Source organism: Vibrio sp. 1402, assembly GCF_033340275.1.
In genome coordinates this window covers 171,261-228,641 of sequence record NZ_JAWOWE010000004.1, presented here as the reverse complement: position 1 = coordinate 228,641, position 57,381 = coordinate 171,261, and the positions used below count along the sequence as shown (strand labels likewise).

Sequence of the window (57,381 nt, the reverse complement as noted above, 5' to 3'; positions counted from 1 at the left end):
CCCACCCACATTTAGTGGCTAGGGCTCTTTGGCTAAGGCCGCTATTTTCTCGGATCTGCTTAAGTCGCAGTCCTACTTCAACTTTTTTTGTCATAACAAAAAATCTAACACGCTCCGTGTGTGCTGTATGCACACTTTTCGTGTTTACTTGTGAACACGAATCGTGTACTTTTGTTGGTGGAGGAAACAGAATGAACAAAATCTCAGAACATCGAAATAAAGCAAAAGTTAGCCAAGCTGGCTTAGCTAAAACTATCGGAGTAACACCATCTACTATCGGCAACTACGAATCAGGTATCCGGAACATAAACGTTGAGATGTGTTGGAAGATAGTTAAAGCACTTAATCAACTGGGAACCGAATGTACGTTTGACGATGTGTTTCCTGACCCGCAAGAAGATTGTGAAACAAAGGGCCACGCAGTTAAACCACCAATCAAAGGAGCAAATGGTGAATAAGAAAGAGATGGTGAATAAAACCATTGCAGGCGTCACTGGTGGTAAAGAGGCGGTTGCTGCAGTTCTTGGTATGTCGATCGACAGTTTTAACAACCACTTATACGAGAAGAAGGGTTCTCGCTTTTTTAGTGTTGATGAGCTAGTGGAAATGGCTGAGCTAACCAATACCCCATATGTAGCAGAGTACTTTGCTAACCGTGTTAATTGCATGGTGGTAGAGCAGCCTGATGTCGCTGAGCTGGATACCGTGGATATGTTCGATTGCCACTTACACCTTAATGCTGTGAAAGGGCTTTTGGATAAAACCATTGAAGAAGCAAAAGCAGATGGTGTGTTTGATGCTCGCGAACGTGCGCTCATCGCCCAATTGAAAGCGGAATATCACGCAACTTTCGAAGCCTTCATGCTGAAGCTCGATGCGTTGTATGCGGAGGTTGTATGAAAACAGAAATATTTTGGCAAACCGTGTCACAGATGGCAGACATCACCTGCAGCTCGGCAAAGCTAATGGTGGCGCAAGGCCAATCTTCAGAAGCTTACGAACGTGAGCAAATCCAGCTGTTGAAAGCAAAGTGCGAACGTCGATTACGAGTAATAGATGAGGAAGTGGCTTTAAACCGCGGCAACGGTTTAAAGCCGGGTTGTGATGATTCTCGCGAGGAACAATCACAGCTCACTCAGTCACCAGCAAAGATCACGGAGGAGTGATGGAAAGAATAACACTCAATTATTCATTGTGGTACCACCAAAACCAGTTTTACAAGGTGGAGAAGGGGCAGAGCATCATGCTCACCCATGATGAGTTAGCAGACTTGTTTGAAGCAAAGCGCATTTACGTAACTGCTGTTTATAAGGGGAGGGCTATTTGATGCTAAAGGCTACGTTTTTTGACTATGACGGCCAAGAGCTAACAACAGGCTGCTTCTCCCTGCTAACTTGTTCTCTATATAAGGCTTTGCTGGACACTCAGACGATAACTGGCTTCGTGCTGATTTTATTTGCGAACAACTTTGCTGTGTTTGGAAAAGGTAAGGCGCGTTTGGTTGTAGGGAAGGTGGAAGTATGAATCTGTTGGCGTTTGATAAAAAGTGCGCGCTCGAGCGCATCAAGCAATTAGATGTTAAGCCGTTCTTGACCTGTGACGAACAACGGGACTACCAAAACAGAGTTGAAATTGTTGAAGAATACGACAGACAGTTTCGGAAGAACTGGAAGTCGGATCGCCGTGATTGGATAAAAGCTCAGTTACGCAAAGGGTACTTAACAACTGAGCAATCGGAAGAAAAGTTTTCACAGCTTGATAATGACGCTGATTTGATTCTTGGAAAGCCAAAATACCCATGGGGGAGCGCATAATGTCAGTTAAGGTAATGAGCTACGTTTGGGACATTCCGAGTTTTAAGGGCTCTGATAAGTTGGTGATGCTTTGCCTAGCTGACCATGCGGATGATCGCGGTCTTTGTTGGCCGTCTATCGATACCATTGCTCGCAAGTCTGGTGTTTCACCTACCACCGTTAAATCGACGCTCAAGAAACTGGAAGCTGCCGGATGGTTATTCAAAAAGAACCAATTCAAAAAGGCGGATACAGGTCGCTTAGTTCGTTCGAATAATCAGTACCAGTTGCCTGTGATGCTTTTGAAGAAGAAAGCAGATGAACAGACAGATTTTGAACAGTCGAATTTCGTCTGTTCAAAAGTCGAACGTTCGAAACTCGAACAGACGAAACAACCAGAGGGGGTAGGTCAAATTCCGACTGGGGGTAGGTCGGAATCCGGCCATAAACCACCAATAGATCCACCAATAGAACCATCAAGTAAAGATCTTGCTCCAAGCGAACCGCTCGAAGCCGAACCAGCACTGTTTGACATTCCTTTGAACAGGAAAGGGCTGTTTCATGGAGTAACTCAACCAGACATCGACCGCTATTCGGATTTGTTTGGTGCAGTGAATGTTCGTGCTGAGCTGAAAAAAATGATCGCTTGGTGCGATGCCAATCCTCGTAAGCGGAAAACCAAGCAGGGCATTGAGAAGTTTATTCAAGGTTGGCTTGGCAGAGAGCAAGACAAGGGGCGTTATCTGCCACCACAGCAAGGTGATGCTTCAGTGGATACTCAGGACGAAGTGACCGTGATTCAGCGTGAAGTCGCTTTGCTAGAGAGCTCTATCAACTCAGAAAATCAGCGCATGTTGTACTTGATTGACGCTAAGCGACCTCAGCATGAAGTGGAACCATCAAAGCGAAAGATCGCAGATTTGTCGGCTAAGCGCAGAGAGTTACTGGAGCGTGTTGCGAACCTAGAGGCGGTGTAGGGGGGCGAGAATGGCAAGTAAAAAGGATTTGGTTGATGTAATGAAATCTCGTCGTCGGCTTTGGTCTCCGAGCGAGCTGTGTGATGAATTAGGTATTCACGTTTGTGACTTAGTTAGATTGGTTAAGGCGGCTCGCCGTTCTGGTGTGGATGTCCGGCATGAGAGTAGTGAACTGACGGGCTTCTCGAGTAAATACTGGTTAGCGGAGGGAGTCGAATGTTAAGTATCAGCGCCCAAACAGAGATGACAATGAGTAGTCGAGAGATTGCGGAACTGACAGGTAAGCAACACTCGCACGTTAAACGAGATATTGAACGAATGGTGACTGAGTTGAACCATCCAAATTTGGAGGGTTCCCAGTTTTGGCATAAAGGTAATCAGTACACTCAATATCACTTGAATCGCGAGCTAACGTTGACGTTGGTTTCTGGTTACAACACCAAGTTACGTCATTCCATTATTAAGCGTTGGGATGAGTTGGAAAGCGCAGGTAAACCATCTATACCGACAACGTATGCTGAAGCATTGCAGCTAGCTGCTAACCAAGCCAAAGAACTGGAAGAAAAGAACCAGGCATTAGCTATCGCAGAGCCAAAAGCCGAGTTTGCAGATGCTATTGCTGGAGCGGATAAAGGTGTGAAGCTTGGTCAATTTGCTAAAACAGTAGGCTTGGGGCCTGTCACTATTTTCCGTGTACTTCGCGAGTTAAAGATCTTTATGAGCCGTGGTGACTCTTACAACTTGCCGTATCAGGAGTTTGTAGAGCGTGGTTACTTTACGGTGAAGCAGGGTACTTACGAAACTAACTCCCAAACTCGGATCAGCCACACGGCCTTGATTACTGGAAAGGGTGAAATCTGGCTGCGCAAAAAGCTGTTGGAAACAGGTCACCTTAAGGCGGTAGCAGCGTGAGTCAGTTAGAGAAGTTGTTATTGCAACATATAAGAGCATTGAAGTTGGAAGCACCCGTGTCTGAGTATCGATTTCACGAGACACGCAGATGGCGCTTTGATTTTGCCTATCCCGATCAGCAGCTGGCTATCGAAGTAGAAGGTGGGACCTGGAGCAATGGTCGCCATAATCGAGCGAAGGGGTATGAAGCGGATTGTGAGAAATACAACACGGCAGCATTGAGAGGTTGGACTGTTTTGCGTTTTACCGGGGACATGATCAAAAAGGGTTTAGCGATACAGATGATTGAGGAGGCACTACGTGATTAAGGTAGATATCGATATTGTGCCGACTCTTAACGCGGCAGTGATCGCTCTGACACCAAATACTCAATCACTAAAGTCACTGCTGGTGGACGGTAAGATAGGTTTGGTGTCACCAGCACAACAATTGGTACCAGAAGACAGACAGGCCTTAAAGACAACCGATTCGAGTCTCGTGGCGTTTTTCTCGCATGAGGAAGTACAAAGCAGAATTGGCCCAACGCATCAGTTTGTGGATTCTATCAACGAATGCCAGTTAAAGGACTCGGGTTACTGTGACCACAATTTGAAGACCCGTAAAACAGGCGAAGGCGCGGTAAGGCTATGCTGGCATCATGATCTTCAAGGGGATAGTGACCCAAACCTTTACTATCACATTGCCCGAATGAACAGTGTTGTCCATGGCCTGCAAGCGGTGTCTCGTCAGTTACATGGCTATCAAAAGCCGATTACCGATGTTGACCTGTGCTGGTGGGCGGTACGGAACGGTGTGTATGAACTGCTTCCACAATCCGTTATAGATCGCCAGTTCAAACGAGAGGCTACAGCTAAGCGACTAGGTGCTAAAGGTAGAGTCGATACTGATGCCAGGTATGTGGTTGAAAGCCAGCGCGACCAGCTCGAGCGTTTAGCAAAGCCAGTTCTAAAGCTAGTCATCGATGACGATCCACCAGCGATGTACTTAAGAAAACCCAAGCCAATTCGATGGGAGAGCGAGAAGTACCTGTCATTCGTCCGAAAGTTACCCTGTCGCGTATGTGGTAAGACTGCAGGTATTGCCCATCACTTAATCGGCCACGGGGAAGGGAAGATGGGAAGTAAGGCTTCAGATATGTTTACCTTCCCGTTATGTAATGAACACCACCAGCAACTTCATCATGATGTGAATGCCTGGGAACGGATGCACGGTGATCAACTTTGGCATGTAAAGGAGACGATTAATAGAGCGTTGGTTGTAGGGGCGGTGGGGTGAGCTAAGAGAAATGAGTCAGAACTCAGTCTGCCAGGCCTTAAACAAGGATACGATTAAAGCCGACTGTTGCCCTAAGTCGGTTTTGTGCGATTTCTACTTCGTTACTTATTCACATGCTGTTAATGTACTTTTGCGCTACTAAAAGTAATCCACTCTTATAGTGCTGTTGAATGTGAATTCCTTGAAGTTATACGGGGTGAAGTCCTACTTTTTCGCATCACTACAAAGTACCTTACACAATTCGCTTGTGATAATTTTGGTTTCAGATAGATTGTATGCATAGTATTTAATAAGGTATGGAATTATATGGTTACGTCGGTAAGACGCTGGTTTCTATGTACTCTGGTTGTTGGTCTGTTACCTTCCATTGGGCGCTTTATTATTTGGTTTTTTTCAATGGAGCCTACAATCGCAGCATACTCTGTCACTGATTTAGTTAGCTTCGGTTTTATCCTTCATATTTCGGTTCTTAATGAAGTCCATCGTGGAACAGCCAGTGATGAAAGTTGGAAGTTTACACATTTCTGGCTTTCTGTTGTTTCTATTGTGCTCTATAGCTTTGTATATATATCCACTATTCAAATTGAAAATGGCACTGCGCTTGATATCTCAAAAGTCGAGTTTGTTACTTTTGTACTTGTATTTGCATCGGCCTTTCATGGTTATAGCGTTTTGACGAAACTCGATGTTGAAGCAGATGAACAACAAATTACTGAGGGGAAGGCATAATGTTTACATTTTTCGACATCTTTGTATCTCTAGCGGTAATTTTTTCATTAGTATCAGTTGTTATTAGTATTCGTTCGATAATAGCGACAAGAAATAAGCACTACGCTGACTTTAAAAAGCGACACTCAGAATTTACATCTCAACAGCAGAACGAGAAGGAGGGTTCAAAAAATGATTAAGAATTTCGTCTATGTCGACGAGTACAAAATGTATTCTTTATCGTCTCAACTTTTTGCTGGTATCACGGAGTCTTTGGTCGAAGACTCTATCAATGGTACCGCGTCTAATGAAGAGCAAAAAGGTCCAATTGCAAGCGGAGAAAAGTTAGCAAAAGCAATTACTAAAGAAGCTAGAGTAACACAGAAACGTTCTCTTAATGACTATGCATACACCTTATTCGAACAAAAGCTTTTCGATCACGAAAAAGTATTGGTGCTAGACAAGGATAATATTGGTTCTGAAATAGAAAAACTCGGTGACTTTTCATTTGTTAAGCTAACAGGAAAAGTTGTATTTCACGATGTTCAACGTTTGAGAGCTATGATTGAGAGTTTTAATAGTTTTGGTGAGTCTATCACGTATGTCACCACTCATGCAGAACGATCTAAAGTCAAAGCTGAGTTAGAGGCTTCGCCTAAAACTTCCGCACAAAAAAGAGCTCTTCGCGAACTTGGCAATATTAAAGAGCGAGCGACGAGTTCAGGCCTACAGCAGGACGAACGTTTTTTGAAAGAAATGAGTTATTTACTAGGTTACGGTTACTCGGACTTGTTGGAAGTTCAGGTCAGATTAGATGGGAGACTGTTTAGTTGTCCACTAGATAGAGAGTGTTTGAGAGAATCCATACAGAGTTTAACCACAAAATATGCTAGACATACTGGAAAGGAGTTTTCAATTCTTGGAATTGTTACACAGCATTCTACAGAAGAACTTCAGATGGATGACGGCGATAAAACTTCTATAAAAGAAGCATTGTTTAACATGGTCAATCATTTAGCTGCAGTAGAATCTAACTATACTGGAAGACTCGAAAATGAAGTTGTAATAGAGCCTGTCGCAATATATTCAGAACTTTAGTCTAGTAGTGGCTACTAAGTTACCGTAGCCACGTAATTTCTACTTTATCAACTCTCTGTGTAACGAGTTAAAGTTGCTCTACTAGCGCAGCCAAACAATGTAAGCCGCAAAACCTACTCTGTTCGCCTATGAAAACTTTAGTGAACTCCATGTTAACTCTCCTGTTAATGTGTACTTATTGCAATACATCTAGAAGGAATTGAGATGAAGGTTGGTGCATTGTTTCATATCAATATTACATTTAAATATTAGTAACTCGATTACAGAATTTAAACTAAGTTATTGAAATTTAGCTAATTTTTAGTGTTGGTTGCATCTTGGGCATTCACATAGGCACTTATATACAAATCATACCGCTCTTGGTGTCTGGTTTACGCTTTTATTCGAGTATTGCTTCACGTCTTCATCGTAAAACCGAGTGAGATAAGTTCTGTTTAGGTACGTTAATGTGATTAGCTCGCTAGATATCAAAGTGATGCTGAGCTACTTTTTTATATTATTCCTAGAATACGGTTGGTTGGATATTAACATGCGTAAGTTACTTACAATATTTTTTCTCATAACGCCATTTGCTGCGTCTGCTGGTTTCGTTCACCCAATGGACTTCAATGGCAGTGATTCACAAAAGCAAGAAGTCATCCAATATATCCAGGACAAAGTAAAGAACGACTACTGTGGAGCGATCGACATGTGTAACGCTACGACGCTAAGGATGATGGAGCAACAGAATCTACAGGCTTTTAAAAAAGCAACTCAAGCTCAGAATCGTCAGATTATGGATCGTGTCATTCATGATTACTGTAGTAGTGGGTTAGATATGTGCGATTACAATACGATTATGATGATGTATGAGCAAAACGAGCAGGCTAGTAAACAAGAACTGAGTTGGTAGATATAAAAGGATTGAATAGCCACCAAGAGCTACACCGCGATATTAACATCTGGGAACATCAACACGGCGATCAGCTCTGGCATGTGAAAGAGGCTATCAATATGCTTTTGGCTGTGGGATGAGTATATTATGAGGGAAGTAATCACCGTCCCTCATAAATGGTTAGGCCGCATTTTATTTAGTAGCTAAGACCCTTCTTTTTTCATGACCATCAATAATTTGGTCCATGTCACTTTCGACTAGAGTGGAAATTAGTTGTTTGGTAACACCGTTTTCTTCTGTTTTACTAATGAAGTGGCGCCATTGTTTAATAAAATACAATTTGTTTTCCAATAGCCTCGCTGATATTAGCGTAAGGTCTTCTTTACTAGTTATAGTACCATCACGACTGTTCTTTTTTGCATCTATTTCAGAAATATTAAATTCAGGGATGAATTCAAATATTGGAATATAGAAAGGTGCCTTATCGTATTCTTTAAACTGAATCGAATCCGTAAATCGTGCAACTTCATCCTCTAAATCAATAAGGTGAACATTCTTCCCAAAAGCTTCACGCTTGTACTCTGCAAGAATGGCACAGTGGTTGGTTGAACTATTTTTATAGGAGTTACTTTCGAAGAGGTTCCCTAAAGTAAGGTGTTCTAGAAATTGATAGCGGGTAATTAACCGCTTGTAGTCGATATATGGGTCGTCAATACCTTTTGGACAGTAACAATTTACTGCTAGTAGGTATAGCGTGTTATCAGAAAGCATCGACCTTACAAAGCTGGCATACGATTTTTCTTCTTCAGTGACTCGGCTAGAGAATAGTTTATCGTTGAGCTTTTTTTCATTACTAAATTCAACAGCAATAAACTTAAGTAATTGGTAAAGTACTCGAAAATACCTACAGTGTTTAGGTGAATCATGAATCTGGTTGTAATGCTCCTTAATGCCATTCATGTAAGTACTAAACCGTAAATCATTTTCTTCAATAGACTTTAGAATTTCATTATGTGTATCAAGTAGGGAGTAGAAGGTGCTATCGAACTTCTCACGTTTTGCTGTCTGTTGAATATCCTTATTTTGCGTTTGCAAAGCTGTAGCTTGAGCTCTCTGAGCTTCTGAAGAGTTGTGTAACTCTTGTCGAGTCAGTTCTAGTTCTTCCAAGGATAACTTATGAGCCTTGCTTTGCTGAAACAATGTGTAAAGTAACCCCATGTAGGATAACAGTGCAATAACGGGTGTCCCTAAGTTATTAAAATAAGGACCGAAAGTGTTGAGCCAAGCAATATCAGCTATTGATGTATTGATCGTATTTGCATTTGTTCCTTGGGGTAAGTGCTCTGGGAAATAAAACCATAGCCAGACTAGCCATGTTAAGCCGATGAAAGCTAAGATTAAAAAGGTTTTAGGATTAGCCTTTTTGTGACTAGATAAGTTTGGGTGCTCTTTGTGAAATTCGTCGATACTTTCGTGCAGTGATAGTGTCAATTCATACTCGCTGTCTCTAGATATTTCTTGGCAGAAACTGTCCAGGTTAATCTTGCCTTTGAAACGATTTTCTTCTTTTGTACTGGTATACTTTATACCTCTGTACTCTGCATTTATTTCCAATTTGAGTTACCTAATAGACCAAATTCTTATAGATTTAATGAGGTAGGGCCCAACTAAGTTGAGCCCTGGCAGTTATTTTTCGCAGTCGCAAACTGGTATTGGAAATACTCGCCCTGTCTTAGGGTAGATAGTTCTTCCATCTTTAGTGGTTATTGATCGTCTAAAGATAAGTTCACAAGGGTTGCCGCATTTTGGGCACGTCGTTGAAGCAGCCATGTTGGCCTCCAGATTATAGTTAAGTTAGTAATAGCCCCTAGCCTGTGGGTAGAGGCTAGAGGTAGTTACTTACCGCAGTTATTGCAGTGAGGAATTACTAAGCAGCGTTTACCTTTTTTCGGGTAGATCACTTTGCCATTCTTAATCACATGACTGACAAAGCTAACCTCGCAAGGTTGCTTACACTTAGGGCAGTATCCGCTTTTCATGGCGTCACTCTCCGTAAGTTATGAGAGATTCACCGCACTAACGTGTCTTGCGTTTTAACGCAAAAAGTCTATAATCTGGATTGTCAAGTACAGATTCGACTCGGTTAACTCTCGGGTTAGAATTATCCCTAGCTATAGTTTGGTCGCTTGAGCTAAGGTGCCTAATTAGCCCCATTCCATGGTCATTGGTCGGGGCTTTTTACATTATTGACGGTCTAACTTTCATAGAAGTCCCTCCTTTCTGTATCGTGAATAAACGTATCCAGCAGATTCAAAACTGATTCCGAATTTTTGTTCTATATCTCTTGGTGAGTTGACACCTTCAAGTTGACGCGAGTCTACTAGAAACTCACTAGCAAAGGTGTTAGCTTGCCATTCAGCATCTTCGGTGTAGTGATGGTTTGATGGGGTTTGAGCGCGAGCGAACGCTGGATTTGTATTGCGATGTAGTAATACATGCCCGAGTTCATGAGCAAGAGTAAACTTGTCTCTCGGACTGCCATCTAGAGCTGCATGGTATACACTTTGACGGCATTTAATGATGGGCTTAGTTGTCGTGTGGTCCCCATTAGGTAGTGACACGGCATATTCACTTTTAAGTTCATGGTTTTCGACTAATATGAACTCTATCTCGCCTTTGTCTCTAAGAAAATCCAAAAGCTCTGCAATAGGTAGTACTATTTTTCCAAAGCGTTTGTGATGCACCAATTGGTCTCGAACTTGGTGAGCAATAGCTCGTATGTCGTAAGTAGACTGCTTCGGCACTTTATTACATAGTTTACGGCTTTTTTGGTGCATCTGTGTTTCCTTAATTCATAATAATTTCCTGAACAGATTTAAGCTGCTCATCTGAAAGCTCATCGAAAGCTCTCGCAAACATAATCATTGTTTCACGTTGCTTATCGTTACCTGATGTTAAATCTGTTTTTATAGCTGGCTGAGAAATGTCTATTAGCTTTTCAATTTCTTCAACGCTAGAGACACCATAAATATCAACTATGTCCTTTGCCAAAGCTGGCTGGATCGTACGCTTTCCAAGCTCCATGGCAGAAAGTTGTGCAGAGCTGACTTTAAGAGACTCAGCCATCTCTCTAAGTACCAATTCGTGCTCAACTCTTAGTTTCCGAAGAAACTTACCAAATGCTGTAACCATAATTTAACCCTCGCCTTAAGCACATTTTATAATGCACTGAAACCATTAGACTACATTTGCCTGAAAAATACAACCGGATTTCATGAAATAAATTCTACAAAAATTGTAGAATTAAATTAAGTTATTGTAATTTATTGTTTTTATCTCATTCTTGTGTGACGAGAACAGATTCATATTGCCATGTTATTTAAGTGTCATATGTTATGCTGTTTATTTGAACAGTATTATTTATGATAAGCCTAAGATTAGGAGATGACATGGGGTTGGTGACGAACATAGAAAAATGGCCTATGCCAGCGGCAATTGGTATGGCTACGGAAGGCATCAAGGCAAAGTACAATGACGGCTCTGGTGGTGGTGGAGGTTTCGGGGCTGCTGACTACCAAATGGCATCTCGAATTGATGGCGCAAAAGTACTTTTAACGATAGATAGAATGCAAAAGAAAGCAGCGCATTTGGCCGACTGGAGTCTATACGCCTACGCCTCACCACTTTGGAACTCGAAAGAAAACAAGACGCGCCTGGTTGAAAGTGTGTTGAATGATTGGGTCGTTCATTCATCTGAGCAAGGCGTGATTGTTCAGAAGCGAACCTATCTCAAAGTTAAAGCGCTCATTAGTACTATCGCTGGTAATATTGCGCTTGAGCAATTGGCTGGGGCTCAGACTTACTTCGATCATGATGGTATTCAATATACGCCCAGCGTTAGCCGTCAGTTCCTAATCAAAGCGCTGGTGGAAGTAGATTGTAAAGACAAGAATATTGAGTCTGATGGGTTCAGAAAGAAACGTACTCGCTACTACCAAAACCACTGGTCTGAATGGGAAAAGCACATTGAAGTGATTCGTACCTTGCTGATTAACTACGACAAGTCTGCGCGAAAATTATTCAAAAAAGAGCTTGAAAATAAAAACGGGGCAATTTAATGTATATATATCCACTATGGATAAGTACACAGTATTGAAAATGACCGCCACTTAGGCGGTTTTTTTGTGCCTATCATAAATTCTCGAAAACCTCGCCTCGGCGGGGTTTTTTCATTTTCACCCAAGCAAAAGGGCACTCCAGTACGGGGGTGAGTATGCGTATGAACGAAAAGATATCCAGCGCCCTATCTTATTTTTGGAATGGGGTAATAGGAGTGTTTGGGTCTATATCTGCAGATGGTTATACGGTGCTGATTGCTTTGGCTGGCATGCTCATTACTGCCTGGATTAATAACTACTGGCAGAAAAAGCGCTTTGAAAAGGACTATGGCGATGAAGCACCTTAATTCTGCAGTCAAGATGTTAGCAGCCGCAGGAGCTTCGGCTCTTATTATGGCGACAGCAATGGTAAAGCCAATGGAAGGCGTTCGGTATACTCCTTACATCGATGTCGCTGGCGTTCAAACTGTTTGTTACGGACATACAGGAGCAGGCATCATTTCAGACAAAGTCTACTCACAAGCCGAGTGTGATGAATTGCTCGAGTCTGACTTGGCTGATGTTAAGCGAATGGTCGACCCAATGATTCACGTTGATATTCCTGAGACGACACGAGCTGCTCTCTACTCTTTCACGTTTAACGTTGGCATAGGCTCATTCTCACGCTCGACGTTACTAAAGCTGCTCAACAAAGGTGAGTGGCATGCAGCATGTGACCAGCTTAAACGATGGGTATATGCAGCAGGCAAACCATGGAAAGGATTGATGAACCGACGAGATATCGAGAGGGAAGTATGCCTAATGCAAAGCTGACCGTATGGGCGACAGCTATTGCGGTAGTAGTGGTTGCGACGCTCTCGGCAGCATTGTTCGTGGAAAGCAGTCGGGCTGATATCGCTGAAAGCCAGCTAACCTTGGTAAAGAGTGAGATTCAGGGCTATATCGCAGTGTTACACCAGCAGCGAGTTCAAATTCAATCCTTCAACCAATTGGGAGAGAAGCATGCAGCAGAGTTATCCGCAGCAAAAGAAGAAATTGATCGTCTTAGCGATAGTCTCAGCACTGGCTCTAAGCGGGTGTATGTCCAGGCAGATTGCCCAGCAGTGTCCGAAGCCACCAGCACCAGAAGCGTGGGCAATGCAAACCCCCCAAGACTTGGAGCCGCAGCTGAACAAGATTATCTACGTCTCAGGCGAATGATGATTGAGAACGAGCAGCAGACAAAGTATTTGCAAGATTACATCAGGACTCAATGCCTAGCAGAAGATCAATTAGATCGCGGGTCCTTTCGAGCACCCTGAGCGACCACGGGGGCTCGACCTCGCAGAAAAGCTCTCGTTAAAAATTTTTTTATTTTGGAGGTTTCCGGTTTCCGGTCAAAAACCATGAATGAGCGAACTATTCAACCCGAGCAAAAAGTTCACGCAGTTGGACATAGCGACGCTTCTTGGCATTTCATCTAGACAGGTCCGAAACCTTACGCAACAAGGGGTTCTGCCTGTCGCCAAAGGGCGAAATGGTATCGATCCTCTTGCGTGTATCCATGCTTACATTACCTATAAATCGCAATCAAAAGCCTCTGATTCAAAACCGGAAACCGAGCAAGAAGATGAGGAAGCGTTTGCGAAATTAGAACGCGATCTCAAGATAGAGGAACGGCGCGAAAAGTTGGCGATGCTAAAAGCCAAGCGCGTACTGTTTGAAAAAAGTTACGCACCAATAGACATCATCGTCGACACCTTAGAACAGGTATGCGCCAGAGTGGGCACACGCCTCGACACCCTCCTTCCGAAACTAAAGAACGCATGGCCCGACATGCCACCCGAAGCGGTGGAAGTTTTAGAGGCCGTGATTGCTGCTGTATTAAATGAGTGTGCCGATGTTCAACCAAACCTCTCCGATTACATTGACAGCGATCCAGACGAAAGTCCGTCGTGGCTTGATGGGGATGAGGAGAACAATCGCCATCAAGGGAGCGGAGTGGGCCAATAAGCATTTCCGGTTAGCTGCTGGTTCTTCTCAGGAAGAAGGCTTTTGGGAAACACTGCCTTTGCAGGTTGTGCCACTCAACATGATGTGCAACCGCGCTATATCCGAGCTGACCATGCAAAAGTCGGCTCGTGTTGGCTGGTCCAAGTTGGTCATAGCAGCAAACTCTTGTCTGCATGCTCAGTTCAAAACCAACACCGTGATATACGTTCCGACAGAGAACGACGCAAAAAACATCTCTGTCACCGAGATTGATGCTGCTTGGCAGGAAATGCCAATCATGCACCAAATCTTCCCAGCCTTATTCGCTAAGGACCACCGAAACACCGTTTCCTACAAACAGGGAACAGGCTGGTCGCTGCATGTCCTCGGCACATCCACACCGCGAAACATGCGCGCTCTGACTAAAGGCGCGCTGTTTGGTGATGAGATTGACGGATGGGATTGGGAAGTCGGTAAAGAAGGTAACCCTATCGATCTTGCGCGAATGCGCTTGGAAGGTGCCGCTTTCCCGATGGCAAGGTGGGGAACCACACCAACCAATACAGGCGAGTCGCACGTTGAACGCCTAATGGCAAAGATGGAGCTGACTTTCCGCTTTTATCTGCCATGCCCACACTGCGGAACCGAGCAGGTTTTAGAATGGGGCAGTAAAGAAGATAAACACGGCTTCAAGTGGGACAACACTCAGCCAAGTATCGAGAAAAAATCAAAGACGGTTTATTACAGCTGCGTTCATTGTGACGACCCTATCTACTACAAGCACCTCTACAAGATGGAGCTGGCAGGTCGTTGGATTGCTGAAGATGGCACATGGACACGCGATGGCCATGAGTTCTTTGATATAGACGACAACCCAGCGCCAACGCCAAGCAGCGTCGGTATTCACATTTGGTCAGGATACAACACCAAATTGAGTGCAGGTTGGCGCGGCATAGTGCGTGACTTCCTTAACAAGAAAGACGACCCAAGTCAGCTCAAAACGTTCGTCAACCTAACGCTCGGTGAGCTTTGGGATGGTGAGAACGGAGAGAAGCTAGATTGGGAGCATCTCAAGTCGCGCCGTGAAATATGGTGGGCCGAGAGTCGCACCAGTAACCCAGTGCCTGAGCGAGCCGTGGTTTTGACCGGAGGCATTGACACTCAGGATGACCGCATCGAGCTCTTTGTGTGGGCGTGGGGACCAGGTGAGGAATGTTGGCTTGTTGAGCACATCGTTCTTCTCGGGGATTTATCGAGCCAAGTATTAAAGGATGCCACCGGAAAAGCGCTGTATCGGACCTACAAAAAGCGTAGTGGCCAAGTGATGGACGTTCAGCTTTGGTGTTGGGACGCCATGGGCCATAAAACCGATGACGTTTACCAGATGAGTCGAACGCACGGCGTGATGTGGGTGATCCCAATCCAAGGTGAGAACCAATACGGCAAGCCGATACAAAACTTCCCTCGCAAGAAAAACAACAAAAAAGTCTACCTCACTAGGTTAGGTACCGACGGTATCAAGCAACGACTTTACAGCCGTTTAGGTTTAAACCCGAAAGGTGATGAACCTGTGCCTGGATGTGTTCACTTTCCACTGGATGATGACATAGCCGGTGATGAGTTTTTCAAGCAGCTCTGCTCAGCCAATAAAAAGTTGGAACATGACAAGTCAGGGCGACAAGTTTGGCGATGGGTGAAGCAATACCACCCATTTGATGAAGCGTTAGACGGATGGGTGTATGCGTATGCGGCACTCAACATTCTCACTCAACGGTTCGGTCTCGAACTGGAAGAGCCGCAACCCCAACAACCTCAAGAACAACCACAAACACCCGGTCTCAGCATCGCTGAGTTAGCCGCGAGATTGAAAGGTGGAACAAGATGACAAAACAAGAAATGTTGCAACAGGCCGAAGCCGCCTTTCATAGCTTGCAAACAGGAAAGATGGCGGTTTCCGTACAGAAAGGAGACCGCAAAGTTGAATACAGTCGAGCCAACATCCATGAACTTCGCGCCTACATTGATGACTTGCGTGGACAGTTAGGATTGAGCTCAGTTCGTCGTCGCGGCCCAGCAGGAGTTTCATTCTAATGACACACACCGGACTACTGGCTGCAGATGGTCAAACACCATTAAGAGATGCGGTGTATCGAGCTGGCGGTTCAGGGTTTGGTGGCCAGATGAGCGATTGGAACCCACCGTCAAAATCGGTAGACGCTGCTTTCTTGCCTGTCATGAGACAGGCGAACGCCAGAACAGACGATGTCACGCGCAATAACGGTATTGCTGCAAACGGCATCCAGCTACACAAAGACCACATCATTGGCTCTGAGTTTCGCCTCAGTTACAAACCGAACTGGCTATTGCTCGGCATCGATCCAGACAAAGGGTTCGTGCGTGAAGTGGAAGCCATTTTTCGTGACATCGCCGAAGACCCGAACTGCTTTATCGACGCAGAAGGTCGCCGCACGTTCACCATGATGATGCGAGAGGGCATTGAAACGCATGCTCACACGGGCGAAATCATGGCGAAGCCTGAATGGATAGACCGTCGCCATTCGCACTTTTCAACCTGCATTCGCATGGTCGCGCCACGCAAGGTTAACAACCCCAACTACATGATGGACAAACCCCATCAGCGTGGTGGGATGCGCTTCAATCGACATGGCGAAGCCATTTCCTACTTCATTGAAGAAGGAGCCGATAACTTTGGCTCGCCCAAGAAATGGCGTGAAGTACCGAAGCGTTTACGCTCGGGGCGCATGGGGTTCTTGCATATCTTTGAGCCATCGGAAGGTGGGCAATGTCGTGGCGTGAATAAGTTCTTATCGTGTTTAGAGCAATTGAAGATGCTCGACACCTTACAGAACACCACGTTACAGCGAGCGATTGTCAACGCCATGTACGCCGCCAGTATCGAGTCAGAGCTTGGAACGGACCAAGCGATGGAGTACTTGTTCGGTGCGCAGCAAAATGGCGCGGTCGAAAAGATGCTAATGACCTACGGCGATTACTACGCCACCAACGAGGTCAAGTTCAACGGCGTCAAACTGCCTCACCTCATGCCAGGTGACAAAATCAACCTGCACAGCGCAGGGAATGCTGATAACGGATTCGCGGCCTTGGAGCAATCCATCATCCGCTACGTTGCGGCTGGATTGGGCGTGGATTACGCGCAGCTGTCGCGCAATTACGCGCAAATGTCTTACAGCACCATTCGTGCTTCGCACAACGATTCATGGCGTTACTTCATGGGTCGACGAAAAATCATTGCTAACCGATTCGCCAGCCAAATCTTCGCACTCATGTTCGAAGAAATGATCTTGCGTGGCTACATCAAGCTGCCAAGCAAAGCGCGATTCAACTTCTACGAACGCCGCAACGCTTGGACCAAGTGTGACTGGATTGGCTCTGGTCGACTGGCCATCGATGGATTGAAAGAAGTAAAAGAAGCCGTACTGCGTATCGACTCAGGTCTATCGACGTATGAGAAAGAGCTCGCGCTACTCGGTGAAGACTATCAAGAAATCTTTGATCAACAGTTGGCAGAGATGGAAGAGCGCAAATCGAAAGGTTTGCCACCGCCAAGCTGGATGAAGCTACAAGCGTTAGCACCGGATAACCCAAGCGAGAGTTCAAATGAATAATTTACAACACCTAATCAGCAACACATTCAACAGGCCGCTCGCCTTAGAAGCTGGTTACGCTCGGGTATTTTTCTCGGCGCTCAGCCAACGTCTCGGAAATGTGGTCCAGATAACCGACACCGAAGGGCAAATCCTGCGTGAGAACGACATGAAAAAAGTCGCTTCTGGCTTTTCTCGGACTCGTAGCAGTAACCGCAGCTATCAAGTCTCTCAGGGTATCGCCATCATTCCGATTGATGGTTCGCTGGTTCATAAGTATGGCCATATCAAACCCTACTCGGGGATGACAGGGTACGACGGCATTATGCACCGCTTGCGAGAAGCGGTCGCAGATCCCGAAGTCAAAGCCATTTTGCTGGATATGAACACACCAGGCGGCATGGTCGCAGGTTGTTTTGACTTGGCTGACAAAATCGCAGAGATGCGCAAAATCAAGCCTATCTGGTCCCTCGGTTACGACATGCACTGCAGTGCAGGCCAAATGATTGCGAGTGCGTGCTCAAGGCGCCTCATAACTCAAACGGGCATAGCAGGCTCGGTGGGCGTGATTATGGCGCACACCAACATCGAGAAGATGCTGGATCAGCAAGGCGTGGAAATCACCCTTGTGACGGCAGGTGACCATAAAGCCGATGGCAACCCTTACCAATCTCTACCGAAAGAGGTGCGAGAGAAATGGCAATCCGAAGCAGAGAGCACACGTCAAATGTTCGCAGGTAAAGCCGCCGAGTACATGGGCGTCGACATTAAAACCATTTTATCGACTGAGGCGCAGGTCTACGAAGGCCAAGCCGCAGTGGATGTTGGCTTCGCAAACGAAGTCGTCAACGGTCTTGATGCCGTTCAGATAATGGCTGAACAGTTCAAGAAACAACAAACCACCTTTGATATGGGAGCCGCTATGACGGTGCAAGCAGAACAACAACCAGTCGCAACGGGTGAGCAAGGCAATCCACAACAAGCCGCCGCTCCAGCGACTCCACAAACTCCAGCTGAAGAACAGCAATCCACTCCAGAACAGCCACAAGCGAGCGCGCAAAGTGATGAGTCCACGGACCCAGCCACAAAAGAGCGTGAACGCTGCATGGGCATTATTGGCCTAGAAGAAGCCAAAGGGCGTGAAGCGCTCGCGCAGCAACTTGCCAGTAATCCAAAGATTAGCGTCGATGAAGCCAAGGCCTTACTTGCTTCAGTACCAGTTAGTGCCACTGCGCAAAACGAGTCGGCATTAATGGCACTGGCCTCAGAGCACGGTGAGCCTCTTGGTGATGATGTTGGTTCCGGTAATGTCACCGAAGAACAAAAGAACATCAAAGCGCTAGCGTCTTCATACACACGCATTTAACAAGGAAACTCGCATGTTAGAACAAACAGAATACACACCAGATGAGCTGTTTATTAGCGCACCAGTCACGGCGCGAGCAACCATCAAAACGGGCGTATCTTTTCCTGCTCGAACCCCATTAATGGTCGACGCGACTGACGCCGCCACTTTGGTGGAATGGGACGGTACACCAGGTAAAGCCATCGCTATCTCGGCTCGTGATGTGACGAATACAGGCAGCGACCAAGAATCGACAGTTTACCTACAGGGTGGCTTTCGTATCGGTTTTGTGAACTGGCCAGATACGGTCACAACCAACAAGCAAAAACGCGCTGCTTTCCTTGGCAGTCCAGTTTTCGTAGACGACGAATACTAATTCGTCGTTTTCTTTGAATTCAGAAAAAAAAGAGCTTCTTATGCCTGATAATTACACCACTCGCGAACTGCTTGGAGCCATTCAAGAAGCAGGTATTCGTCGCGACAACTTCTTCATGCGCTTCTTCTTCCGTGAGATGTATACCTTCGATACGGAAAAAGTCGACCTCGACATGATCCCAAATAAAACCAAGATTGCAGCATTTTGCTCACCGATGATTGGTGCCGCAATAGACCGCAATCAAGGCTTTAAAACCTCAAGCTTTAAGCCTGCATACGTGAAGTCAAAACACGCAGTAACGGCAAACCAAAGCGTTAAGCGCCGACCAGGCGAGCCAATCACAGGCTCTATGTCGGCAGGTGATCGTCAAAACGCGATTGTGATGCAAAACCTCGATATCGAAGAGCAAGCGGTTCGTGACCGTGAAGAGCTGATGTGTGCCGAGATGGTGTACGACGGTAAAACCGTTATCGACAGCCCTTACATTGATAAGCCTTACGAAATTGATGCAGGCCGAAATGCGGACAACATGATCACGCTTCTTACGGCGGCTCAGTGGGCGAATCAAGACTTTGCTACCTACGACATCGTTGGTGACATTGAAACTTGGGCGGCGATTTCTGAAGGCCTGACGAATGTCATCATTACCGATCCTAAAACGTGGGCGTTGATGCGCAAATTCGAGAAGTTCAATGACGCGCTGGAAACTCGTCGTGGCTCTAACTCTCAGCTTGAAACCGCGCTAAAAGACTTAGGTGCAACGGTTAGCGTTAAAGGCAATCTTGGCGATGTCACCATCATCGTGGTGGATGAAGAGTACATCGACCGTGACGGCACAACGAAGAAAGTCCAACGCGACTTCACGTTGATTCTGGCGCATACCGAACTGCGCGGTGCGCGTCTGTACGGTCAAATCCAAGACTTATCCGCTCAGCGTGAAGGCTTTGATGAAGCCGAACGCTACGTGAAAGATTGGACGGAAAATGGCGATCCAGAAGTTCGCTATACCAAAACGGAAGCCGCCCCTGCGATGTACCTCATTGACGTTAACAAAGTTGTTGTCGTCAAAGTCGGTTAATTCTGACCACCACTAACGAAAATCAAAATGGGTCCACGGACCCATTTTTACTTTGGAGCCAATCATGAGCCGAAAAGAAAACCTGAAAAAACGTGTTGATGAGCTTTGCAAAGAGCTCGGTATTACTGAACCGCAATATTCAGACAAAACGACCGAAGCCCAGCTAAATAAAGTCATTGACGATTTGGAAGCCAAGTTACCAGACATGGACGAATCCGATGATGAAGCACAGTCGCAAACGCAAGGAAATGACGCTAACCATACTGCCAGTGATCAAAGCGAACAAACCGAGAGTCAAGCCAGCGAAAAATCGGAAGTGCTTATCGGTGCTGCGGTCGAATTACCCGACGATGCCACGGTTCTAGACGATGGTGAGCCGCCAGAAGTCAACGCCGATGAAAAAGGTAATGTGCAAGTTCTCGTGGATAAGCCGTTTCAGTGTTTGCAAGGCCAAAAGACGGTGCTGCTCAAACGTGGCGATAAGCCGTTTTTAGATGAAGAAACCGCGATGGAAGCGGTAGACGCAGGCTTGGCGTATTTCGTCGCGACGATGTAAGGCCGCTTATGTTTGATAACGAATTCGACCAGTTAATGGAAGAGGTGGATAACACGGTTTCTGAAGCGTTTGGTGTCTGGGTGAAAGTCAATGGTGGAGAACCTATCAAAGCCATTTATGACGAATCCCTAAACCAGTTTGACGCTATGGCAGGCATCGCTCGCAAGCTGACATTTAAGAAAGCAGACAATGTCAGACCGAAGAAGGGAACACCTATTGAGTTCGTTTCCTCGGGCAGAAAGCTCACTGTCACCAGCGGCCCTTATCCAGAAGACGGAAATATTGTGGTGATCTTATGAATAGCATTGATCGGGAATTGGCGGTAGCCGTTAAAAACCTTTCTTCATTACAAAGTAACGCGGTACCGAAAGCCAGTGCAATGGCGATTAACCGTGTGGCTGCTCGAGCTGTTTCTCGGTCAGTGAAAGACACCGCGAAAGCCGTTCGTATCAAGCAAAAAGTTATTCGCCCTCGCGCGTCGATAACAAAAAAGGCCACAGGGAAAATGCCAGTGGCTTTTGTCAGAGTGCGCAGGTTCGATGTTCCTGCCATCTCTATCGATACGGCTAGAACCCAAATTCGGCGCAAGCGAGGGCAATACCAAATCAGCCGAGTTAACCGAGGCCGAAATGGTCGCTACCAAAAGCGAGAGCTATCCGGTAACACCGCCATTGTTGTCGGTCGGCACCGCTTCGAGAACGCCTTCTTACAAAAGCTGAAGAACGGTCGTTGGCACATCATGCAACGTGTCTCGGATGCAAGGCATCCCATCAAAGTGTGCAAGGTGCCAATCGTGAATGAAATCACCAAAGCATTTAAAAAGCACAGCGATGAGTTGCTTCGAACGGACATGAAAAAAGAGCTGTCCAGCGCGATGAAGCAACAAATCCGCTTGGTTATTCGCAGAGAGGTTGGTCGTGGAAATTAACAACGCCATACGCAAACAAGTCGTAGCTGATTTGAAAGCAGGGTTAGTCGATGAGACTGGCGAGTCAATCATAGCAACGTTTTTTAATGGCAACCCCAGATACATCGCGGTTCCCGAATTTGAAGCTGAAGAGAATGATACGGACATCCCTGCCATTTCAGTCTCCCTTTCTGAAGGTCAATGCGTTGAAGAAGATTTTGAAGAAATTACATGGCGCTCTGATCTGACTATCAGAATCTACCTGGTTGCAGATAACAACACGGAGCAAGAGCTCGACGCATTAGGTGAAGAAGTTCGCAAGATCATCACCAAACACTACACCGCCAACGGTCTTCTCGGACTCTGTAATCGTCAATCGTTTGGATACGGACAAGACGAAGAACAGCCTTGGGGAACGCTGGACTTGGTATTTACTATTGAATACACCGAAGAGGTTTAATCATGTCGGACCCAACTCAAGCAATTAAAGGCGCTGGTACTACGTTCTGGCGCAAAAAAGACGACCAAGAACTGCTAACGACGGCAGATTATCTTGATGACGCCAAGTGGGACAAGGTAGGCGGTATCAAAGAGCTTCAGCCAGGTGAAATCACCGTGGAAGATGAAGAAGATAACTACCTAGACGATCCTGATGCGGACTGGGCAAAGACCACGCCAGGTCAAAAGTCAGCAGGCGAAACCAATTTAACGATCGTTTGGAAGCCAGGTGAACCTGGTCAACAACAACTTGTTGATGATGTCGAAAACGGAACGGTTACTGAGTATCGCTCAAAATACCCAAATGGGACGGTGGATGCCTATTCTGGCTACATCAACTCATTGGGTAAAGCGGTGACGATTAAAGAAAAGATCACTCGCTCAGTCAAATTCAAAAACGTTGGCAAGCCAAAACTCGCGGAAATGCTGATTGCTGAACAAGCCGCTGGCGCAGGAGCATAATAATGACACAGGTTTTTTTGAAGAAAAAAGAAGTGCCGATTGATGAACAGATGGTCACAATTACTCAGCTATCTGGTTTAGATCGACTGAATTACATGGATTATTGTGCAGAAATCCCAGAGCCAGAGAGTCCAAATAAACCACCAGAAGGGGCAACGCAAGAAGAACAAGAGCGTTATCTTCTTGAGCTTAAGAAGTATTCGAATGCATGGTTTAGACTCAACTTTATGGCTCAGGCACGTTTAGTCGCGTATGGATACCCTGGAGACTCTGATAATATTGATGAGCGTCATCAACAGATCATGTCCATAATGTCTCCACCACAGGTTGAAGCTCTTTATCGTGAAATCGCATTGTTCTCTGGGCTATCCATTCCAGGTCAAGAAGAAACGGCTCCATCAGATAATTCGGAAACCACCACTACCACTGAAACCGCTACGACTGAAGAAACCACCACTCAGGAACCCACCGACCCAAAAGTCTAATTCGGGATGAAATTGAGTTTGCCATGGACCTTGCCCGAGAGTTCGGGCAAGTCTGTTGGCGCACCTTGTTGGCTTCCATTAGCGGCGAAGCCGTTGTGGAGTGGCGTGAATACTTTTCAAAACACGGCTTCAAGCACCAGATGGACAATCTGCGCTTTGCCGTAACTTGTTCTTCAAACTGGAATGTCACGGCCATGGCCGCAGGGTGCAAGGACGAAAGCGTCCTCAGAAGCTACCATGACTTCCTGCCAACCTTAGAACATCCCGAAGAAGAATCGAAAGAATACACCGACGAAGAGCTGATGGCGTTGAGCGCATCGGCAGGAGGAGTTCGCCTTGAGTGCCCAGATAGCTGATTTTAATATCCGCTTCAATACTGAAACCGCCAAGTTTCAGAAAGATGTGGATTACGCCAAAAAGATGCTGCGTGGCTACACCAAAGAAGCCAAAGCGGCGAACGACTCAAACTTATCATTAAGCCGCTCTTTAGAGCAAACCGCAGACCGCGCCAAAAACGCAGGTCGCGGCGTGTTAGATGCTGCAGGTTATGTCTCGGCAGGCATTGGTGCCGTCACAGGTGCCACGGCTTACCTCATTACGCAGCAGGCGCAACAAGCGCGCGAAATCGAAAAGATGGCTACCGTTGCTCAGGTATCGGTCCAGCAAATTCAAGCCTTGGGATACGCCTCTGAGCAGTTCAATATCAGCGGCGAAAACATGGCCGAGATACTGAAGGACGTTAACGATAAGCTGGGCGACTTTACCGAAAATGAAGGTGGTGAATTTGCCGACTTCATGGAGAACATCGCGCCAACAGTTGGCCTGACCATTGAGAAGCTGCAAGAGCTGTCGGGTCCCGATGCGTTGATTGCCATCAAAACGGCGATGGACCAAGCCAACGTTCCAATGAAAAGCCAGATATTTTATCTGGAGAGTATCGCGAACGATGCCTCAGCCTTGATGCCATTGCTCGATAATCAAGGCAAAAAGCTCTTTGAGCTGACCAAAAAATACGACGATTTGAACGTATCCATGTCGGAATATGACATTGAGAAGTTCAAAGAGATGGACCAAAAGCTCAAAGATACTGGGCTTAAGTTGCAGCGCTCTTTTGCTAATGCCGTGCTTGGAGCCAGTGATCAGATTGATTGGTTCAGCGATAAGCTAGCTTACTCAATCGACTATTGGGGAACACTGTTTGATAGTTGGTCAGACACACCAAGAACGGTCGATGGGCTAAGCCAAAAGCTGTCAGAATTAAGGTCAGAGAGAAAAGAGCTTAGTGACGAGTTAAAAGAGGTAAACCGTACCTTTAAAGAGTACGAAGGTATTGATGTTGACAGCTTACTGCCTATAAACCCTCTTGGTCGTAGTGAAAACGAGCTATTCAACCTCAACTCTGATTTTGGACGATTAACAAAGCAACTTGATGAGCTCGATGCCGAGATAGCGCGTCAGCAAAAACGCTACAACATCATGCGAACTGGCATGAACTATGACACGCCGCAACCAGGTTTAAAACCTGAAGGCGACACGCCAGACAGAGTATTACCGAAAGACACCGCAGGTTTAGAAAGTAAGCAGTCTTCTGGCGCATCGCGCCTAGCGTCGCTCGATATGCAGTACGCAAGTGAGCGTGAAAAACTCATGTTAGCGCATGAGCAACGCTTGCGTGACATCGAAGAAATGCAGGTGTCTGAGCAAGAGTTGAAGCGTCGTGGCTTTGATACTTTGGAAGCGTTAAAAACCGAGTACAGCGATCGCGAGAAAGAGTTCTTTAGAACCTCACAAGCCGAGTTTGAAGCAGAGCAAGAAGCGGCGCTGCAACGTTCTGTCGATGCATTCGCTCGCAGTGAAAACGCCAAAACCGAAAAGGCAAAAGTCGAAGCTGAAAAACGGGCGTATCGTGAAGAGCGCTTGATGCAAGAACGCGTTCGAGGCATGAGCAACTTCCTCGGTCAAATCTCTCAGCTACAAAACAGTGAAAACAAAAACGCCGCTCGTATTGGTAAAACCGCAGCGCGTTTCCAAATCATGCTTAACGCTTACGAATCAGCGTCAGCGGCATACAAATCTCTGGTTGGTATTCCTTATGTCGGTCCTGGTCTTGCTGCGGCAGCGGCAGGTACGGCGATGGGCTTTGGTATCTCCATGGCCAGCAAAGTCGATTCAGTCTCGAACATGGCGCACAACGGGATATCCGAAGTGCCGATGTTGGGTGGCCGAATGGAATCCGACTGGACGCTGAAAGCTGGTGAGCGCGTTTACACCAATGAGTCCGCGAACCGAATCGACCAAATGTATAGCGCCATCATGGCCATGCAGCGTCAGAAGTTCGCGATGAATGATCCAAGCCTTGCTTCGGCCAAGGCAGGGTTGGCCGTTGGAGGTCGTAACGTGGTGAACATTTACGGCGCACCAGAGGGAGCGAAAGTGAGAGAGCGCCAAGGTGACAATGGTGAAAACATCACCGATGTCTTTTTGGAAGACCTCGATTCTGACGGACCAATGTCTCAAGGGATCGCGCAGCGCTTTGACCTCAAGCCAGTGGGAGTATAAGCACTCATGACAATGATGTACCCAAGCTACCTGCCACATCCTCAGTTTCCCGACAAAATCGAACAGATGTCCAATCGTATTTCCACGGAAATGTCGACAGGGCGTACTCGTGACCGTCGTCGGCATGTCATCGTGCCAACGTTCCAAACCTTGGTATTTAGGATGCCAAAGGACAAAGCATCGGCGTTTCTTGGCTGGGTAGAGCATGCACTTAGTGGTGGCATTCGTTGGTTTACCTTAAACCAGCGCACCGAGCTGGGCGTAGTTCCCCTACAAATCAAAATGAAACACCACCCACTCAAAGACGCCAAGCAAAAAGGTGGCAAGTTTTACTACACCGTGAAATGTGAAATTCGCCAATACCCAATTCAAAGCGAAGAAATCACCGTAGGCCAAATGTTAGCACCACACACTCTCGAGGAGCTTGTGGAAGGTGCTGACATGAGCCGCTATTACACAGAGAGCTGGAAGCAATGACAGAGAGCAATAACTTTTTTGAGTTAACGGAAAGGCAACGGAAGAACGTTGACTGGCTAAATCAGGTGTTAAAAGGCTCTGAAAGCGAGTCGGTTTATATTGATGAGGTTTTAAAGCCAACCATCAGTCGAGATATTGCGGAGAGATTCCTAGATTTAACGTTATCTCAACGAATGGGACTCGTTTCTTTTAACTCGCACGCTAATCTATTGGCATACACTCCCGACCCTGAGCATGTTAACTCTTCATTTAAAGTAACTAATGACCCTGACAAGTCTAAAAATGGCTATTACCACTGGTCAGGTTCGGGGTATGAAAAAGATGCAGAACTGGTATCACGATTTATTGATGAGAGCAATAGCAGTGAGGGTGTAAGCGGTGCAGCGGTTGCGGACTATGCAAAGGGTGCGACCAGCTTTAAAAACATTACCGGACCATTGATTGATAACTCATTAATTAATGCAACAAATGGTGTAGCCACAAGCAATGAAAATTATAAGCGAACCGATTTTATCCCAACCGAAGAAGGGGCATTACTGACGTATATTGGTGCGTGTAAAGGTATGACGGGTTTTTGCTTTTACGATGAAGATAAAAACTATCTCCCTGAAGGCGCTTTTTATGCCGATCTAGACCCAGAAATAACAGTTCTTGAGCGAAAGACTGTCGTAGCCCCAACTGGCGCAAAGTATTACCGAGCTTGCTTTGATAAGCGAGAATTAAATACGGCTAATGCGGCAATCATGCTTATGTCCGTTCCTTTGCAGTCACTCACTAGCGATGGCGGTGTTGACGTTAAAAAAGCAGTGACGTTTAGTGATTACGTTAGGAATAACGAGTCTATTAACCTTGTCGACTTGAATGTGAAAAAAGAGAATGTAGCGATTGTTGCTGCGAATGGTCTTGAAGCAAGCAATCATGAATACGATTCAACCGACTTTATTGAAATCGACTCCTATCCGTGGAACGCTATTTACGAAGGGTATTTTTTTAACCAGACGGGGATAGTCGGTTACGACAAGGATAAAAACTTTGTAGAAACAATAGCAACTGGTGGCTCTGGTGGCGTTGACTTCCTAAAAATAAAGATCACAAACGAGGAAATAAAATATATTCGTGCGTGCTCTAAAAAGTCAGAAACTCCAGTATTTAAGATAAATAAAACCAGTTCGGATTTGATGTTTGGTCGCTTTTTTGAAAATAAAGAGTTAATCACAACAGACAATGTTGTTAATGATGAAATGATTGATGCCTCGAATGGCAACTCTGCGAAAAACGACACGTATGATCGAACGGATTTTATCCCAGTAAGTTCAGATAAGGTTTACCGATGGACGGGGTATGTGACCATCCAAACTGGTCTTGTGGGTTATGACGAAAACTTTCAATATGTCGATGCTATATTATGGCCACTCCGAGATGGATTTACTGGTCCAGTTGAAGAGTGTACTTTCCGACCAACGGAACAGATGAAATACGTTCGTTCATGTACTAAAAAGTCATTGGCCACCAAATCGCACAGCATTAAGGTTTTTCAGCCGCGACTTGATGAAAAGATAGAAGAAAGGGTTAAATCAAGTGAGGTTGAGCTTGCAAAGCAGAGTTATATAGACCTAGCTAAGCGAGCAGTCGTGACTGACGGAGAAGGCATTAATACGAGTAATGGTGCCACTTACAAGAATGAAGGCTGTTTCCGAACCGATTACATCCCCGTCACACCGAATGAAAAAGTAGAGTTTAAGGGCCGAACTATTTCACTGACTGGCATCGCTGGTTACGATAAAGATAAGCAGTATGTACAGGCCATTTCCTCCAGTGAGGAAACGCTCCATAAGATATACACGATACCTGAGAATGTCTTTTATATTCGAGCGACCTCCTACTATGGTTATCCTCTTTCACTTGAGTCATCGATCATCTCGCCAGAGTTAGATCCGAAAACAGATAGTGATGTTATCGTTAACTTTGTGAGTTCAACGCGCTTTGACGTGCTATCAAAGTGTCCCGACGGCTCTTATGTTACCCATCAGTTCTCCTGGGTAGATAGACCTCAGTTTACTGACCGAGGTTGGTATAGTCCTTCGATTTATCATAATAGTAAGCTATTAGCCCAGGGAAACATCAATATGATCCACATTATGCGGTTGGATGGGGCGGACGATAATATCTATGTGGGTTTAATGCATGGCTGTGAGATGGAGTTATATACGCAATTTTTCTTAGATGGTAAACGCTTCGACCCTAAAAAAGACACAGGAAGCCTCTACGGCACAGAGTTTAGAGTGCAGATGCTCTCAGAGTTCTACACGCCAGACAGGCAAGCAAGTGTCGATTTGGGCACTGAATACACCGTCGCTAAATTACCATTGGAGAAACGCGCACAAAGGTTCTCAGACTTTAAAATAAGCGCAAACAATGTGATACATCGCTATCACAAGCTAAAGGTTTTGGTCGACAACGCAAAATTCAGTGATATTTATGGCGCCATGCAACAGACCAACCCACCAGTAATGAATGGCACTATCACCACAAATGATAAAGATGGTTTGCGAAATTATTTCCCTAGCGCCCCCGAGCAGCCAGAGCCATTACCACCGGCAACTATTACGATGAATGGTTCTACATACGGTGACAAAAATTCATTTGCAACGACTGTATCTGCAGAAGGCGAAGATGATGATTACACGTATCTTATGAGTACCACCTCGGAAAATGCAGACAGCTCGCAGCGTTGGAAATGCCATCTTCGTGCGTGGTTGACGAGAAGTAATGCGCACAAGTTTTATTTTCAGCCAGTTATCACAACAACAATCACAAACGCATACCCAGAATATCCTACAGATATTTTTAATACTGGAGATGTGATTGAAGTTAAATCAGAAACAAGGTTGATGGTCAGCAAAAAATGAAATCCATAGAGGTCTACTATGCCTCTGCTCCTGTCGATAAAATCCCCATCCACACCATAGAAATCAAAAATGAAGATGCGTATCAGAAAGGCGAGCCGGAATCGGTCATTCGTCTGGCTGACGGTTTCTATCATCTTGAAGTCGACGGTGTGGAAGGCATTTATCTTGGGTTAGAAACAGGGGTAGAGACTTTCTTTCGAGCGTCGGCGTTCGGGGTGTCATTGCCGGGTAAAAGCGTCAAAGGGAAACAGAACCTGCAATTCCAGATTGATAACGTGACGGGCGAGGCCCGTCGCTTTATTGATAAAGCCATGGAAGATGGCAGCAAAGTGACCATCACGTATCGCTTTTACTTGTATCCCCATGTCTCGGCACCTGCCGAGCCACCCCTCACGCTGACGGCGGTCAGTGAAAAAGACAACATCCAAACCGTTGGCGTTGTCGCGTCGTTTCATGACTTGGTGAACCGAGCATGGCCAAAGCGCCGCTACACGCCAACAATCACCAAAGGACTCAAGTACCAGGGGAACTAATGACTTTAAATGAGTTAATGGCGGTGCCTTATCTTGACCATGGTCGTGACGAGCATGGTCTGGATTGTTGGGGTTTTGTTCGTTTGGTTCGCCACCATCATCACGGCTTACCCCTATTGGATAGCTTTGGGACCGTGGACCCAGACGACAAAGCAGGCATGACCGACGCCTATCACCAATTGGTGGGTGGTTATGTTGAAACCGCCCCGATAGACGGCGCAATCGCATGTCACCTGATTGAAGATACTTTGGTGCATGTGGGTGTCGTGGTGAATGAAAACGGGCTTAAAGTGGCTCAAACAGGGCGAAAAATGGGCCGACCTTGGCTCTGTAGCCTGTCTGATTTTGAGCGTATGTCACTAATTACTAGGTACTACATCGAACATGACTGTACTAGCGGTTTATCCCAACAAGCTCAATCGCAGTAAGTGCGAGTTTACCCCAATCAAACCTGGGCAAACGCTCAATGATTGGATGGCTGCGAACATCAAAGGTTACTACGTATCAGAAACGCCGCCGTTTTCTTATTTCGTGAATAAAAAACAGCGCATTTCCTCAGATTGGTTTGATTATATTTGGCAAGACGGTGACTTAGTGGAATTGGTTGCCGAGCCGAAAGACCCTGCAAGTATCGCTTATGCGGTGATCGCAGTGGTGGCGGCTGGCGCTGCCATCTACGCCATGAACCAAATTCCTGACAACTTCCAGAAAACCATGCCAGAAGGCAGTCCGATTTATGAAGCCAACGCACAAGGCAACCGAGTGCGATTGATGGGGGTAATCCCTGAGCTGTTTGGACGCCACAAAACCTTCCCTGACATCATCAGTGAGCCGCATTGGTATTTCTCAGAAGATGAAGAGTACCTGCTCATGATGACCGCCATTGGCAATGGCGAGTTTGAGCTTACGGGCGACGACATTACCATCAGTGACACGCCAGTGTCGAAATACGCAGGGGACATCAGTTATCAGGTGTTTGCGCCAGGGGAGGACGTGACCAGCCACCCAGCGCACGAAAACATTTACACCTCACGCGAGGTCGGTTCGACGTCTTCCACGGCAGGGATCGAGCTAGAAGGGCCGATTAACTCCATCACTCCGAGGCAAGTCAATGTGGTGGACGATACGCTCGGCGTGGTGAGCGATGTGGATGGGCTCGCCACAGAATACTGGCCTGTTGAATGGGAAGCTGGCCACATCATCAAAATATCCGGCTCGCCTGGTATTCGTGAGATCACCGAAACAAGCGGTGATGGTGGCTGGCGAAACGAAGATGGAGCAGACATTCTTAACTTTTGGTCGCGTGACCCTGATTTGCATAACTGCAAACAAGGCGATTATGTTGAATACCCGACCAACTATTACGTCCCACATGAAGCCGACCCCGTGGTGGAATATTCCGTGGGCATGGTGGACATTAAGCAGACGTTCGAGGTTTATGGCGAGACGTTCTATGCACTGCGCATCCTTAATGGTGAGGGCTACTGGATAACGGTCGACACCGTACCGTCAGAAACGCGCCATCATCCCATCAAGTTTCACGGCACGGACGATGGCCGCTATATCATCCGTGAAGCGAACAACCCGAAAGGCCGAGTCGATAGGCTTTATCCCGAAGGGACGAAAGCACAGGTGTGGTGGGATGTTTTCACGCATCAAGGCGAGAACAAAGGGTGGACGCTTGAAACCGAAGTGGCGCTGCCTGGTAAACCTGCAGGTCCACACTTTGCCTGCCCAGCTTCAGAGGTGGCCGATAAGATTTACATCGACTTCAAACACCCTGACGGCCTTGGATACGTGAACAAGAACGGCGACACCAACGCGCTCACTGTCGAGGCCATGATTGAATGGCGCGGAGAGGGAGAAACCGAGTGGAACCAAGTCAAGTACGAGCGCCGAGACGGCACTCGCGATCAGCTTGCGGAAACTATCGAAATAGACTTAGGTCGTAAAGTTCGTCCTGAAGTGCGCGTGTATCGCATCACCAACGACAATAAAGACCTCAAGTATTTGGATCGCATCGAGTACCGTCGATTGAAAGCGCGACTTGACAGCAACACCAAGTATGACGACTTCACCACCATTGCCTTCAAAATCCGTGGCAGTAACTCGCTCTCGCGAAGCGCGGAGAATAAGCTGGGCGTGGTGCCAACTCGTAAGCTGCAAATTCCAGATGGGTTAGGAGGTTGGACGCAAGAGCTTTACCCGACCCGAGACATAGCACCGGCTATCCGCTACATCATTCTTGATAGTGGATTGAGTGATGTTCACATCGGTCATTACGAGCTGCTGCGTTTGCATGAGGTTTGGAAGGCCAGAGGGGATACGTTCGACGCAGTATTCACCGACAGCAGCACCTTGTTCGAGGTATTGAAGAAAGTCTTGCTCGTCGGTTATTCCGAGCCAACGCTCAAATACGGTCAAATCATTCCGGTACGGGATGAGCCAAGAACCACTTTTGACTTTCAGTACCAACCGGACAACATGCTCGGTAAAGGCTTGGAGCGCTCAGGCAGCTTTATCCGCGAAGAAGAGCCCGACGGTGTGGAGGTGGAATACTTCTCCACTCTGACATGGAAACCGGAAACCATAATGTGCTTGCTGCCTGGTGACCTCGGAATCAAACCGGAGAAAGTCAGAGCGTTTGGAGTGACCGACCCAACTAAAGCGTGGCAATTTGGTATGCGAGTGCGACGTAAGAAGCGCTACCGACGCTTTCAGTATTCATTCCAAACCGAGATGGATGCCTTTAACTCTAACTACCTCGATTACGTTGCTTTGGGTGACGATGTGCCAGGTTACGCGCAAAGCGGCAGGTTAGAAGGGTTTAGCATTCAGAACGGCAAGACGCACCTATGGCTGGACTTGCCACTGGAATGGGAAAGCGGCGTGCATCACATTACCGTCCGAAAACCCGACGGTAGGGCATCAGGGCCGCATGTTTGCACCAAAGGGAGTCATCCTAACGAAGTCATCATCACCAGTAACTTGGGCTTTACGCCCTCACTCGACGGTGAAATGGAACCACCATTGTGGCTGTTTGGGCCTGCGGATAAGTGGTGTTATCCAGCGCTCATTAACGATGTGACGCCACAAGGCACTGAGAAGTGCAGCGTTAAGGCGGTGAACTATGATGTGCGCGTGTATGAGGATGATGAAAACGAACCAGACGAACAGGGGTACCCAAAAGTGGCTTAAAGAAGCGCCCTAAATTCGTAATAGTTCTTCTATTAGCTTTGCTAGTTTTGACTAATGAGCTCTAGCCGAAATCAACATCATACTTTTTGAGTTGCTCAAGGTAGCCTAAGCGCATAGGTAAATACAGAGTATTTTCTTCTTCGGAAGTTGGTTGAAGATTAAATGGCAGACAGCTGTGAATTAAAGAATTGTACATAAGTCCCTTATGTAATTAATATGTTCGTCAATTTGTGACAGTTTTAACCTAAGCACAAAAACGGGTTTAACTCATTGACCGAGTTAGCTTATTAAGGGGAGCATTATTCTTTTTGAAGAGTTAAAAAGAAAATGGAAAAGGTTATTTTAGGTAAGTCTCCCGTTCTGAAGCTCCCTTTAAGGCCAAAGAACCCGTCAGGATTGGAGATGGCGATATATAGATTTCAGGTTAAAGCGTACAAGCATTACCACAAGATAAAGGATCTAGATAAAACCTCGCCTAAAGAGGTTAAAGAAGCAGAGGAAACAATTGCTCATTTGAATAGAGAACGAGCCAAGATTAATGCGCATGCACAGTTGCAAGAGCAGTTGCTTGCAGATTTGGAAGCGTATCGAGATGATAACAAAGGTAAATCTAGTCCTGAGCTGGGGATGGAAAATCACCATCCTACAAATCGCTTGGTAAGTAACTTGTATGCTGTTTCAGAGCCGCAACCATCCCCAAATCATGCGGCGCATCATATCGTTATGGGTAATGGTCGAGTTAGGGCCATGACTGACGCTCGGTTGCAAATGTTCATATTTGGGATAGGCATTAACGACTCTATGAATGGTATTTGGCTACCACGTTCTACCGCCTACAAGGGGCATTACACTACACCAAATTCACCGACGCATTCGCGCATACATGGCAACAATTATCAGAGATGGGTTGGTAGATTGGCCGATATTCGTCACAATGAAAGCGCATTTAGATCTAGACTTGTGAGAATCAAATCTCAGTTAAAGGATGGTTCTTACCCTCCCCAAATCCTTATGAAGAAAGACCCAACTTGGAACCCACCTGAATGAGTATATACCAAATAAGAAATCTCAATCGTTACTTTAAAGTTCTTGAGCATGACCCGTTCCAAAGGGCTATGGCTGCGGGCGATGGAGCTCTGTTGGATAGGCTTTTTAATGAGCCAGTAAGAGCACTAGGGCTGGCCGACGTTTGGGTAGAAGAGAGTGTTAAATTTACCGCTCACTACAAAACGTCTGTAAAGATTCCAGACATATCCGTATGGGGATCATGGTTGGTACTAACGCCTCGAGCGGTTGAAGTGTTGAGGCCATACATTGAAACAGATGGTGAATTTTTACCTATCGTGATAGATGGTGAGAAGTTTCAGGTTTTCAATGTCATGAGCTTCGGCGAAGAAGACAAGGAACACACGAAACACGAATACATTGATGGCCATCCGGCAGGATTGGAAATGCTCAAGTTCGTCGAGTCTAGTGTTACAGATAAGTACGTTTTTAAGTCGTTTATGCAAGGGTGTAACTTGCTGTATTGCGATGACAAGCTAAAGAACTTGTGTAATGAACATGACTTGCGTGGTGTTGAATTCGATTTAGATCTACTGGATGTATTTGACTATTAATCAGCTGTTTTAGATGTAACTAAACTTATCAGCGCATCAAATCGCTTTGTGCTTAGTTTGAACGCTGATAAGTACCCTTAGTAACTTCACATTGTTCTGAGGTAAAGTTAGTTTTAGTGACTCAGACTCGATCTTACACATTCGCGGGTTAGCCACGACTAGATCATATAGTCGGCTTGCTGGAGTCAAAACTCACAATTGGACATGGATGTGTTTGAAAGTTCTTCACTACGTCTGAAAGAACTACATCCCGAAAACTTGCCAGAGGAGTGGGAACAGTACCCTTTCATCAAACCACTTAGCGATACAGAAACGATGCTTTGTTGAGTTATGACTATGATGATTTGATTGTCCCATCGTGCGCTATCAATACCTAACTTACTTTGTCGTTACACAACGAAGTCTGCCTTTCCCTGTATGCAAACATCGTGATCAATCCAGAAAAGAAGCAAACAGGAAAAACTATGTTGGACACCCTGCACCAGAGTACTCGAATAGAATGTTCACGGCTTAGTCATCGGTCTTTACTTACCTTTGTATGCTCAGAAACCCTGTGACGTGAAATTGAGGCTTTTATCAAGGCGGAGCGGTATAAACTTGGAGCTGCTTCCATTTTCTACAATTTGTGATGCATATGCGCTCTATGGATATTCACAAGATCTACAATTTTGAGAAATCAAATCTACATAGGTGGCTGATCATGAAATACTTGGTTTACACAACCCTAGTGGCACAATTGATGGGTTGCAGTGCCACTCTAAAGACCACTTCAACTGGTACTGACGCCATTCCATCTGGTACTCCAATCCCGTTACCAGGTTCACTGTTGCAGGTGACACAAACGTATACGCTAACAGGGTGCAAGCAAGAAGCCCCAAACCAAACTCCTCAAATAACCTTTGACTCGGAGATTGACGTTGTTCCATTATTTTTCCCAGCTCAGTATGTACACGTTGACCCCAAAGAAGCCTCAAGGTTTAACAACATGATGGCTGTTACCGCTGAATACCATAATAACGGACTCACTAAGAGCTTTTCTGTAAAAGGAGAAGACAAGACTGTTGATATCGCAGCGTCCACAATAAAAGGTGCGATCAACATTGTACTCGCATCCCAAGGCATCCCCCTAATCGAGATACCTAAGGCAGAAGGCTACGTCCCCTCAAAATCACCAGAGGTCAAGTGTAAACACTCTGATAGCAGCAAGGCGCCAGTGCTAACCGACACAACGATTTTGCAGTTTAAGGAGATTGCAGGGGCGAAACATGACTTCACTCCAATGGATAGCTCACAGTTCCAGCAATGGTTTGAAGGTGATATTAGCACCATAAAAGGGATAAACTTGCCTAATCAGAAAGACGCTGCTTTCACAGTGGAACTGTTGGCTTTAGGAGGGGCGCCGAACCAAGACGGAGATTATCCATACAATGCACAGCTTAAGGGTATCACAAAGACCTCAAATAGCATGCCGCAAGGCGTACCTATCGCTATGCCAGGCGCGGGACTATTAACTGTAACATCTAGCGACGGCAAGGTGACGAGATCTGAAATGATATCGCTACCAGAACTTGGCCATATTTCATTCATTGGTTATAGCACAAGAATAGGCAAGGATAATGAACTCAACATCTTGTCCTCCGAGCATGGAACCATTACCAAAATTGAATACAAGGAAACGAAAAACGAGGTATCAAAAGGCATAGACGATATAAGCCAAGCGATAGCTTCCTACGAAAGTGCTAAGACTGCTCAAGATGCCACCGAAGAAACAAAAGCACAAGAGCAATCTAGTAAGCTTATAACCGCCAAAGTACTGGCAATATCGATGAGTTATGGGATAAAGCAACAGCATAACCTCACTGACACGGAGGCGGCATCGAGAGTGGGTATACTGACGAGTGCGCTCAGCAAGATTGACCTAAATAATCCACAACAACTTGAGTCCATTAAAAGTGCAAACAACATAATTGCCAGCAATGACACATTGAGTAAAGCACTATCAAATCTCTAATTGCGTCTCCCCGGACTGGCCTAGGGCGAAATGTTGAGACTTACTGACTCATACTCGCCTTACATATATTGTGAAGAGTCGCGACTAACTTGTACAGACTATCGTGACTCATTATTGGACATAAATGTGCTAGCTGTTCTACGTGGGCTCGCTGAACTGAGATTAGTACAGTTTATTACTGCTGGCTTCTATGATTAAAGTTGCTCTATACCAAGTGAAACCCAATTATCGATAGTTTTACCATTTTCTTGAACTTCTCGCATTTCATATCGCTCAACCCAAGTCCCCTTAAGTTGCACTTCTTGTTCGAGTATAAGTTGATGCTTACCAAAGATTTTTTTTACCGTCCCTTTCGGAAACTTGATCAGTTCAATCGGAACGTAAATGGTTATAGCAGAATCGTAATAGCTCTTGGTTTTTTTCCAGAACTTTAACTTCTCGCGCAACCTTATTAATCCTTGTTTATAATCTTTTGAATCTTCAGGTCTACCGTAATGCCCCCATGTAACCTTCGTGGGATGATCCATCTTTTTAACAAACTCACGACCTAGTTTAGTTTTCCCTAGGAAACCAGAAGATTTGTCAGGGTACGGTGTTAACACGCCCGAATTTATCTTTTGATTCAAGACTTCGCTGCTAGCTTTGTGAGTAAAAGCCACATACTCGTGTTTCTGAAAACCCTTCATGAACCTAGAATTGTCTATTGAAGATCCAATATCTAATCCAATCCAAAGCAGCGGATATATCAGTATTAGTGACGCAATCAAAATGTAATCATCGTATAATACTGAAATCCAATTTGTATAACTCATCATTAAAGACACAGTTAAAAACTGGACAGGACTTATTAGAAATCCGATTAGTTTTGCTGCATTTCGATTGATGAAAGATGGTTCTTGTTTTGTGCGTATGTCTTGTGCTTTTTTTAGATCTGTAATCATAAATCTGTCAGTTTTTAGAGCCAATACCTTTCAGCATTTGCATAGAGGCTCTTGACCATCAAGCCTAAGTAAATGACGATGGCTGTTAGAAAAGCTTTATTTATATAGTAGAGTACTTTTCAATACAAGTTACTTGCCTTTTTTAGATAGTAAATACCCCCATATAATCAAAAGCTTGATGTGTTGAATTGATTTTGCAATTCGTATCGTGAGCATCTCGTATCTGACGGATATTGAAACTGACCTCCTCAGAAGCATTAATGGAAAGCTCTAGCTCAGATTTAAGATTTTGCTTAACCATAAAATCAAGAATACAGATAGACTATTCATAAGTTTTTTTGATCAATGGTGAGGGAAGACAAACTCACGTTGAGGCAGAACCGATTTAGGGCAACCTGTCAGATATAGTCACATCGAGATAAAGAAACTGACAGATTGCATTCAGACTAATTCAAGTTAGTTGATAAATGGGGCAAATTTGGGGCAATAATGGGGCGAGTTAAGCATACATTTTTAAATGTTTAGGATTTCTTTTGGTCATCTATGAAATGACTAGGAGAACCTTCATGTAGAGTTGGGCTTCTTAATTTATTGATTTTTATTGATTTATTTTCAATCCACCAATGACAGATCATTTTTGTGGTTGACATGATGAACTGCAGTATATATTTGCGTGGTTTTTACATCAGTATGCCCTAATTGTTCCTGAACAGTTCTAATGTCTGCGCCAGATTCCAATAAGTGCGTGGCAAAACTGTGTCTTAGTGTGTGGCAAGTTACAGTTTTCTCAATGCTTGCGTCGCTTGCCGCGCGCTTTACTGCTCTTTGTATTGCGCTTTCATTGATATGATGCCTTCTCAATTCACCAGTATCTCGATCTACGCTTAACTTTGTTGATGGAAACAAAAAGTGCCAGTTAAAATCTAGCTCCGCTTTTGGGTATTTACGTCGTAAACCTTCAGAGATGTATACGCCCGCATAACCAGGCATGTGTCTATCTTTAAAGTAATAGTTTCTTGCTAAATTAACTTGAGCTTTAAGTGGTTCATGCAGTTCTTTGGCTAATGTGACTGTACGATTTTTACCTCCTTTTCCTTGCCAAACGCGAACTGCACCATAATCATAATCGATGTCTTGAACTCGTAAGCGTAAACATTCCATCACTCGAAGCCCTGAGCCGTAAAGCAGCTGAATATGGAGTCTATACCTCGGGTCGATATGCTGAACGAATCTTCGGATCTCCTCCCTGGTTAACACAACGGGAAGTTTCTTTTCGGTCAAGGATTTCTGAAATCTCATATCAAGTGATAGTGGGGTTTTGAAATAATCACGATATAAAAATGATATTGAGTTCAGCGCCAAAGCTTGCGTTTTTACCGCAACTTTTTCTTCTACCGCTAAGTAACTCAGAAATTGAATGACATCATCTTCTGCTAGTGTTGATGGGTGTGCAAGCTGGTGAAAAGTGATAAAGCGTTTTATCCAAAATAGATAACTTTCGATAGTTTTATTCGCATAATGACGAGTAAGCATGTGCTCTTTTACACTAAGTAAAAACTGACTTTTCATGATAAATTAACCTGTTTATTTATACAGATCCGTTAATGTATCACCACTTTTGAAATTAGCGTGCTGTGCGCCGCCTAATTGCGCGCGCTACCACACATATTCATACTGTTTTTCTATTTGTTTCATATATATAAGTGCTACGATTGATAGCGCTTTTGATAAGAAAGAAGGCGATAGTCTGCCAGAAAAACGGCAAATCGCCGTATAGAAAGCGTTATGTGTTTTGAAGAAAATTTGAATCTCGAGGAAGTATGTTTTTATTTGTATTGGGGGCTATTGTAGGCTTTTTTGCTGCAATGGTTGTTTTGTCCTCTATTTTGATTACAGGTGTTACCTTTGATATGGCTGTTTGGACAAACATCATCATTGCAATTGGTACAGCAGTAGCGGCGTTTATCCACTATGACTCAGTTAAAAAACAGCGGAAAGACAGAATTTGGGAAATTAATAAAAATGTCCTTTTGGAGTTACTGGACTTGGTATCACAAGCAATTGAAGAAACGGAGTTTTCTTTAGATCCACAATATGCGCATGAGGTAAATCATCAGCCAAACACTAAGGTGTGGGGTAAGTTAAAATCACAAACTAACCTCGCTCTAAATGTTTATGGTCCACTCATGAGTAAAGAGCTAGTTGGTCATATCGAAACTTCTAAAAAGTTAGACGAGCAAATTCATGATGAGGTTTTCTTTGCTGACCTAGACCACCAAGATGCCTATGAAAGGTCACTAGAAAACAGGCAAGCTTTACAGTTACAACTTAAAAAGTTTATTTCTGAGATGTCGGGAGTACACACATAACAAACTGTTCAAGAGTGATTCGCAACGCTTGGCATTTTTGCTATGCGTTGCGTTTTGTGTTTAAGGTGGCATGCTGGAGCTTCGGTACTGCGTTGCTCACACCTTAACAGAGCGTTATTTCCGCAACGGATCTCTCAGGCTGAATGTACGTGATTGTAGCCTAAGAGTGAAAGTGGCGGGGTAATAGGGTGGAAAAGCGGCGAAAAGGGCGAATATTGGTCATTTCCATGCTAGCCTTAAAGCGCTTTAAGCGCACCTTAATATGGCGCAGCAATTAAAGAGTGAATATGGCGCAGCAATTAAAGAGTGACGCTAAAGCGATTTAAGGTAGTGAGCTGCCAAATACTTCGGCTTCGATTTTTGCCTGCATGCCGAAAATTTCTCGTCATATCAAAAGATTAGGCGTAAACATAGCCGACTTTAGTTGCGGAATAACAAGACGTTCAAGGCGATTCGAAACGCATTGGGGTTTTAGTGCCCAAATAGGCACGGATTTATCAGAGTTTATTTTAGGTTAGGGTGCATGTGCGTCTCTCACACCTTAACTGCGCGTTAGTCGCCAGAAAAAGCTAGCGGTCAAAATCATGTTTCTAAGCTCAAAACTTGGCTACTGGTTGTTTGATTCATAGCTCCATCTTCGACGGTCAAAGCTCAGTTTCATCGGTTCTGAATCAATGCATTGCTAATTTCCAAGCGGTTGTTTCGTTCTTTGGTGGTGATAGAGCGGGGCAATCGAAAATCTGTTTTTGGTTGCAACTCCGCTCGGTGAGTTTGTTGGTTTAAAAGCTTATTTACTTGCTGAAAGGACGTTTTCTCTGGTGTGGTAAGTTCCACGTGGTTTCAGTGACTTTGTTGAAATTCCGCACTGTGAGATTGGCTTTCCAAAAGTGTTTTTTGGTGTTGTCAGTCCGTTTTCTACGGCGTTGTTTGTTCCAAGTGGTTTCATTGAGTAGCCGCTTTGAGACTACGCCTGACGCAAGTGCATCGAAGCACATAAAGTTTGTTGTTCGCAAAGTTTATTTAGTTCGGCTTAAAATTGTCGCTCGGTGCCTCGCGACTAACAAACTGCTCAAGAGGGATTCGCAACGCGTGGCATTTTTACTATGCGTTGATTTTAGTGATTAAGGTGGTTTGCAGCGGCTTCGGTATTGCGTTGCTCACCCCTTAGCAGGGCGTTAGTACGGGGTTGGCATCAAAAGTTAACATTTTCAGAGTTTATCGGTTTCTCTGCTTTGCTTTACACCAGTTCAAATGTGCCTTTCACGTTCGCTCCGGTGGCACTATATGTAAAGTTTTCGCTTTGATTTCAGCGTTTACGGTTTCTAACTTTCGGGCTATTTCTCTGGTGTTGTTTCTTTGGTGCAGCGACATTTTAGGTAAAAATTCGCTTCTTTGTCACAGCTGTTCAAGCGTGAAGCCCGTATCCTTTGCTAATTTGAAAGCGGTGAAAAAGGGCAGTTAAGCATGTTTTTCTTCTAGCCAACTTATGTCTTTAAGTTAGTTTTCAGTTTGGCAGTTGTCCGTTTGGTTTCAGTGTTTTTAGCTATGAATTTCGTGCTATATTTCAATATCTTGGCGTGTGCCAAAGGCTATAAGGGCAGCGTGCTAACAAACAGTTCAAGTGGGATTCAGCACGCGTGGCATTTTTGGTATGCGTTGGTTTCGGTGTTGAAGTGCCATGCAGTAACATCGGTATTGCGTGCTTCACCCCTTAACTGGGCGTTAGGGCGCAAGGAGGAAACCATGATCAGTCATTTCGATCATATTGTTCTTACAGTTTCAGATATACGGAGAGCAGTTGATTTCTACACACGAGTTTTGTGCATGGAAGACGTAACTTTTGCGAATGGGCGTAAGGCGGTAGCGTTTGGAAATCAAAAAATTAACTTTCAACTCCTGGGCGAAGAATCACGGAATGTTGCTAATGTCGGATCAGGCGATGTTTGTTTAATTTCAACTTGGTCATTGGCTAAGGTAATCGATCATTTGAACAAAGAAAATGTCAAAGTTATCGAAGGTCCAGTTGAAAAGTCAGGAGCAGTAGGTGCAATCCAATCAGTTTACTTTTTGGACCCTGATAAAAATTTAATCGAAGTAAGCGTTTATCAATAGGCTCAACGCCCTAACAAACGCTTCAAGACGGATTCGCAACGCGTGGCATTTGTGGTTTGCGGTAAATTTGGTGATTTAGGTGGTGTGCGGAAACATCGCATTGCGTTGCTCACCACTTAAGCGGGCGTTATGCCGCTATATGAAAAACGGGAGAGGACATGAAAGGGGAAATTGTTCGCTGGGTTGATGAGCGAGGTTTTGGGTTCATAAATTCCAATGAACTGGATGGTGACATTTTTGTTCATGTATCCAAGTTCTAAAAAGGATACCGACGCCCTCGAATAGGGGACCAAGTAGAGTTTCAACTGGCAAGTGTTCAGCCTAAGTTAAGTGCGGAAAGTGCTCAGTTAGTCGGTGTCAAACCACAGAAAAGCAATTCTTTTTCAGTTGTATTATCAGCAGTTATCGTCGGTCTAATAGGCGCAGCCTTATATCTGTTTTATATAGAGCCTAAGCTAAACCCTGCATATGAAAATATGGGGTTTAGTTGCCAAGGTAAGACCTACTGTAGCGAAATGGCATCTTGTGACGAAGCAAAGTTTTATTTATCAAATTGTCCAAATGTCAAAATAGATGGCGACAATGATGGTATTCCTTGCGAGAGTCAGTTATGTGGTAGTTGGTAGGATCGGCATAACAAACTGTTTAAGAGTGATTCGCAACGCGTGGCATTTTTACTATGCGTTGGTTTTAGTGTTTAAGGTGGTATGCGGCGGCTTCGGTATTGCGTTGCTCACACCTTAACAGGGCGTTATATTTTTCTGAGGTTTCGATGGAACAAATAATTTCTAGATCATTTGATGAAATGGTCGCGACTTACACCCGAACGCTAACAAACTTTTATCCAGCGCGAGGGAGTACTGGTTTCACAGAAGCTAACCAAGTTCATATCTACGTAAATGCCCTAGTGAAATGTCTCGATGATGATCGAGCTGTATCATGGCTTGAGTTTCCTTGGGTTGAGAAAAAGCAGCACATTGATGGTTTTGTTTTTTCTCCTAAGCACAAAGCTGTTTTTTTCATTGAGGCAAAACGTTTATCTCACACAAAGAAAAAACAAGAAATTATAAACGATATTGAGCGTCTACATCATCGAGACAAACAGTTCCTTAATGACAATGGGGTTACCGGTTTCGAAAGTGAATACGTAGTTGCTTTATCTGATGTTTGGCTTGAGACAAAGTGGAAACGTTCGATGCCTGAATGGTGGTGTGGACTAAACAATGTACCAGAGCAAGTTGTGGTACATGGTTCACTTAGTACTCCAGATAGTACCATTCACAATAGCTTGGTTGATATAAATTGGCACCGAAGTACCCCATTTGCATACTGGATGGGTGAGCATTGTGAAAGCGTAAAAAACTACTGTTTACTGATGGCGGCATCAAAAATATAACAAACAATTTAAGAGTGATTCCCCACGCTTGGTATTTTTGGTTTGGATTTGGTTTAGTGTTTACGGTGTTCAAATTGAGTGTCGTGCTAGCGTGGCTCACACCTTAATTGGGCGTTAGCATTCAAATGGAGAATAAATGAAAAATGTATATTTAATTGGGAATGGATTTGATTTAAATCTTGGCTTGAAAACAAGTTACAGAGATTTTGTTAACTCGGATTTTTTTATAAAGCATGTTGGTACAGGCTTGGAACTATTTGAACATCTTCACCATGTTCATCAAGGTTCTAACTGGATCGATATAGAAAAAGAGCTGGAAATATTCTCAATCAAAAGTAATTCTTATAATTACTTTTTGTCAGAATACAAGGTTTTATGTCAATCGCTAAGGGACTATATAAACTTTATCGATACATCATTAATAGATTTTGACTCTGATGCTTATAAATTATTCTCAGAGAATGAGTTAAGTGACTTTATAGTTATTAATTTTAATTATACTGATTCTGTTTTTAATGTATTAAAGTCCTTAGGCTATGATGAAAGTGTACGTGAGCGTATTATACATGTTCACGGTAGCGTGGCTCAAAAAGAGATAATATTTGGAGTTGATGATAAAGCGGATATTAATCGTTCACACACATTTTTATATAAGTCTACTAGCTCTATATTTAATGGGCGTGATTGTATAAGTGCCTTAAATGACTTTGATAATCTGCATGTTTTTGGGCACTCACTTGGTGAGTCTGACCATATGTACTTTGGGTTTCTTCATTCTTTATCCGTAAGTGGTGCTCCGTATGGTCAAATGAAATCTATAAAATTATATCATTACGGAGAAGAAGCAAAATATGATATTTATCGACAATTACATAAATTAACTTATAGTGGGGTCTCGCAGTTAAAGAATAAGACAATTTATAAGGACATCGAGCTACAATAGAATGCTAACAATCTGTTTAAGAGTGATTCGCAACGCTTGGCATTTTTGCTATGCGTTGCGTTTAGTGTTTAAGGTGGTATGCGGTGGCTTTGGTATTGCGTTGCTCACACCTTAACAGGGCGTTATGTGCCACCAGAGTTTTGAGGCAATAAATTGAAGTATAAAGACTTGTCGAAAATTGCACTAGATCCATATAGCACAGATAAGAGTATCGATTTACTCAAGCTGCATGGGGTTAGTGCGCCTGATTCTGTGATTGAACAGTTTTATATTGATCATAATGCCAACAGTCGCTTTTTAGCTCTCTACGGTGATCTATCACTTCCTGATCTAAAGTGGGAGCTAGTTGATTTTGATACGACGAAGTTTTTGCAGATAGGTAGCAATGCTTCATTTCCTGATTTTCTTGAGGAGGTATCTGAAGATGCAGCGCATTTCAACGACATCGGAGAGGCAGTGATTGATTGCCGAGAGGAAGTACTCAATCATTGGAAAAAGCATGGTACTTGGTTAACTCCACCGATATTTCTAGATGCAAATGTTCTTGGTGGTAAATCTGGCATACCTCATTTAGTTGAGGGGCATTCAAGGGTTGGGTGCCTGCTTGGTATTCAAAAATATAAAATCATTCCTTTGGCTGACAGGCACAAAGTGTATTGGGGCTCTCTTCGCAAAGGCACATAACAAATTGTTCAAGAGTGATTCGGCACGCGTGGCATTTTTGCTATGCGTCAGGTTTAGCGGTTAAGGTGGTATGCAGAGGCTTCTGTATTGCGTGCCTCACACCTTAACAAGGCGTTAGCTTACAAGCCCAAAAAATCAAAATCTTATGGTTTATGTTCGTTTTGGTCCAACATGAAATTTAATGTTTTGACGGGATTTTAAGTTGCCTATTTCGAGCTGTTTGTTGTGGGTTTTGGCTTTGAATCAGGTGTTGTTAGTCTATGAACATCATGGTTTTTCGAGTGTAGGTTTGATTTGTCGGTGATAATCCCAAAATCGCCTCGTCTTTGCTCATATCTGAATTTTGTGTGTGAAAATAGCAATTCCAATCTCAGCATTGGTAGGTGAAGTTCCGTGAGTCTCCACGCTAGGCGGTTTTGGCGTAGTTCAAGGTAATACCAAATTCACAGGCAGAAGCTGTCGGCTATATTTTAAGTTTCAAGTCGATGCTTTATAGCGGTGTAAGATGTTGTTTTGGTTTGCAATAATTTGCAAGTGATAAGCTAACAAAGCATTCAAGACGGATTCGCAACGCGGGGCATTTTTGGTTTGCTTCAACTTTAGTGTTTACGGCACAATACTTTAAGCGCAGTGGTCTGCGTTGCTCACCACTTAATGCGGCGTTAGTTGCCAACGAGAGAAACGGAGCTAAAACAAAATGTTTAGGGCTAATCTCCTTATATTTTTGGTTCGGCTTCGTACTTCAAATTTGAGTTATTCGAGTTTGCGAAAATCGGATTCTGGTTTATTTTGTGGTTAGATTTTCTATTTCATAAACCGATTTGCTTGTTGAAAGTTAGCTCTGTGACATTGTCTTTTCAAAAGAGCTTCTTGGTGTTGTTAATCTGTTTTCTACGGCGCTGTATATTCCAAGTGGTTTCATTGACAGGCGCTTTGAAACTACGCCTGATTTGAGTTTTTCAAAGCACGTAAAAACAGCGATGGCAAAGCGGTAATCAACTTCAAAGCAAAGCTTTAGGTTTGGCAACTAACAAAGCATTTAAGAGGGATTCACAACGCTTGGCAGTTTTGGTTTGAATTAGCTTAAGTGTCTACGGCACAATAGCTTAGGTTGGGTGGTGGCGTTGTTCACCCCTTAATGCGGCGTTATGAAGCAAGAGGAAATCTGTACGTGAAAGAGTTGGATAATGATGTTGAAGAATTGCTTCGTCGAGTAAAAATGACGACATCTTCTCGCTACGGAGCTAGTTTAAGGTTTAAATTTCACCATCGAGTTTCTCAGTGGACAGTAGCTTTTATATCAATAGCTTTGTTAATCATTCCCATGGCTCAGGCTTGGGGTTTAGCTATTGGAATTGATAATCAGCAACTTAACTTTATTCAATCTATTTTGGCGGTATTAGTTCTTGTTTACTCTTTATTGCTAGGGCAAGAAAACTTCATTTCTCGCTCTGAAGCAATGCAAAGAAATGGCGTTGAGCTTGGTAAGTTCGCACGCAAACTAAAACCATATATCCGTTCTTGTACTGAAACCCAATATTCGGAGTTAGTTGAAGAATACTATGCGATTCTTGAGAAATATGAAAATCATGAAATCGTAGACTATTACGCGACGAAACTTGAAGTTAAGCCAACTGAGTTCGCAGAGTATTTTGGCTATATCTGGTTCAGTGTGAAGTTTTGGTATCATCAACTTAAAGGCTTAATGCTGTATTTTCCAGCGTGGTTGTTTGTAGGGTATGTGCTCTATATTGTATTTGCATCACTCAACCCTGCTTCATAACAAAGCGTTTAAGACAGATTCCCAACGCATGGCATTTTTCTTTTCATCGTTGGGTTTTGTGTTTACGGTGGTATGGTTAGGTTTCGTGGTAGCGTTGCTCACTACTTAACGCGGCGTTATAAAACAAGAGGGCAAACATGGAAAAATCTGAATATGGTAAGTGGATTCATACTGCTTTTACTGGCGCAAGTTTTGCCTACTTTCTAGCAGTCATTGATAAGGTTGACCTGATTGTTTCAAACTACTCGTTAGCCTTTTCTACGTTGTCATTTGCCTTAGCATTAGCTTTAAACGCTATTTTTGCAATGGTTTACTATGGTTTCGACGGAGAACTAGATGTTACTGAAAAACTCTCTAAATATTGGTTGCTACGACGTTTCAACAGTTTGTCCCAGTGGTCGTTTATCTTTGCTGTGATTGGGTTGGTATATTTTGTCATTGAGCCAGTGGTGAGAATTGTTTTATAACAAACTGTTCAAGAGTGATTCGCAACGCGTGGCATTTTTACTATGCGTTGATTTTAGTGATTAAGGCGGTTTGCAGCGGCTTCGGTATTGCGTTGCTCACACCTTAACAGGGCGTTATGTTCAAGGAGGAGTATTTGAATACTATGTTGGAATGGAGCAATCCATACGAATTAGATTTAACAGAAGGTAAAGGCTTAGTTTACTTCGCCAGAGTTGTTGATGATGTAGGTAATGAATATCGTTACGTGGGGCAAACCAAACGAGGGAAGAAACGTTTAAATGACTACGTTAACAACGTTAGAAGGATACTTTCAGGTCTTCCTAGAAGGACAACTAAGGGGCAAGAGAAATATCGAGCCGTACATCTAGCACTGGCTAAAGCAACGCAAAATAATTGGTTTTATGAACTAAAACCAATTGAGATCACGGAACTCACAAAACTGAACGATTTAGAAAGCTCAAAAATTAAGGAGCTCAATTGTAACCTGAATGTAAAGTGGTCTTGGAATGTATCTGATTTTTCTGAGCTAAATCTTAGTGATATCCGTTAGTTTTGAACATAACAAACTGTTCAAGAGGGATTCGCAACGCGTGGCATTTTTACTATGCGTTGATTTAAGTGTTTAAGGTGGTATGCAGCGACTTAGGTATTGCGTTGCTCACCCCTTAACAGGGCGTTAGGCGACGGGCAGGAAAGTTCTTTGTTCTCATCTTCTTAGTTCCATTTAGCAGTTCGTCTTTCTATTTCGGCAACTTAGCATTGTCGGCTCAAATTCTTGAATATCTCCAACCGTAACACATGCCAAAATTCGTGGGCTGCCTCATTGGTTTTTAGTGTCGGTTGGTGGCAAGTTTCACTGGCTTAAAGTGCGGCAAAGGCAAGTCAATCGTAGCTTTCGTTTTTGCTATTAGCTCGTAGCTATTAGTTTCTCAGGTTCAAAAGCTACTTAGTCGCTGCAAATTCGCATTTCGTGGTTGTTGAAACCTTGGCTGAAACATAGTGGCTCTTATGGTTCTTGAATCACAAAAAGTGAGTGGGTGTTTGGTTGGTTATAGGGTTTCGGGTAATCTGCTTTCAAAACAACTTAAACACTGGAGGAAAACTTCGCCTAACAAGGCGTTTAAGGCGGATTCACAACGCTTGGCGTTCTTAGTTTAAATTGAATTTAGTGTTTAAGGTACAATGGCTTAGGTTTGGTGGTTTGCGTTGTTCACCACTTAACGCGGCGTTAGAAGCCACTCAAACTTAGGTAACTTAAAATGGCAATGGAATTATTTGTAGTTTTGGCATTAGAAACCTTGCCAAACACTTCTCAAATGAATGAACTGGCAGAGAAAGTATCGATTCCGATAGTTTATGAAGCTGGTATCGAGCTTCGAGATATTAAGGGGTATCTACCAGCCAAAGTGGCGGGTAGACAGTCAGGTTTGGAAATTCATACATCTGCATATGACACAGCCTCAATCAAATTGTCTTCTGTTGACGCACAGCAATATCAACAACCGGTGGTAGTTACTCTGAGGTGGGGAGGTGATTTCTCTGAAATGACATCAGCTCTTTCAACAGCGTATTTATTATCCGAGGGCTATAGTGCTATGACTTTTGAGCCCCAAACAAATACGTATTTGAGCACTGCGGAACTGAAAACAAGTGTTTTTTCAATGCTAGATACTGCGAAGTGATGGCTTCTAACAAATTGTTCAAGAGTGATTCGGCACGCGTGGCATTTTTACCATGCGTTAGGTTTAGTGGTTAAGGTGGTATGCGGAGGCTTAGGTATTGCGTGCCTCACACCTTAACAAGGCGTTAGCAGTCAAGGATGAATATGAAACAAAACTACCAAGTTCATGAAGACATGTATGTTGAAGCTCGCGAAGCTGGCTGGGAAGGTTGGGGTGGCAACGAGCGAATGTCTAAAGCAGTTTTAGTTGAGCGTTTTCTCGAGCTATTTAAACGAACGGTGCAAGGTAAACTGCTCGAACTAGGTTGCGGTGAAGGACATCATTGCAGAGCTTTCCAGAAGTTAGGCTTTGAGGTGGCAGGTATAGATATTTCACCAACCGCAATTGAATGGGCAAAGGAAAAAGCCAGAGCAACAGGAGTCGAGGGTAATTATTATTTAGCGGACCTAACGGTAGCGTCTCTTGAACTTCCAGAACGTTATGATGTTGTTATTGACGGTAATTGCTTGCATTGCATTATCGGTGCAGATCGAGTCATATTTTTGAGTCATGTTTATCGTTCACTGTCTGAAAACGGGGTATTTTTTGTCAGTAGCTTGTGCTCTAAAAATGAAATTAGCTATGAAACTTATAGGGATGGCAGTCCATATCGTCATGTTACCTCTGAAAGTGATCTAGTTGTTGAACTAGAGAAAGCAGGGTTCCAAGTGCTTCATGTCAGTGTCTATGAGCGTGAAACTTCAAACCACATAACGGTGTATGCGATAAAAGCATAATTTTGTGTAGAAAAAACTGCTAACAAATTGTTCAAGAGTGATTCGGCACGCGTGGCATTTTTGCTATGCGTCAGGTTTAGTGGTTAGGGTGTTATGCGGAGGGTTCGGTATTGCGTGCCTCACACCTTAACAAGGCGTTAGTACGGGTTTGACATCAAAGGTCATCAGTTTTGGTGTTTATCTGTTTTGGCGCTCGTATTTACACCTTTCAGTTAGTGCCTTTCACGTTCTTTCCGGTGGCACTATATGCGGAGTGTTTGCTTTGATTTCATCTTTTACGGTTTCTAACTCTTAGCCTATTTCTTTGGTACTTCTTCGTTTTTGCTGTACTTCCTAAGTTAATCTTGGCATTCGTTGGGTGCTGTTATCAAAGTACGAGGATCGAATCCTTTTCTAATTTGAATTCAATAAAAGTAGGGGAGTTCAGTACGTTTTTCTCCTAACCAACTCTCGTCTCTCAGCCGAGTTTAAGTTTTGTAGCTGCCCGTCTCACTTCAGCGTTCAAATCCTTTCATATCATCCCAATTTTCAATATCTTGGAGCGCATAAATAGAAGTGGCGCATGTACTAACAAATTGCTTAAGAGTGATTCGTAACGCGTGGCATTTTTACTTTGCGGTGGCTTATGTGATTAAGGCGCTGTGCGGTAGCTTTTGTATTGCGTTACTCACACCTTAGCAAGGCGTTAGGCTTCAAGGAGGAATTTGTTAGTGTTGATACCACAATGGGAATCCAAAAATTTGGTTTTCACTGAGTTTTCAAGTGATGAGGCGGAGCTAGCCAAGTCAATCTTTGACAGTAACTTAAATGTAAAAGCAATGGACCCAACGTTTAGGGAATGGTCTATCACCGAGTATGAAAAATTAATAGCTGAAAGCAACAAGTCAAAATTATCTGACGAGCAAGGTGCATTTTACCTAAGAAAAATTAGCACAAAGAAAGGTCAAGTGGTTGGTTATATACAGATGGAGTTTCATGCTCCGTCAACTGGCACACTTTGGCTTCCTATGTTAACAATTTTACCGAGTTTTAAAGGTAAAGGCTTGGGTTCAGAAATAGTTAGTAGTGTTATTGCCGTAGCCTGTGAGTACGCAAATCTACAAAACGTAGGTTTAAATGTTTATGCAGAAAACATTTCTGCTTTTAGGTTCTGGTACAGACAAGGTTTTACGCAAATTCGAGCTTTCGATCAAGAAATAGAATTCGGCAAAGAATACAATTGCTTAGTGCTATATCGTGAGCTGGAAGCCTAACAAACGCTTTAAGACGGATTCGCAACGCGTGGCATTTGTGGTTTGTGGCAACTTTAGTGATTTAGGTGGTATGCGGAAACATCGGTATTGCGTTGCTCACCACTTAAGCGGGCGTTAGGAGAATTAATGGAAAATTACATGTTGTCAGTTGCTATTGGCATTATTAGCTCTTTATTGGCTACTGGACTATTTATTGGGTTAAGTGAATTTGTTCGTCGAGTTGTACTTCCTTGGTATGAAGACAAAATCTACAGAGGTGTTCGCGTCGATGGTGCTTGGTCATTGATTAAAATATCTGACATCAATTTCGAAGATGAAGACATGAAAATGCATTTAACTCAGCACGGGGACCGTATCTCTGGGAGTTACTATCATGTAGATGATGGTAAGAAAGATGAGTATGTTGTATCTGGTCGAATATCAGGAATGTATTTTTTGGCGACAGCTGTTCCTAAAACTAGTCGTCAAATAGATGCCATATCTTTCTTGCTGCATATAGATACGAACCAAGGGCATCTACAAATGTCTGGTGGTGTTTTGAATCAGGGTAAACCTGGAGAAGTAAAAGTGCATGATGGATGTGTTTTCAAGTGGGATGGGTAAAAATTCGCCTAACAAAGCGTTTAAGACGGATTCACAACGCTTGGCATTCTCAGTTTAATTCTGTTTAAGTGTTTACGGCACAATGGTTTAGGTTAGGTGGTCGCGTTGTTCACCACTTAACGCGGCGTTAGCAATATTAAGAGGAAGTCAATATGACAGGGATTACAGATTTAGATGAACTGTTACGTTCGATGAGTCCAAAATTAGTAGAATCAGAGTTTGTATTTTGTACTGTTTCAGGTCAGCTTGCAGACTATGCTCAGTTAAATCCAGTAGCTACGTTTGCTGAATCTGAGGGCTTAACTTTGGTTCTTGAAAAGTCAGTTGCAGAGAAAGCTGCTTTGTCGTTTGAAGGTACGTATAGCCAAATCACTTTGACGGTTCACTCTAGCTTGGAAGCTGTTGGTCTTACAGCAGCAGTTGCGAGTAAACTCGCGTCAAAGGGCATCAGTGCTAATGTAATTGCAGCTTATTATCACGATCATATTTTCGTTCAAAGTAGCAAAGCTGAGGCAGCAGTTTCAGCGTTAGAAGAGTTCAGTGCTTAAGGTTGAGTCATATTGCTAACAAACTGTTCAAGAGGGATTCGCAACGCGTGGCATTTTTATTATGCGTTGGCTTTGGTGTTTAAGGTGGTATGCGGCAGCATCGGTATTGCGTTGCTCACCCCTTAACAGGGCGTTAAAACTAATTGGAAAGTACATTGGAAATCAAAGAAAAATCAAATTTACAAGAAAAAATTGTTCGACTCTATTTAAGATTGAATGGATTTATTACTGATGGGTTTATTGCTCATAGTAATATACATGGCGACAACCTTGCTGAAACAGATGTTATTGGTGTTCGTTTTCCTTTCCATACAGAAAGTGAACGAGAAGTCGCTGTTTGTGAAAAGCTGCAAATTCAAGATGGTAGCATCCATGTATTTGTTGGCGAAGTGAAGTCTCACGGTCAGCTATTGCAATTTAATGATGCTATTAGAAGCAATATTGAAGTTACAAAGAAAGTATTTAAGCGGATAGGTATTATTCCTGCTGAACAGGTTGATTCCCAAGCCGAATCAATTCATGGGCTCTTTCAACATCAGAATTTTACCCATTCAACACCAAGTCGTCTTGGTATCGATGGTACTAATTATGTCGTGTCTGCATTAATGTTTAAACCGGAAACGAACAACCAAAATCGAACTCAAAGTTACTTCGTCACTGGTACTGATATTTTTAGCTACATTTGGTCATGTTTTAGACCTACACAACCTCGATGCGGTTGTGCCACAACATATGATTATTCTGCATGGGGAGAATATGAAGAGTTGGTTAACTACTTCAAAGACCCTAGTAGAGAAACTCATGGAAACATGAGAGACCTATACAACTATGTAGAAGAAGCTAGAGCACAAGCGGAAAATTAGTTTTAACAAACTGTTTAAGAGTGATTCGCAACGCGTGGCATTTTTACTATGCGTTGCGTTTAGTGTTTAAGGTGGTATGCGGCGGCATCGGTATTGCGTTGCTCACACCTTAACAGGGCGTTAAATTACAAGAGGCAATATGAACTTCGAAGATGCATTAAATATAGTATCAGCGGCATTGGTTTCCATTGGCGGTGGCTCAATACTAATCTTAGGTTTAAGTTCATTTTTAGGAAAGGTTTGGGCACAGCGTATACTTGGAGCTGAAAGGACTAAATATGAACTTGAGTTAGAAAAGTATCGTGATGAACTGAGTAAGTTATCGTTTGAACATCAGTTTAAATTCCAGCGACTTCATGAACGACGAATTGACGTCATATCTCAAACCTATTCGTTATTGCGTACTGCTTATAATGCCGTTCAGCATTTAGCCTTTGAACCTGATGATCAACTGGACAAAAATGTAGAAATTGCAAAAAAGGCAGTGGTTGATCTTTACGCGTATTTTCCCCACAACAGAATTTACATTAACTATGAAGTTGCTCGTAAGATAACCCGCTTTCAAGTAGAGCTCGAAAGTACTATTGGCGAACTTGAATACCATGGGTATGCCTATTCTCATGAAGACAAATTTAACAGGGTACAAGGTAAACTTTCAGAGGCATTGACAGACCTCGAGCTCGAATTTAGGGGGCTTCTTGGGGAGTCTGTGTCAGCTGAAGAATTGTAATTTAACAAACTGTTTAAGAGTGATTCGCAACGCGTGGCATTTTTGCTATGCGTTGGTTTTAGTGTTTAAGGTGATATGCGGTGGCATCCGTATTGCGTTGCTCACACCTTAACAGGGCGTTAGCCCTCTCACCAAGCATGTAGAATCAAATAGAGGAAATGTACATGAATAAGTACCAAAAATACCCACTAAACTGTTCATCTTGTAATGCATTAACTCCTCATACTTTGATTTCAACATTTAACGATGATGAACAAAGTAAAGAGAAGCCAAGTGCGTTTTCATTTATCCGGGCGCTTGGCTTCTCTTTCGAAGTTTTTTGGCGAAGTTTAGTTGGCTCTTCTTACTATATTGCTAAAGAAAAACTATACCGTTGTGACAAATGCAGCAAAGTAGAGAAGCATTGAAAATAATAAGGCTAACAAAGCATTCAAGAGGGATTCACAACGCTTGGCAGTTTTGGTTTGAATTAGCTTAAGTGTTTACGGCACAATGGTTTAGGTTTGGTGGTGGCGTTGTTCACCCCTTAATGCGGCGTTAGTACGGGTTTGACATCAAAGGTCATAAGTTTTGGTGTTTATCTGTTTTGGCACTCGTCTTTACACCTTTCAGTTAGTACCTTTCACGTTCTTTCCGGTGGCACTATATGCGGAGTATTTGCTTTGATTTCACCGTTTACGGCTTCTAACTCTTAGTCTATTTCTTTGGTGCTTCTTCATTTTCGTGGCTTTTACTAAGTCAGCATTGTCTTTCTTTGGTGTTGTTGTTGAAGTGCGAGGATCGAATCCTTTTCTAATTTGAAGCCAGTAAAAGTAGGGCAGTTCAGTGTGTTTTTCTTCAAGCTAACTCTCGTCCCTCAATGGGGGTAAAGTTTTGTAGCTGCCCGTCTCACTTCAGTGTTCAAAGTCTTTCATATCATGCGACTTTTCAATATCTTGGAGCGCATAAATAGAAGTAGCGCATGTACTAACAAATTGCTTAAGAGTGATTCGTAACGCGTGGCATTTTTACTCTGCGGTAGCTTTTGTATTGCGTTACTCACACCTTAGCAAGGCGTTAGCTGTCTTCATCAAAATAATACGAAAGTAAAAAGGAAAACTATGAAATCACAAGTTCAAAACTTGTACAGACGAACAGGCATTACTAAGGAAAGTTGTTTCCACGCTGCACGCAGGCTTGATACGCACAATACCTTGTCTTTGTGGTCATTGACTACGTTAGCGTTTAGTTTGATAGTGATTTCTTTAATTACTCAGTTATATGCAGATAATCATTTCATTATTGAGTACGAGCGTTTTTTAGATTTTGCCATAACAACACTTTCAGTATTTGCTATGGTGATCTCGGTAGTCGTTCAGAAAAGTGACTTCTCGCTTAGGTCAGACAATTTTCGTAGGCAAGCGATGGAAATTAACGAGTTGCGTATATCCTTTCGTCATTTAAAAGACAAAGACTGTGCAACTTCGGAAGAAACAGAAGAACAACAGGCATTGTATGAAACCAACTCTAAACGTTATTCTGGGATACTTGATAGAAACTTAGTTCACGATCAGATCGACTACTATGTTTCAGCTACAACCGGCATTGAGCATAAGTATCACTTTACTAGGTTGGTGGTGACACAATACCTTGGTTATCTACTAATTATTCTATCTTCCATTAGCTTGCTAGCATGGTCATGTTGGAATACCTATCTAAATACGCTGCCAGTCAGCTAACAAACTGTTCAAGAGGGATTCGCAACGCGTGGCATTTTCACTATGCGTTGGTTTTAGTGTTTAAGGTGGTCTGCGGCGGCTTCGGTATTGCGTTGCTCACCCCTTAACAGGGCGTTATGTGCTTGGAGGGAAAATGCAATATATCGAAGTCAAAAGTAGCCAGATTCCGCTAGATTTGCTGCTTGAAGCCGATCCATCTGAAGCGAGTATTTCTTCATATTTATCCGATTCATGGTGCTTCGCTGCACTAGATAATGGGCGTGTTTTAGCAGCTTGCATAGTGAAACCACAAACCAATAGCCTTGCTGAGATATTCAATGTCTCTGTATATCCAAAGTTACAAGGTCAAGGTGTTGGTTCTGAATTGCTTAAATCGGTTCTGTCTCAGTTATCAAGTAAAGGAATCTCTCGTGTTGAACTGGGTACAGGCACCTTTGGTTATCAACTGACTTATTATCAGCGTCTTGGCTTTAGGGTTGACTCAATCGTCAAAAATTACTTTTTGCTGAATTATCCAGAGCCAATCTATGAAAATGGTATTCAACACAAAGACATGCTGAGATTGTACGCACAACTTTAGTACACACATAACAAACTGTTCAAGAGGGATTCGCAACGCGTGGCATTTTCACTATGCGTTGGTTTAAGCGTTTAGGGTGGTATGCGGCGGCTTCAGTATTGCGTTGCTCACCCCTTAACAGGGCGTTATGTGCTATCCTTCCATCTTTGACTCTTGTAGGTGAATCTAATGTCAGAAATGTATACGAAACATGCAGTTAAGTATGCTGAAGTAGTAAAAGACAATATTTACAATGCTTTACTGGAGCGTCCATCAACGATGGCTTTGTTGGGAGATCTACAAGGCAAAAGCGTTATTGATATGGGTTGTGGTCCTGGTGAATATGCTCGATGGTTGCTTGAACAGTCAGTAAGCCGACTGACTTGTACGGATAGCTCAGAAGAGATGGTAGGCCTAGTTAAAAATCAGTTTGGTTCAAAGGTTAATGCATACTGTCAGAATCTATCCGAAGGACTACCCCTTGAGGTAGATAATAGTGCAGACGTAATAATTTGTCCTTTGGTCCTACATTACATTAAAGACCTGACACCAATTTTCGAGTCGGTTCATCGGGTCTTGAAACCGGGTGGCTACATGGTTTTTTCGACGCATCACCCTTTTGCTGATTTTGAGTGCTCAAAGTCAGGTAACTATTTCGAGCGTGAGTTGGTCGAAGAGGAGTGGAATACGGTTGGTTCGCCAGTGAAAGTACAATTCTATCGCCGTTCGTTAGCTGAAATTAGCCAAGCAATTACGAACTCGGGTCTGGTTATATCAAGAATCAGCGAAGGTAAAATTGACGAAAAGGCGAAAAATATTTCCGAATCTACGTACAATGACCTAAAGAATAATCCGAACTTCATATTCTTCAGGTGTGAAAAAGTGCGCACATAACAAAGCATTTAAGAGTGATTCGCAACGCTTGGCGTTTTCGCTTCGCTCAAGTATAGCCAAGCGCTGCTCACACCTTAATGCGGCGTTAGGGCAATTCAAAGAGTTCGGAGGAAGTAATGAGTTTTCAAGGGCACAGATATATTACTCGCCAAGATGGAAGTAGTAAGGATAGTTGGGAGACATATACATGTGGTCATTGTGCTACCAAAGTTAGTGGGGCTGTAATAGCAAATTATGATTGGCGTGATAACTTTGGTCACACTCAGCTTAGTAAGTGGCTTCTATGTCCTAACTGTACTCGTCCGTCAGCAAAGTTTAACCATTCTTTATTTCCTGGCACTCAATTTGGACCTGTAGTACAAGGTTTACCAGAAGAAGTTGGCTCTAGTTATTCTGAAGCTCGACGTTGTATGGAAGTAAATGCTTTTACAGCCGCTGAATTGATCTGTCGTAAAATTTTAATGCATGTAGCTGTCGATAAAGGTGCAAAAGAGGGCGAGTCTTTTGCTAAGTATTTAGACTATTTGGAAACAAGTGGCTATGTAACTCCTCCAATGAAGGGATGGGTTGACTTAATTCGACAGCACGGCAATAAGTCAACGCATAGATTGGAAAGTCCAGAGAAGGAAAGGGCGCAAAGTACGGTAATGTTCACTGCTGAGTTGCTACGTTTAGTTTACGAAATGGAATACAT

General features: G+C 43.8%; 65 protein-coding genes and 1 pseudogene (2 of these 66 running past the window's edge). 60 read left to right on the top strand and 6 right to left on the bottom strand.

Annotation, left to right across the window (positions count from 1 at the left end; all coding sequences use genetic code 11):
• Positions 1-94: the beginning of an XRE family transcriptional regulator gene (locus R7044_RS10090; protein WP_225455548.1), read on the bottom strand. The gene continues 629 nt to the left of window position 1, outside the view; only the first 94 of its 723 coding nucleotides appear in the window; its start codon is at positions 92-94; the stop codon falls past the left edge of the window.
• A 97-nt stretch (positions 95-191) separates the two neighbouring features.
• Between R7044_RS10090 and R7044_RS10085 the strand changes: the two genes are divergently transcribed.
• From R7044_RS10085 to R7044_RS10030, 12 genes are all read left to right on the top strand, one after another.
• A complete protein-coding gene (locus R7044_RS10085) occupies positions 192-458 on the top strand; it encodes a helix-turn-helix transcriptional regulator (protein ID WP_225455547.1) in 267 nt (88 codons plus the stop codon).
• Positions 448-900 carry a YmfL family putative regulatory protein gene (locus R7044_RS10080; RefSeq protein WP_025501770.1) on the top strand — a complete coding sequence of 151 codons (453 nt, stop codon included), beginning with the start codon at positions 448-450 and terminating at the stop codon, positions 898-900. Before R7044_RS10085 ends, R7044_RS10080 begins: the two co-directional genes overlap by 11 nt.
• The gene (locus tag R7044_RS10075) at positions 897-1,166 is read left to right on the top strand and encodes a hypothetical protein (protein ID WP_193293645.1); all 270 of its coding nucleotides are present in this window, start codon (positions 897-899) and stop codon (positions 1,164-1,166) included. The genes R7044_RS10080 and R7044_RS10075 overlap by 4 nt, the downstream gene beginning before the upstream one ends.
• Positions 1,167-1,520: 354 nt before the next feature.
• Positions 1,521-1,814 carry a hypothetical protein gene (locus R7044_RS10070; RefSeq protein WP_225455546.1) on the top strand — a complete coding sequence of 98 codons (294 nt, stop codon included), beginning with the start codon at positions 1,521-1,523 and terminating at the stop codon, positions 1,812-1,814.
• Positions 1,814-2,770, top strand: coding sequence for a helix-turn-helix domain-containing protein (locus R7044_RS10065; protein WP_225455545.1), 957 nt, complete (start codon positions 1,814-1,816; stop codon positions 2,768-2,770). The genes R7044_RS10070 and R7044_RS10065 overlap by 1 nt, the downstream gene beginning before the upstream one ends.
• A 10-nt stretch (positions 2,771-2,780) precedes the next feature.
• Complete coding sequence (locus R7044_RS10060; RefSeq protein WP_005376941.1) at positions 2,781-2,993, top strand: hypothetical protein; 213 nt, start codon at positions 2,781-2,783, stop codon at positions 2,991-2,993.
• Complete coding sequence (locus tag R7044_RS10055; RefSeq protein ID WP_225455544.1) at positions 2,987-3,682, top strand: phage antirepressor KilAC domain-containing protein; 696 nt, start codon at positions 2,987-2,989, stop codon at positions 3,680-3,682. The genes R7044_RS10060 and R7044_RS10055 overlap by 7 nt, the downstream gene beginning before the upstream one ends.
• Positions 3,679-3,990 (top strand): endonuclease domain-containing protein, encoded by a 312-nt coding sequence (locus R7044_RS10050; RefSeq protein WP_225455543.1) that lies wholly within the window; start codon positions 3,679-3,681, stop codon positions 3,988-3,990. Before R7044_RS10055 ends, R7044_RS10050 begins: the two co-directional genes overlap by 4 nt.
• Positions 3,983-4,957, top strand: a complete 975-nt coding sequence (locus R7044_RS10045) for a DUF968 domain-containing protein (RefSeq protein WP_225455542.1) — start codon at positions 3,983-3,985, stop codon at positions 4,955-4,957. The genes R7044_RS10050 and R7044_RS10045 overlap by 8 nt, the downstream gene beginning before the upstream one ends.
• Before the next feature lie 306 nt (positions 4,958-5,263).
• Entirely contained in the window at positions 5,264-5,686 is a 423-nt protein-coding gene (locus tag R7044_RS10040; protein WP_225455541.1) for a hypothetical protein, read from the top strand.
• 171 nt (positions 5,687-5,857) lie between these two features.
• Positions 5,858-6,763, top strand: a complete 906-nt coding sequence (locus R7044_RS10035) for a hypothetical protein (RefSeq protein WP_225455540.1) — start codon at positions 5,858-5,860, stop codon at positions 6,761-6,763.
• Between the two features lie 529 nt (positions 6,764-7,292).
• Positions 7,293-7,655: a hypothetical protein gene (locus R7044_RS10030; protein WP_225455539.1), complete on the top strand. Its 363-nt coding sequence runs from the start codon at positions 7,293-7,295 to the stop codon at positions 7,653-7,655.
• A gap of 174 nt (positions 7,656-7,829) precedes the next feature.
• On the opposite strand, the gene R7044_RS10025 is transcribed toward R7044_RS10030, so the two are convergent.
• The 3 genes from R7044_RS10025 to R7044_RS10015 all read right to left on the bottom strand — a co-directional run bounded on the left by R7044_RS10025 (position 7,830) and on the right by R7044_RS10015 (position 10,829).
• Complete coding sequence (locus R7044_RS10025; protein ID WP_225455538.1) at positions 7,830-9,251, bottom strand: putative phage abortive infection protein; 1,422 nt, start codon at positions 9,249-9,251, stop codon at positions 7,830-7,832.
• Between the two features lie 647 nt (positions 9,252-9,898).
• A complete protein-coding gene (locus R7044_RS10020) occupies positions 9,899-10,474 on the bottom strand; it encodes an ImmA/IrrE family metallo-endopeptidase (RefSeq protein WP_225455537.1) in 576 nt (191 codons plus the stop codon).
• Between the two features lie 10 nt (positions 10,475-10,484).
• Positions 10,485-10,829, bottom strand: coding sequence for a helix-turn-helix transcriptional regulator (locus R7044_RS10015; RefSeq protein ID WP_140131099.1), 345 nt, complete (start codon positions 10,827-10,829; stop codon positions 10,485-10,487).
• A gap of 257 nt (positions 10,830-11,086) precedes the next feature.
• Between R7044_RS10015 and R7044_RS10010 the strand changes: the two genes are divergently transcribed.
• The 27 genes from R7044_RS10010 (at position 11,087) to R7044_RS09880 (ending at position 36,365) form a co-directional block, all read left to right on the top strand.
• Positions 11,087-11,755 carry a hypothetical protein gene (locus R7044_RS10010; protein WP_225455536.1) on the top strand — a complete coding sequence of 223 codons (669 nt, stop codon included), beginning with the start codon at positions 11,087-11,089 and terminating at the stop codon, positions 11,753-11,755.
• 155 nt (positions 11,756-11,910) lie between these two features.
• Entirely contained in the window at positions 11,911-12,102 is a 192-nt protein-coding gene (locus R7044_RS10005) for a hypothetical protein (protein ID WP_005376950.1), read from the top strand.
• A complete protein-coding gene (locus tag R7044_RS10000; RefSeq protein ID WP_193269700.1) occupies positions 12,089-12,568 on the top strand; it encodes a lysozyme in 480 nt (159 codons plus the stop codon). The genes R7044_RS10005 and R7044_RS10000 overlap by 14 nt, the downstream gene beginning before the upstream one ends.
• Positions 12,550-13,056: a lysis protein gene (locus R7044_RS09995; RefSeq protein ID WP_225455535.1), complete on the top strand. Its 507-nt coding sequence runs from the start codon at positions 12,550-12,552 to the stop codon at positions 13,054-13,056. Before R7044_RS10000 ends, R7044_RS09995 begins: the two co-directional genes overlap by 19 nt.
• Before the next feature lie 88 nt (positions 13,057-13,144).
• Complete coding sequence (locus R7044_RS09990) at positions 13,145-13,747, top strand: terminase small subunit (protein ID WP_140144400.1); 603 nt, start codon at positions 13,145-13,147, stop codon at positions 13,745-13,747.
• The gene (locus R7044_RS09985; protein WP_225455534.1) at positions 13,635-15,611 is read left to right on the top strand and encodes a terminase gpA endonuclease subunit; all 1,977 of its coding nucleotides are present in this window, start codon (positions 13,635-13,637) and stop codon (positions 15,609-15,611) included. The genes R7044_RS09990 and R7044_RS09985 overlap by 113 nt, the downstream gene beginning before the upstream one ends.
• A complete protein-coding gene (gpW, locus tag R7044_RS09980) occupies positions 15,608-15,817 on the top strand; it encodes a gpW family head-tail joining protein (RefSeq protein WP_005424556.1) in 210 nt (69 codons plus the stop codon). The genes R7044_RS09985 and gpW overlap by 4 nt, the downstream gene beginning before the upstream one ends.
• Positions 15,817-17,373, top strand: coding sequence for a phage portal protein (locus R7044_RS09975; RefSeq protein WP_213874740.1), 1,557 nt, complete (start codon positions 15,817-15,819; stop codon positions 17,371-17,373). The genes gpW and R7044_RS09975 overlap by 1 nt, the downstream gene beginning before the upstream one ends.
• On the top strand, positions 17,366-18,718 hold the full coding sequence (locus R7044_RS09970) for a S49 family peptidase (RefSeq protein ID WP_213891821.1): 1,353 nt from the start codon (positions 17,366-17,368) through the stop codon (positions 18,716-18,718). Before R7044_RS09975 ends, R7044_RS09970 begins: the two co-directional genes overlap by 8 nt.
• Positions 18,719-18,731: 13 nt before the next feature.
• Positions 18,732-19,073, top strand: a complete 342-nt coding sequence (locus R7044_RS09965) for a head decoration protein (RefSeq protein WP_005376958.1) — start codon at positions 18,732-18,734, stop codon at positions 19,071-19,073.
• A 40-nt stretch (positions 19,074-19,113) separates the two neighbouring features.
• Entirely contained in the window at positions 19,114-20,151 is a 1,038-nt protein-coding gene (locus R7044_RS09960) for a major capsid protein (protein WP_025500506.1), read from the top strand.
• A 64-nt stretch (positions 20,152-20,215) separates the two neighbouring features.
• On the top strand, positions 20,216-20,707 hold the full coding sequence (locus tag R7044_RS09955) for a hypothetical protein (RefSeq protein WP_193263088.1): 492 nt from the start codon (positions 20,216-20,218) through the stop codon (positions 20,705-20,707).
• Between the two features lie 8 nt (positions 20,708-20,715).
• Positions 20,716-21,006, top strand: a complete 291-nt coding sequence (locus tag R7044_RS09950; protein ID WP_005376961.1) for a hypothetical protein — start codon at positions 20,716-20,718, stop codon at positions 21,004-21,006.
• Complete coding sequence (locus R7044_RS09945; protein ID WP_171343091.1) at positions 21,003-21,635, top strand: phage tail protein; 633 nt, start codon at positions 21,003-21,005, stop codon at positions 21,633-21,635. Before R7044_RS09950 ends, R7044_RS09945 begins: the two co-directional genes overlap by 4 nt.
• Positions 21,625-22,074 (top strand): phage tail terminator protein, encoded by a 450-nt coding sequence (gene gpU, locus R7044_RS09940; protein WP_025500501.1) that lies wholly within the window; start codon positions 21,625-21,627, stop codon positions 22,072-22,074. The genes R7044_RS09945 and gpU overlap by 11 nt, the downstream gene beginning before the upstream one ends.
• Before the next feature lie 2 nt (positions 22,075-22,076).
• A complete protein-coding gene (locus R7044_RS09935; RefSeq protein ID WP_225455533.1) occupies positions 22,077-22,574 on the top strand; it encodes a phage tail tube protein in 498 nt (165 codons plus the stop codon).
• A 2-nt stretch (positions 22,575-22,576) separates the two neighbouring features.
• Entirely contained in the window at positions 22,577-23,059 is a 483-nt protein-coding gene (locus tag R7044_RS09930; protein ID WP_225455532.1) for a hypothetical protein, read from the top strand.
• 23 nt (positions 23,060-23,082) lie between these two features.
• Complete coding sequence (locus R7044_RS09925) at positions 23,083-23,415, top strand: phage tail assembly protein T (protein ID WP_225455531.1); 333 nt, start codon at positions 23,083-23,085, stop codon at positions 23,413-23,415.
• Positions 23,396-25,618: a hypothetical protein gene (locus tag R7044_RS09920; RefSeq protein ID WP_225455530.1), complete on the top strand. Its 2,223-nt coding sequence runs from the start codon at positions 23,396-23,398 to the stop codon at positions 25,616-25,618. The genes R7044_RS09925 and R7044_RS09920 overlap by 20 nt, the downstream gene beginning before the upstream one ends.
• Before the next feature lie 6 nt (positions 25,619-25,624).
• Entirely contained in the window at positions 25,625-26,095 is a 471-nt protein-coding gene (locus R7044_RS09915) for a hypothetical protein (RefSeq protein WP_225455529.1), read from the top strand.
• Positions 26,092-29,004, top strand: a complete 2,913-nt coding sequence (locus R7044_RS09910; protein ID WP_225455528.1) for a hypothetical protein — start codon at positions 26,092-26,094, stop codon at positions 29,002-29,004. Before R7044_RS09915 ends, R7044_RS09910 begins: the two co-directional genes overlap by 4 nt.
• On the top strand, positions 29,001-29,537 hold the full coding sequence (locus tag R7044_RS09905) for a DUF1833 family protein (RefSeq protein WP_225455527.1): 537 nt from the start codon (positions 29,001-29,003) through the stop codon (positions 29,535-29,537). The genes R7044_RS09910 and R7044_RS09905 overlap by 4 nt, the downstream gene beginning before the upstream one ends.
• A complete protein-coding gene (locus tag R7044_RS09900) occupies positions 29,537-29,965 on the top strand; it encodes a phage tail protein (RefSeq protein WP_225455526.1) in 429 nt (142 codons plus the stop codon). The genes R7044_RS09905 and R7044_RS09900 overlap by 1 nt, the downstream gene beginning before the upstream one ends.
• Positions 29,922-32,735: a host specificity factor TipJ family phage tail protein gene (locus R7044_RS09895; protein ID WP_225455525.1), complete on the top strand. Its 2,814-nt coding sequence runs from the start codon at positions 29,922-29,924 to the stop codon at positions 32,733-32,735. The genes R7044_RS09900 and R7044_RS09895 overlap by 44 nt, the downstream gene beginning before the upstream one ends.
• Positions 32,736-33,062: 327 nt before the next feature.
• Positions 33,063-33,782, top strand: coding sequence for an AHH domain-containing protein (locus R7044_RS09890; RefSeq protein ID WP_225455524.1), 720 nt, complete (start codon positions 33,063-33,065; stop codon positions 33,780-33,782).
• Entirely contained in the window at positions 33,779-34,354 is a 576-nt protein-coding gene (locus tag R7044_RS09885) for a hypothetical protein (protein ID WP_225455523.1), read from the top strand. Before R7044_RS09890 ends, R7044_RS09885 begins: the two co-directional genes overlap by 4 nt.
• Positions 34,355-35,054: 700 nt before the next feature.
• Positions 35,055-36,365, top strand: coding sequence for a hypothetical protein (locus R7044_RS09880; RefSeq protein WP_225455522.1), 1,311 nt, complete (start codon positions 35,055-35,057; stop codon positions 36,363-36,365).
• A 194-nt stretch (positions 36,366-36,559) separates the two neighbouring features.
• Here the strand turns inward: R7044_RS09880 and R7044_RS09875 are convergent, their stop codons facing one another.
• Together R7044_RS09875 and R7044_RS09870 are read right to left on the bottom strand one after the other, a co-directional pair.
• Positions 36,560-37,306: a hypothetical protein gene (locus R7044_RS09875; RefSeq protein ID WP_225455521.1), complete on the bottom strand. Its 747-nt coding sequence runs from the start codon at positions 37,304-37,306 to the stop codon at positions 36,560-36,562.
• 612 nt (positions 37,307-37,918) lie between these two features.
• Positions 37,919-38,875: an integron integrase gene (locus R7044_RS09870; RefSeq protein ID WP_225455520.1), complete on the bottom strand. Its 957-nt coding sequence runs from the start codon at positions 38,873-38,875 to the stop codon at positions 37,919-37,921.
• 251 nt (positions 38,876-39,126) lie between these two features.
• Between R7044_RS09870 and R7044_RS09865 the strand changes: the two genes are divergently transcribed.
• The 21 genes and pseudogenes from R7044_RS09865 to R7044_RS09745 form a co-directional block, all read left to right on the top strand.
• Positions 39,127-39,675 (top strand): hypothetical protein, encoded by a 549-nt coding sequence (locus R7044_RS09865; RefSeq protein WP_021453142.1) that lies wholly within the window; start codon positions 39,127-39,129, stop codon positions 39,673-39,675.
• A 1,743-nt stretch (positions 39,676-41,418) separates the two neighbouring features.
• Positions 41,419-41,787, top strand: coding sequence for a VOC family protein (locus R7044_RS09855; protein WP_069490974.1), 369 nt, complete (start codon positions 41,419-41,421; stop codon positions 41,785-41,787).
• A gap of 158 nt (positions 41,788-41,945) precedes the next feature.
• Positions 41,946-42,413 (top strand): annotated as a pseudogene (locus R7044_RS09850) (cold shock domain-containing protein).
• Between the two features lie 146 nt (positions 42,414-42,559).
• Positions 42,560-43,183: a hypothetical protein gene (locus R7044_RS09845; protein ID WP_225455518.1), complete on the top strand. Its 624-nt coding sequence runs from the start codon at positions 42,560-42,562 to the stop codon at positions 43,181-43,183.
• A 136-nt stretch (positions 43,184-43,319) separates the two neighbouring features.
• Entirely contained in the window at positions 43,320-44,126 is an 807-nt protein-coding gene (locus R7044_RS09840; protein WP_225455517.1) for an AbiH family protein, read from the top strand.
• Between the two features lie 153 nt (positions 44,127-44,279).
• Positions 44,280-44,810, top strand: a complete 531-nt coding sequence (locus tag R7044_RS09835) for a hypothetical protein (RefSeq protein ID WP_140376626.1) — start codon at positions 44,280-44,282, stop codon at positions 44,808-44,810.
• A 1,171-nt stretch (positions 44,811-45,981) separates the two neighbouring features.
• Positions 45,982-46,593: an SLATT domain-containing protein gene (locus tag R7044_RS09830; protein ID WP_225455516.1), complete on the top strand. Its 612-nt coding sequence runs from the start codon at positions 45,982-45,984 to the stop codon at positions 46,591-46,593.
• A gap of 137 nt (positions 46,594-46,730) precedes the next feature.
• Entirely contained in the window at positions 46,731-47,060 is a 330-nt protein-coding gene (locus tag R7044_RS09825; RefSeq protein WP_225455515.1) for an MFS transporter permease, read from the top strand.
• A gap of 134 nt (positions 47,061-47,194) precedes the next feature.
• Entirely contained in the window at positions 47,195-47,611 is a 417-nt protein-coding gene (locus R7044_RS09820) for a hypothetical protein (protein WP_009705222.1), read from the top strand.
• Between the two features lie 709 nt (positions 47,612-48,320).
• On the top strand, positions 48,321-48,743 hold the full coding sequence (locus R7044_RS09815) for a hypothetical protein (protein ID WP_081235040.1): 423 nt from the start codon (positions 48,321-48,323) through the stop codon (positions 48,741-48,743).
• Between the two features lie 137 nt (positions 48,744-48,880).
• On the top strand, positions 48,881-49,519 hold the full coding sequence (locus tag R7044_RS09810; RefSeq protein ID WP_042524094.1) for a class I SAM-dependent methyltransferase: 639 nt from the start codon (positions 48,881-48,883) through the stop codon (positions 49,517-49,519).
• Between the two features lie 710 nt (positions 49,520-50,229).
• Positions 50,230-50,772 carry a GNAT family N-acetyltransferase gene (locus tag R7044_RS09805; protein WP_031841509.1) on the top strand — a complete coding sequence of 181 codons (543 nt, stop codon included), beginning with the start codon at positions 50,230-50,232 and terminating at the stop codon, positions 50,770-50,772.
• A gap of 126 nt (positions 50,773-50,898) precedes the next feature.
• Positions 50,899-51,375, top strand: a complete 477-nt coding sequence (locus R7044_RS09800) for a hypothetical protein (protein ID WP_140341218.1) — start codon at positions 50,899-50,901, stop codon at positions 51,373-51,375.
• A gap of 152 nt (positions 51,376-51,527) precedes the next feature.
• Complete coding sequence (locus tag R7044_RS09795; RefSeq protein WP_225455514.1) at positions 51,528-51,923, top strand: ACT domain-containing protein; 396 nt, start codon at positions 51,528-51,530, stop codon at positions 51,921-51,923.
• A gap of 155 nt (positions 51,924-52,078) precedes the next feature.
• The gene (locus R7044_RS09785; RefSeq protein WP_025628562.1) at positions 52,079-52,786 is read left to right on the top strand and encodes a hypothetical protein; all 708 of its coding nucleotides are present in this window, start codon (positions 52,079-52,081) and stop codon (positions 52,784-52,786) included.
• A 139-nt stretch (positions 52,787-52,925) separates the two neighbouring features.
• Positions 52,926-53,516 (top strand): hypothetical protein, encoded by a 591-nt coding sequence (locus R7044_RS09775; RefSeq protein WP_225455513.1) that lies wholly within the window; start codon positions 52,926-52,928, stop codon positions 53,514-53,516.
• 164 nt (positions 53,517-53,680) lie between these two features.
• Complete coding sequence (locus tag R7044_RS09770; protein WP_225455512.1) at positions 53,681-53,923, top strand: hypothetical protein; 243 nt, start codon at positions 53,681-53,683, stop codon at positions 53,921-53,923.
• Between the two features lie 693 nt (positions 53,924-54,616).
• Positions 54,617-55,234: an SLATT domain-containing protein gene (locus R7044_RS09765; RefSeq protein WP_225455511.1), complete on the top strand. Its 618-nt coding sequence runs from the start codon at positions 54,617-54,619 to the stop codon at positions 55,232-55,234.
• 133 nt (positions 55,235-55,367) lie between these two features.
• A complete protein-coding gene (locus R7044_RS09755; protein ID WP_078231703.1) occupies positions 55,368-55,814 on the top strand; it encodes a GNAT family N-acetyltransferase in 447 nt (148 codons plus the stop codon).
• Between the two features lie 168 nt (positions 55,815-55,982).
• Entirely contained in the window at positions 55,983-56,687 is a 705-nt protein-coding gene (locus R7044_RS09750) for a class I SAM-dependent methyltransferase (RefSeq protein ID WP_225455510.1), read from the top strand.
• 116 nt (positions 56,688-56,803) lie between these two features.
• Positions 56,804-57,381, top strand: partial view of a DUF4145 domain-containing protein gene (locus R7044_RS09745; protein WP_193268670.1) — the 5' portion only. It continues 22 nt past the right edge of the window; the window shows 578 of its 600 coding nt (coding positions 1-578); its start codon is at positions 56,804-56,806; the stop codon falls past the right edge of the window.

What these genes read in the sequence shown, in the direction of transcription:
- R7044_RS09970 (WP_213891821.1), top strand. Translation starts at nt 17,366, where the DNA reads ATGAATAATTTACAACACCTAATCAGCAACACATTCAACAGGCCGCTC.
- R7044_RS09945 (WP_171343091.1), top strand. Translation starts at nt 21,003, where the DNA reads ATGAATAGCATTGATCGGGAATTGGCGGTAGCCGTTAAAAACCTTTCT.
- R7044_RS09910 (WP_225455528.1), top strand. Translation starts at nt 26,092, where the DNA reads ATGACAGAGAGCAATAACTTTTTTGAGTTAACGGAAAGGCAACGGAAG.
- R7044_RS10070 (WP_225455546.1), top strand. Translation starts at nt 1,521, where the DNA reads ATGAATCTGTTGGCGTTTGATAAAAAGTGCGCGCTCGAGCGCATCAAG.
- R7044_RS09985 (WP_225455534.1), top strand. Translation starts at nt 13,635, where the DNA reads ATGTTCAACCAAACCTCTCCGATTACATTGACAGCGATCCAGACGAAA.
- R7044_RS09900 (WP_225455526.1), top strand. Translation starts at nt 29,537, where the DNA reads ATGACTTTAAATGAGTTAATGGCGGTGCCTTATCTTGACCATGGTCGT.
- R7044_RS10000 (WP_193269700.1), top strand. Translation starts at nt 12,089, where the DNA reads ATGAAGCACCTTAATTCTGCAGTCAAGATGTTAGCAGCCGCAGGAGCT.
- R7044_RS09870 (WP_225455520.1), bottom strand. Translation starts at nt 38,875, where the DNA reads ATGAAAAGTCAGTTTTTACTTAGTGTAAAAGAGCACATGCTTACTCGT.
- R7044_RS09810 (WP_042524094.1), top strand. Translation starts at nt 48,881, where the DNA reads ATGAATATGAAACAAAACTACCAAGTTCATGAAGACATGTATGTTGAA.
- R7044_RS09905 (WP_225455527.1), top strand. Translation starts at nt 29,001, where the DNA reads ATGAAATCCATAGAGGTCTACTATGCCTCTGCTCCTGTCGATAAAATC.
- R7044_RS10035 (WP_225455540.1), top strand. Translation starts at nt 5,858, where the DNA reads ATGATTAAGAATTTCGTCTATGTCGACGAGTACAAAATGTATTCTTTA.
- R7044_RS10065 (WP_225455545.1), top strand. Translation starts at nt 1,814, where the DNA reads ATGTCAGTTAAGGTAATGAGCTACGTTTGGGACATTCCGAGTTTTAAG.
- R7044_RS09845 (WP_225455518.1), top strand. Translation starts at nt 42,560, where the DNA reads ATGGAACAAATAATTTCTAGATCATTTGATGAAATGGTCGCGACTTAC.
- R7044_RS10005 (WP_005376950.1), top strand. Translation starts at nt 11,911, where the DNA reads ATGCGTATGAACGAAAAGATATCCAGCGCCCTATCTTATTTTTGGAAT.
- R7044_RS09750 (WP_225455510.1), top strand. Translation starts at nt 55,983, where the DNA reads ATGTCAGAAATGTATACGAAACATGCAGTTAAGTATGCTGAAGTAGTA.
- R7044_RS09815 (WP_081235040.1), top strand. Translation starts at nt 48,321, where the DNA reads ATGGCAATGGAATTATTTGTAGTTTTGGCATTAGAAACCTTGCCAAAC.
- R7044_RS09770 (WP_225455512.1), top strand. Translation starts at nt 53,681, where the DNA reads ATGAATAAGTACCAAAAATACCCACTAAACTGTTCATCTTGTAATGCA.
- R7044_RS09765 (WP_225455511.1), top strand. Translation starts at nt 54,617, where the DNA reads ATGAAATCACAAGTTCAAAACTTGTACAGACGAACAGGCATTACTAAG.
- R7044_RS09950 (WP_005376961.1), top strand. Translation starts at nt 20,716, where the DNA reads ATGTTTGATAACGAATTCGACCAGTTAATGGAAGAGGTGGATAACACG.
- R7044_RS10085 (WP_225455547.1), top strand. Translation starts at nt 192, where the DNA reads ATGAACAAAATCTCAGAACATCGAAATAAAGCAAAAGTTAGCCAAGCT.
- R7044_RS10020 (WP_225455537.1), bottom strand. Translation starts at nt 10,474, where the DNA reads ATGCACCAAAAAAGCCGTAAACTATGTAATAAAGTGCCGAAGCAGTCT.
- R7044_RS09885 (WP_225455523.1), top strand. Translation starts at nt 33,779, where the DNA reads ATGAGTATATACCAAATAAGAAATCTCAATCGTTACTTTAAAGTTCTT.
- R7044_RS10080 (WP_025501770.1), top strand. Translation starts at nt 448, where the DNA reads ATGGTGAATAAGAAAGAGATGGTGAATAAAACCATTGCAGGCGTCACT.
- R7044_RS09975 (WP_213874740.1), top strand. Translation starts at nt 15,817, where the DNA reads ATGACACACACCGGACTACTGGCTGCAGATGGTCAAACACCATTAAGA.
- R7044_RS10030 (WP_225455539.1), top strand. Translation starts at nt 7,293, where the DNA reads ATGCGTAAGTTACTTACAATATTTTTTCTCATAACGCCATTTGCTGCG.
- R7044_RS09840 (WP_225455517.1), top strand. Translation starts at nt 43,320, where the DNA reads ATGAAAAATGTATATTTAATTGGGAATGGATTTGATTTAAATCTTGGC.
- R7044_RS09915 (WP_225455529.1), top strand. Translation starts at nt 25,625, where the DNA reads ATGACAATGATGTACCCAAGCTACCTGCCACATCCTCAGTTTCCCGAC.
- R7044_RS09795 (WP_225455514.1), top strand. Translation starts at nt 51,528, where the DNA reads ATGACAGGGATTACAGATTTAGATGAACTGTTACGTTCGATGAGTCCA.
- R7044_RS09800 (WP_140341218.1), top strand. Translation starts at nt 50,899, where the DNA reads ATGGAAAATTACATGTTGTCAGTTGCTATTGGCATTATTAGCTCTTTA.
- R7044_RS09960 (WP_025500506.1), top strand. Translation starts at nt 19,114, where the DNA reads ATGCCTGATAATTACACCACTCGCGAACTGCTTGGAGCCATTCAAGAA.
- R7044_RS09775 (WP_225455513.1), top strand. Translation starts at nt 52,926, where the DNA reads ATGAACTTCGAAGATGCATTAAATATAGTATCAGCGGCATTGGTTTCC.
- R7044_RS09955 (WP_193263088.1), top strand. Translation starts at nt 20,216, where the DNA reads ATGAGCCGAAAAGAAAACCTGAAAAAACGTGTTGATGAGCTTTGCAAA.
- R7044_RS09755 (WP_078231703.1), top strand. Translation starts at nt 55,368, where the DNA reads ATGCAATATATCGAAGTCAAAAGTAGCCAGATTCCGCTAGATTTGCTG.
- R7044_RS09895 (WP_225455525.1), top strand. Translation starts at nt 29,922, where the DNA reads ATGACTGTACTAGCGGTTTATCCCAACAAGCTCAATCGCAGTAAGTGC.
- R7044_RS09965 (WP_005376958.1), top strand. Translation starts at nt 18,732, where the DNA reads ATGTTAGAACAAACAGAATACACACCAGATGAGCTGTTTATTAGCGCA.
- R7044_RS09880 (WP_225455522.1), top strand. Translation starts at nt 35,055, where the DNA reads ATGAAATACTTGGTTTACACAACCCTAGTGGCACAATTGATGGGTTGC.
- R7044_RS09990 (WP_140144400.1), top strand. Translation starts at nt 13,145, where the DNA reads ATGAGCGAACTATTCAACCCGAGCAAAAAGTTCACGCAGTTGGACATA.
- R7044_RS09930 (WP_225455532.1), top strand. Translation starts at nt 22,577, where the DNA reads ATGACACAGGTTTTTTTGAAGAAAAAAGAAGTGCCGATTGATGAACAG.
- R7044_RS10040 (WP_225455541.1), top strand. Translation starts at nt 5,264, where the DNA reads ATGGTTACGTCGGTAAGACGCTGGTTTCTATGTACTCTGGTTGTTGGT.
- R7044_RS09855 (WP_069490974.1), top strand. Translation starts at nt 41,419, where the DNA reads ATGATCAGTCATTTCGATCATATTGTTCTTACAGTTTCAGATATACGG.
- gpW (WP_005424556.1), top strand. Translation starts at nt 15,608, where the DNA reads ATGACAAAACAAGAAATGTTGCAACAGGCCGAAGCCGCCTTTCATAGC.
- R7044_RS10060 (WP_005376941.1), top strand. Translation starts at nt 2,781, where the DNA reads ATGGCAAGTAAAAAGGATTTGGTTGATGTAATGAAATCTCGTCGTCGG.
- R7044_RS10015 (WP_140131099.1), bottom strand. Translation starts at nt 10,829, where the DNA reads ATGGTTACAGCATTTGGTAAGTTTCTTCGGAAACTAAGAGTTGAGCAC.
- R7044_RS10055 (WP_225455544.1), top strand. Translation starts at nt 2,987, where the DNA reads ATGTTAAGTATCAGCGCCCAAACAGAGATGACAATGAGTAGTCGAGAG.
- R7044_RS10075 (WP_193293645.1), top strand. Translation starts at nt 897, where the DNA reads ATGAAAACAGAAATATTTTGGCAAACCGTGTCACAGATGGCAGACATC.
- R7044_RS09825 (WP_225455515.1), top strand. Translation starts at nt 46,731, where the DNA reads ATGGAAAAATCTGAATATGGTAAGTGGATTCATACTGCTTTTACTGGC.
- R7044_RS09925 (WP_225455531.1), top strand. Translation starts at nt 23,083, where the DNA reads ATGGACCTTGCCCGAGAGTTCGGGCAAGTCTGTTGGCGCACCTTGTTG.
- R7044_RS09995 (WP_225455535.1), top strand. Translation starts at nt 12,550, where the DNA reads ATGCCTAATGCAAAGCTGACCGTATGGGCGACAGCTATTGCGGTAGTA.
- R7044_RS09935 (WP_225455533.1), top strand. Translation starts at nt 22,077, where the DNA reads ATGTCGGACCCAACTCAAGCAATTAAAGGCGCTGGTACTACGTTCTGG.
- R7044_RS10010 (WP_225455536.1), top strand. Translation starts at nt 11,087, where the DNA reads ATGGGGTTGGTGACGAACATAGAAAAATGGCCTATGCCAGCGGCAATT.
- R7044_RS09890 (WP_225455524.1), top strand. Translation starts at nt 33,063, where the DNA reads ATGGAAAAGGTTATTTTAGGTAAGTCTCCCGTTCTGAAGCTCCCTTTA.
- R7044_RS09865 (WP_021453142.1), top strand. Translation starts at nt 39,127, where the DNA reads ATGTTTTTATTTGTATTGGGGGCTATTGTAGGCTTTTTTGCTGCAATG.
- R7044_RS09875 (WP_225455521.1), bottom strand. Translation starts at nt 37,306, where the DNA reads ATGATTACAGATCTAAAAAAAGCACAAGACATACGCACAAAACAAGAA.